Source organism: Streptomyces sp. NPDC038200 (assembly GCF_055600785.1).
The window spans coordinates 257,560-301,025 of the sequence record NZ_JBVJYH010000010.1; the positions used below are offsets into that span (position 1 = coordinate 257,560).

General features: G+C 75.3%; 22 protein-coding genes. 5 read left to right on the plus strand and 17 right to left on the minus strand.

The window, feature by feature from the left end; all coding sequences use genetic code 11:
• Positions 1–114: 114 nt before the first annotated feature.
• Positions 115–1,830: a purine-cytosine permease family protein gene (locus tag ACZ7KF_RS22520; RefSeq protein WP_471077738.1), complete on the minus strand. Its 1,716-nt coding sequence runs from the start codon at positions 1,828–1,830 to the stop codon at positions 115–117.
• 452 nt (positions 1,831–2,282) lie between these two features.
• Here ACZ7KF_RS22520 and ACZ7KF_RS22525 point away from each other — a divergent pair, with 452 nt between their 5' ends.
• Positions 2,283–3,095 (plus strand): CAP domain-containing protein, encoded by an 813-nt coding sequence (locus tag ACZ7KF_RS22525; protein ID WP_471077741.1) that lies wholly within the window; start codon positions 2,283–2,285, stop codon positions 3,093–3,095.
• Here ACZ7KF_RS22525 and ACZ7KF_RS22530 read toward each other — a convergent pair.
• Positions 3,062–4,261: an MFS transporter gene (locus tag ACZ7KF_RS22530; protein WP_471077744.1), complete on the minus strand. Its 1,200-nt coding sequence runs from the start codon at positions 4,259–4,261 to the stop codon at positions 3,062–3,064. The two genes, ACZ7KF_RS22525 and ACZ7KF_RS22530, sit on opposite strands and share 34 nt — an antisense overlap.
• 54 nt (positions 4,262–4,315) lie before the next feature.
• Here ACZ7KF_RS22530 and ACZ7KF_RS22535 point away from each other — a divergent pair, with 54 nt between their 5' ends.
• Positions 4,316–5,095 (plus strand): AraC family transcriptional regulator, encoded by a 780-nt coding sequence (locus ACZ7KF_RS22535; protein ID WP_471077747.1) that lies wholly within the window; start codon positions 4,316–4,318, stop codon positions 5,093–5,095.
• 16 nt (positions 5,096–5,111) lie between these two features.
• On the opposite strand, the gene ACZ7KF_RS22540 is transcribed toward ACZ7KF_RS22535, so the two are convergent.
• On the minus strand, positions 5,112–6,803 hold the full coding sequence (locus ACZ7KF_RS22540; protein ID WP_471077750.1) for a sigma-70 family RNA polymerase sigma factor: 1,692 nt from the start codon (positions 6,801–6,803) through the stop codon (positions 5,112–5,114).
• 184 nt (positions 6,804–6,987) lie between these two features.
• Positions 6,988–7,401 (minus strand): winged helix-turn-helix transcriptional regulator, encoded by a 414-nt coding sequence (locus ACZ7KF_RS22545; RefSeq protein ID WP_471077752.1) that lies wholly within the window; start codon positions 7,399–7,401, stop codon positions 6,988–6,990.
• A gap of 97 nt (positions 7,402–7,498) precedes the next feature.
• Between ACZ7KF_RS22545 and ACZ7KF_RS22550 the strand changes: the two genes are divergently transcribed.
• Positions 7,499–8,362 carry an alpha/beta fold hydrolase gene (locus tag ACZ7KF_RS22550; RefSeq protein WP_471077755.1) on the plus strand — a complete coding sequence of 288 codons (864 nt, stop codon included), beginning with the start codon at positions 7,499–7,501 and terminating at the stop codon, positions 8,360–8,362.
• A 150-nt stretch (positions 8,363–8,512) separates the two neighbouring features.
• Here the strand turns inward: ACZ7KF_RS22550 and ACZ7KF_RS22555 are convergent, their stop codons facing one another.
• Complete coding sequence (locus tag ACZ7KF_RS22555) at positions 8,513–9,232, minus strand: DUF4232 domain-containing protein (protein ID WP_471077758.1); 720 nt, start codon at positions 9,230–9,232, stop codon at positions 8,513–8,515.
• Between the two features lie 272 nt (positions 9,233–9,504).
• Here ACZ7KF_RS22555 and ACZ7KF_RS22560 point away from each other — a divergent pair, with 272 nt between their 5' ends.
• Complete coding sequence (locus ACZ7KF_RS22560; protein ID WP_471077761.1) at positions 9,505–10,572, plus strand: NAD(+)/NADH kinase; 1,068 nt, start codon at positions 9,505–9,507, stop codon at positions 10,570–10,572.
• A gap of 208 nt (positions 10,573–10,780) precedes the next feature.
• The gene (locus ACZ7KF_RS22565; protein ID WP_471077765.1) at positions 10,781–11,281 is read left to right on the plus strand and encodes a peptidylprolyl isomerase; all 501 of its coding nucleotides are present in this window, start codon (positions 10,781–10,783) and stop codon (positions 11,279–11,281) included.
• Positions 11,282–11,339: 58 nt separating this feature from the next.
• Here the strand turns inward: ACZ7KF_RS22565 and ACZ7KF_RS22570 are convergent, their stop codons facing one another.
• From ACZ7KF_RS22570 to ACZ7KF_RS22625, 12 genes are all read right to left on the minus strand, one after another.
• Entirely contained in the window at positions 11,340–11,555 is a 216-nt protein-coding gene (locus ACZ7KF_RS22570) for an MbtH family protein (protein ID WP_471077769.1), read from the minus strand.
• The gene (gene ccrA, locus ACZ7KF_RS22575; RefSeq protein WP_471077772.1) at positions 11,552–12,922 is read right to left on the minus strand and encodes a crotonyl-CoA carboxylase/reductase; all 1,371 of its coding nucleotides are present in this window, start codon (positions 12,920–12,922) and stop codon (positions 11,552–11,554) included. Before ccrA ends, ACZ7KF_RS22570 begins: the two co-directional genes overlap by 4 nt.
• A 4-nt stretch (positions 12,923–12,926) precedes the next feature.
• A complete protein-coding gene (locus ACZ7KF_RS22580; protein ID WP_471077776.1) occupies positions 12,927–13,706 on the minus strand; it encodes a thioesterase II family protein in 780 nt (259 codons plus the stop codon).
• Positions 13,707–13,832: 126 nt separating this feature from the next.
• Complete coding sequence (gene asnB, locus ACZ7KF_RS22585; protein WP_471077779.1) at positions 13,833–15,683, minus strand: asparagine synthase (glutamine-hydrolyzing); 1,851 nt, start codon at positions 15,681–15,683, stop codon at positions 13,833–13,835.
• A gap of 20 nt (positions 15,684–15,703) precedes the next feature.
• Entirely contained in the window at positions 15,704–15,958 is a 255-nt protein-coding gene (locus tag ACZ7KF_RS22590) for an acyl carrier protein (protein ID WP_225829080.1), read from the minus strand.
• A 137-nt stretch (positions 15,959–16,095) separates the two neighbouring features.
• A complete protein-coding gene (locus tag ACZ7KF_RS22595) occupies positions 16,096–17,118 on the minus strand; it encodes a 3-oxoacyl-ACP synthase III family protein (protein ID WP_471077782.1) in 1,023 nt (340 codons plus the stop codon).
• A 31-nt stretch (positions 17,119–17,149) separates the two neighbouring features.
• Positions 17,150–17,869, minus strand: coding sequence for an SDR family NAD(P)-dependent oxidoreductase (locus ACZ7KF_RS22600; protein ID WP_471077785.1), 720 nt, complete (start codon positions 17,867–17,869; stop codon positions 17,150–17,152).
• Positions 17,866–19,179, minus strand: coding sequence for an ACP S-malonyltransferase (locus ACZ7KF_RS22605; protein WP_471077788.1), 1,314 nt, complete (start codon positions 19,177–19,179; stop codon positions 17,866–17,868). Before ACZ7KF_RS22605 ends, ACZ7KF_RS22600 begins: the two co-directional genes overlap by 4 nt.
• A complete protein-coding gene (locus ACZ7KF_RS22610; RefSeq protein ID WP_471077791.1) occupies positions 19,172–23,860 on the minus strand; it encodes an SDR family NAD(P)-dependent oxidoreductase in 4,689 nt (1,562 codons plus the stop codon). The genes ACZ7KF_RS22605 and ACZ7KF_RS22610 overlap by 8 nt, the downstream gene beginning before the upstream one ends.
• A 4-nt stretch (positions 23,861–23,864) precedes the next feature.
• Positions 23,865–25,031: a zinc-binding alcohol dehydrogenase family protein gene (locus ACZ7KF_RS22615; RefSeq protein WP_471077794.1), complete on the minus strand. Its 1,167-nt coding sequence runs from the start codon at positions 25,029–25,031 to the stop codon at positions 23,865–23,867.
• 187 nt (positions 25,032–25,218) lie between these two features.
• Complete coding sequence (locus ACZ7KF_RS22620; protein ID WP_471077797.1) at positions 25,219–35,394, minus strand: SDR family NAD(P)-dependent oxidoreductase; 10,176 nt, start codon at positions 35,392–35,394, stop codon at positions 25,219–25,221.
• Complete coding sequence (locus ACZ7KF_RS22625; protein ID WP_471077800.1) at positions 35,394–43,445, minus strand: SDR family NAD(P)-dependent oxidoreductase; 8,052 nt, start codon at positions 43,443–43,445, stop codon at positions 35,394–35,396. The genes ACZ7KF_RS22620 and ACZ7KF_RS22625 overlap by 1 nt, the downstream gene beginning before the upstream one ends.
• Positions 43,446–43,466 lie beyond the last annotated feature (21 nt).

Genomic DNA, 43,466 nt, shown 5'->3' on the forward strand with positions numbered 1-43,466 from the left:
CTTTCGTCACCCGAGAATTCCGTCGTCAACCGAGAAGTCCCCCCCAACGGGGGAGGGCAACCCCACATCCGCACGGCGGTTGCACACCTCTACCCCGCCCCCCGCGCCGTGGGGTCATCCGGCGGAGGGCCCGTCGCCGGACCGGACGGCCGGCATGGCCAGGGACACCGGCCCGGACGGGCCCGTGCCGCTCTTGCAGACGTCGTGGCAGTCCTTCTCCAGGCTGCAGCACAGTGAACAGACGGCGCCCTGGTGGAAGGGGCAGCCGGCCATGTCGGGCCGTTCGAAGCCGGTCGCGCACACGGTGCAGGTCAGCACGGCGGCCGAGGGCAGGCCGTCCGCGCCGAGCAGCGGCTGGGGCAGGTCGTCCGGACGGGCGATGTAGTAGCGGCCCCTGGTGAGGACCGCGAGCAACGGGGAGAGCACCAGGGCCAGGAACAGCGCGATGAACGGCGAGAACGCCTTGGCGTACGCGCCGAACGCCTCGAAGTAGGCGGCGATGGAGACCGCGGAGGCGATCAGCATCGACCCGAAGCCCACCGGGTTGAAGTGGTACAGGTGGGCGCGCTTGAACTCGATGTACGACGGGCTCAGCCGCAGCGGCTTGTTGATCACGAGGTCGGCGACGACCGCGCCGATCCAGGCGATGGCCACGTTGGAGTAGAAGCCGAGCACGGTGTTGAGGAAGCCGAAGACCCCGCCCTCCATCAGGGCCAGCGCGACACCGACGTTGAGGAAGATGTAGACGACGCGTCCGGGGTGACGGTGGGTCAGGCGGGAGAAGAAGTTCGACCAGGACAGGGAACCGGAGTACGCGTTGGTCGAGTTGATCTTTATCTGGGAGAGGATGACGAAGAAGGTGGCGAGGCCGAGGGCGACCGGCGCGGCGAACGTCCGGAACCCGTGGACGTACTGCTGGATCGGTTCGTCGGCCTTGCCCAGTCCCACGCTGCCGGCGATGGAGAAGGCGAGGAAGGCGCCCCCGATCTGCTTCAGCGCGCCGAGGACCACCCAGCCGGGGCCGGCTCCGAGCACCGCGGCCCACCACCGCCTGCCGTTCTCCGGGGTCTTGTCGGGCATGAAGCGCAGGTAGTCCACCTGCTCGCCGATCTGCGCGATCAGTGACAGCGCGACGCCCGCGCCCGCTCCCACGCCGAGCATGCTGATGGCCGACCCGGTGGGCGAGTCGCCCGCGAAGTGGGTGAACTCCGAGTAGGTGCCGGGATCCTGGACGGCGATGGACACGAACGGGGCCACCATCAGCACCAGCCAGACCGGCTGGGTCCACACCTGCATCCTGGACAGCGCGGTCATGCCGTGCACGACGAGCGGCAGGATGACCAGGGAGCAGATGACGTAGCCGACGGCCAGCGGGATGTGCAGGCCCAGTTCCAGGGCCTGCGCCATGATGGAGCCCTCGAGGGCGAAGAAGATGAAGGTGAAGCTCGCGTAGACGACCGAGGTGAGCGTCGAGCCGAGGTATCCGAAGCCGGCGCCCCGGGTCAGCAGGTCCATGTCGATGGAGTACTTCGCCGAGTAGTACGCGATCGGTACGCCGGTGAGGAAGACGACCACGGCCGCGGCCAGGATCGCCACCAGGGCGCTGGAGAAGCCGTGGGCGACGGCGATCGAGCCGCCGATGGCGAAGTCCGCCAGGTAGGCGATGCCACCGAGGGCCGTGGTGGCCACGACGTACGGCGTCCAGCGGCGGAAGGACTTGGGCGCGTAGCGCAGTGAGTAGTCCTCCAGGGTGTCCTTCCTCGCCCAATCGTTGTACGTACGGCTGCCGGGCGGGGCCGATGGCGCTTGGTTCTCGACGATCTCCGTCACGGCGCTCCCCTTTTCCTGCACGGCTCCCGGACGGCCCGGGGCGGTGCAGGGAAGGTTCGTGCCGCGGTATTGCCCGGTTGTTTCGTGGCCTTTACAACCTGCGAACCGCCATGAGGTGACATCCATCACAGCGGTGTCGTCGACTATGCGTGCCGGATAGTAGGTGCCACTCCCACGACATATGGGATTTGTCCGGCTTGCGACGTGCGTGAGCGGCGATAGAGGAAGGCACGCGCGGGCCGCTCGACACCTGCGCGCATCGGTCGCGAGGCGCCCGCATCTGACAGGACGACAGGAATGAGCAAACGTCGCAGACGCGAAGTCGGCAGCTCGCGGCTCGCCTGGCAAGGGCCGTCCGGGCCTACGAAGCGCGGTAGTAGGAGAAGGCTTTGCGCTCCGTGTGAAGCCGTCCCGAGAATGAGCGCCCGGCGATCACCGAGTGAGGTTGACGAATGGGCCAGCACCGCAAGACGAAGCACTACCGGCGGATAGCCATCACCGCCGCCGCCATCGGCGCCGTGGGCGTGCCCTCCGTCGCCCTGGCTTGTTCCGAGTGGCCGTCCGGTACGGACGCCCCGGCACAAGCCACCGCGACGACCGCGCCCGTGGGGCAGTGGCAGTACCCCTACACGCATCACCACCGCAACGTCTCCGGCGCGAGCGCGCCGCAGACCACCACCCCGAGCACCGTCGCGCCGCAGCCCGGCGCGCCGACCGCGCCTCCGGCGGCGGCTCAGCCGAGCACCCAGAAGGCCAAGAAGAAGATCACGGTCCTCCACCCCGGCCGGACCGCCGCGCCGAGCACCCCGCAGGCACCCCCCGCCCCCGCCCGCACCGCGTCCGCGGCCCCCGCCGCGCCGAGCACCCCCCAGGCCACCGCCCCGGCCTCCGGGGTCACCGCCGAGATCGTGCGGCTCGTGAACGACGAGCGGGCCAAGGCCGGTTGCCGTGCCCTGACGCTGAACCCGACGCTGACCAAGGCCGCCCAGGCCCACAGCGCGGACATGGCGGCCCACCAGAACATGTCGCACACGGGATCCGACGGTTCGTCCCCCGGTGACCGCATCACGAGCGCCGGCTACACCTGGAGCAGCTACGGCGAGAACGTCGCCTACGGCTACTCCACGGCGCAGCAGGTCATGGCGGGCTGGATGTCCAGCCCGGGCCACCGGGCCAACATCCTCAACTGCGGGTTCCAGGAGATAGGCGTCGGTCTCGCGCAGCCCGGCAGCTACTGGACCCAGGACTTCGGTACGGCCCGGTGAGCGTCCCCGGCCGGCGGGCCGTCCCGCCGGCCGGGACCCGCGGGTTCGGGCAGGGTGCGCAACAGCAGCCAGCTCAGCACCGGCATCAGGACCAGGGGGGCCAGGGCGGTCCGCAGGGACGTCGCGTCGGCCACCCGGCCCACGAGGGGGCTGGCCAGTCCGCCGATGCCGACGGACAGACCGAGGGTGACACCGCCGGCGGTGCCGACGCGTGAGGGCAGGTAGTCCTGGCCCAGCGTGACCTGGAGCGAGAACGGCACGTACAGACCCATGGAGGTCAGTGCCACGCACAGGTACAGGGCGGGTCCGGGGACGAGGACGACGCCCGCCACCGCCGCGACCGACAGCAGGTACGCCCGGCGGCAGACCGTGACGCGGTCCAGGCGGGCCGCCAGCGCCCCGCCCAGCACGGAGCCGAACGCGCCGCCGAGGTAGAGGACGCACAGCGCGGTCGTACCGGCGGCCGTGCCACCGCCCGTGCGCTGTGCCGCGTACAGGGACAGGAAGCTGCTCAGGCCCGTGAACACGACCGAGCGGCACACCACGGCCAGCGACAGCCTCAGGAAGGCCGCCCGGTCGTCGGTGCCGGCCGTCGGTGCCGCCCCGAGCAGCTGCCGCCGCCGCGCCGGCGAGCGCAGGACGGTCAGGCCGAGCGCCGCGCCGGCGAGCGCAGGCAGCGCGAGCAGCGGGGTCCAGCGCAGTCCGCGGGTGCCCACGACGGCGGCGACCAGGAGCGGGGCCAGGGCGAAGCCGACGTTGCCGCCCAGGGAGAACCAGCCCATCGCACCGTGGCTGCCCCCGGCGGCCAGCCGGGCGACCCGGGCGGACTCGGGGTGGTAGGCGGCCACGCCGATCCCGGACACCGCCACGACGGCCAGGGTGAGCGCGTACGAGCCGCTGGTCCCGCTCAGTGCGATGCCCAGACCGGCCAGGAGCGTACTGGCCGGCAGCAGCCAGGGAACCGCCCGGCGGTCGGTGAGCGCGCCGAACAGCGGCTGCACCACCGAGGAGAGCAGCGAGGCGGCCAGGACGACGCCGGAGGCCGCCGCGTAGCCGTAGGCGCGCTCGGCGACGAGGTACGGGATCAGGGACGCCACGGCTCCCTGGTAGACGTCGACACAGGCATGGCCCAGGGTCAGCAGGGTGATCGATGTTTTCGTTCGCACCCCGTCATGCTCGGACCCCGCCCGTCTGTCGCGCTGTCGATAAACTGCCAGGCGATGACGGAGATCCGCCATGAGCCGGTGGCCCCCACGCGCACCCAGTGGCTGGCCTCCGGCGCGTCGATCGACGCCCACCGGCACGACGAGCACCAGATCGTGTACGCGGGCCGGGGCGTGCTGGCCGTCACCACCGACGCCGGTTCCTGGATCGCCCCGGCCACCCGCGCCCTCTGGGTGCCGGCCGGCACCGCGCACGCCCACGAGGCGCACGGGGCGCTCGAACTGCATCTGGTGGGCCTGCCGGCGACCGAGAACCCGCTCGGCCTGGACGCGCCGACCGTGCTCGCCGTGGGTCCGCTGCTGCGCGAGCTGATCGTCGCTTACGCCCGTGGCCCGCAGGACGGAAGTCCCGAACGGGCGCGGCTGCGCGCGGTGTTGCTGGACCAGCTGCGCGCCTCGCCCCAGCAGCCGCTGCATCTGCCGGCGCCCTCGTCGCCGGTGCTGCGCGCGCTGTGCGACATCCTGCGCGCCGATCCGGCCGACGGCCGTACCCTGGCGGTGCTGGGCCGGGAGGTCGGGGCGAGCGACCGCACCCTCTCCCGGCTGTTCCGCGACGACCTGGGCATGACGTTCCCGCAGTGGCGCACCCAGTTGCGGCTGCACCACGCGCTGGTCCTGCTGGCCGAGAAGACGCCGGTGACCACGGTGGCGCACCGGTGCGGCTGGTCCTCGGCCAGCGCGTTCATCGACGTCTTCCGGCGCACCTTCGGGTACACCCCGGGCAGCGGTCCGGCGGCGGCACGGCCGGCCGGCGCCGGCGGACCCGGGCGGCCGTGAGGGTCCGGGCCGCGGCTCAGAGCTTGGCGCCGAAGTCCTGGGTCCACCAGGGGCCGCCGGAACCGTTGTGGACGCCCACGCCGATGTTCTTGAACGAGCAGTTGAGGATGTTGGCGCGGTGGCCGGGGCTGTTCATCCAGGAGTCCATCACCGCCTGCGGGGTCTGCTGGCCCCTGGCGATGTTCTCGCCGTACGTGGACCAGCGGTAGCCGGCCGCGGTGATGCGCTCGCCGGGACCGTTGCCGTCCGGGTCCGTGTGGTCGAAGAAGCCGCGGGCGGCCATGTCGTCGGAGAGGCCCTGGGCGGCCCGCTCCAGCTGCGGGTCCTCGGTGACCGGACCGCAACCGGCCGCCGCCCGCTCCTTGTTCACCAGGGCGACCACCTGCGCCACGGTGCCCGTGGGCGCCGACTGCGCCTGGGGAGTGCGGGAGACCCGGGGGGCGGCGCGCACGGTCTGCTTCGCCTCGGGGGTGGCGGCCCGCTTCGTGGGGCGGGGGCTCTTGGCGGGGCTCGGCTTCTTCGAGTGCGACGGGGACGGTGACGCGGACGGCGAGGGCGACGCCGAGGTCGCGACGGCGCTGGGCTCGGAGAGGTCCGCCACCGGGGCGGCGGTCTGCGCGGCGGTGGTGTCCTTGGCCTCCGGTCCGGAGCCGGTGCCGAAGTACCAGAGGCCGCCGCCCGCCACACAGGCCGCCACCACGGCACCCCCGACGGCCCGGCGCCGGTTCCGCCGGCGGCGCCGCGCCTCGTCGCGTGCCGTCGTACGGCGGCGCGAGGCGCGCAGCCCGGTCCGGGCGCCGGAGCCACCGCCGCTCGCCGCACCCTGCTCCCGTCCGGCCAGGTCCGCGCCCGCGTCCGGGGCGGCGGCCGGGGCGTCCGGCGGGAGCGGCGCGGCCGAGCCGGTCGCGGTCATGGCGGTCGGGGCGGACCGCGCCGTCGCGAGCAGCGCCGACGACACCCCGACCAGTCCCAGCCCGGCCAGCAGACCCTCCGCGGGCAGCAGCCCGCTCCACAGGCCGCCGCAGCGTGCGCATGCGCGGGCGTGCCGGGCTATGCGCTTGCGCCAGAGGGCGGAGGGCACACCGTCCCAGGAGACCAGCACACCGTGCAGTTCCTCGCAGGCGGGGCGCGTGTCGAGCGCCCGCACCACCACGCGGGCCGCCTCCAGCCGCGCCTTCATCCGCTGCACCCGTACCGCGGTGTGCTGCGGGGAGACGCCGAGGGCCGCGGCGACTTCGGGCCGGGTCAGCTCACCGGCGCACTCCAGCCACCACAGCGACAGCACCTCCCGGTCCTCCGGCTCCAGCCAGCGGGTGGCGCGCGCGGTCTCCTGGCGCTGGCCGGAGAGCTGGAGCCGCACGATGGTCAGGTCCACGAAGTCGGCGCCCGGATCGGCCACGTCGCCGGCTTCCTCCACGGTGCCCGGAGCGAGCTGCCGGTCCTGCCAGTGCGCCCTGACCCGGTTCATCGCGATGGCCACGAGCCAGGAGCGGAAGCTCTCCGGGGTGCGCAGGTCGCCGAGCGAGCCGAGGGCCCGCAGCATGGTCTCCTGGACCACGTCGTCGACGTCGACCGAACCGTTCAGGGCCCGCCCCACGATGTTGTACACCAGCGGGAGGTAGGCATGGACCAGGGCGTCCTGGGCCGCCTGGTCCCCCGCTCGGGCGGCGGTCACCAGTGCCGGATCCACCGTGTGCTGTGTCCTCATCAAGCTTCCCTGTCCTCGACGCCGAACCGTGCTGTCCGTTACCTGGGAGACCGCTCGGTGCGGCGCCGATAACAGTTCTTCGGAAAATCGTTCGACGGGAGGCTCACAGGAGCGGTGTCACGGCCGCAAGGGGGAAGATCACACCGCGGCGGCGGACCGGGGCGCCGCACGGGTTACGGGGCGGTCAGCCGGTTCCGGTACGGTCCCCCCGCGCGTCGCTCAGCGCGTTCGCCCGGTCCACCTCGGCCATGTGCTCCTCCGCCCAGCTCCGGACGGCGGCGAGGACGGTGTCGAGCGACAGGCCGAGTCCGGTGAGCCGGTAGTGCACCGCGGGCGGCACGGTGGCCTCCACCCGGCGCGTCACCAGGCCGTCCCGCACCAGGTTCCGCAGGGTGACCGACAGCATCTTCTGCGAGACGCCCGGCATCCGGCGCAGCAGTTCGGCGAACCGCACCTCCCCCGGCGCCGCCTCCGCCAGCACCTTCACCGCCATCGACGTCCACTTCGTGCCGATCCGGTCGAGCAGTCGGCGCGTGGGGCACGCGGGGTCGAACAGGTCCCCGCGCGCGGTCGGCACGCCCTTGGCCTGGGAGGTCACCTGAAGCTCACCAACTGACGGGAAAGTGCGGTCTGGTGGGCCCCAGGTTAGTTACCTAGCGTTCCCTTGTCACCATTGGTTACCCAAAGGATTGCCCATGCCTTCCACTTCCGTCCCCGACGTGCGGCTGCGCCGGGTCACCGTCAACGGCGTCGGCCTCAACGTCGCCACGGCCGGCGCGGGGCCGGCCGTCCTGCTGCTGCACGGCTTCCCGCACACCTGGCGGCTGTGGACCGAGGTCATCGGCCCGCTGGCCCGCCGCCATCGGGTGATCGCACCGGACCTGCGGGGGTTCGGCGACAGCGAACGCCCGGCGGGCGGGTACGACGCGGGGATGCTCGCCGCCGACGCCGAGGGCCTGCTGGCGGCGCTCGACGCCGGGCCGGCCGCCGTCGTGGGCATGGACCTCGGCGCCCCGCCCGCGTTCCTGCTGGCCATGCGGCGGCCCGGGCTGGTGCGGCGGCTCGTGCTGATGGAGTCGCTGCTGGGCGACCTCCCGGGCGCCGACGCGTTCCTCGCCGGCGGGCCGCCCTGGTGGTTCGGCTTCCACGCCGAGCCCGGCCTCGCGGAGACCGTGCTCGCGGGCCACGAGGAGGCGTACGTCGGCTGGTTCCTGGAGCGGGGCACGCTCGGCCGCGGTGTGCGGCCGGACCTCCGTGCGGACTTCGCCCGTGCCTACGCCGGACGCGAGGCGCTGCGGGCGGCGTTCGGACCGTACCGGGCGCTGCCCACGAGCGCCCGGCAGATCCGCGAGGCGGTGGCCGGCGCCCGTCTCACCGTCCCCGCGCTCACGATCGGCGCCCACCCGGTGGGCCGCGCCCTGGAGCGGCAACTGCGCCCCCACGCCGACCGGTTGACCGGCGAGGTGATCCCGGACTGCGGCCACATCGTCCCGCTGGACCGCCCGGACGCGCTGCTGGGCCTGCTGGAGCCGTTCCTCGCGGCGGACGGCCGGGGGTGACGTTCGGGGCCCCGGCCCGGCGGCAAGCCCCGCCGAAGACGCGGCGAGGCCCCCGGCACGGCGCCGTCAGAGGGCCCCGCGCACCCAGGAGCAGGCGCACGCGACGGCCCCGCGCGCCCAGGAGCAGGCGCCGTCAGAGGGGCCGCCCGCTCAGGAAGGCTTCGTCGCCGACACCGCCGTCACGGTGACCTTGTCGTCGCACTCGGCGAGCACTCCGTCCGTCAGGGCGACCTGGTGCGCGCCCGCACCGGGCAGGCCGACCACGATCGTCGGGTACGAGGAAGGCGTCGCGCCCGACTCGCAGTACCCGTCCGCCTCGCCCTGCACCTGCACGAAGGTCAGCTTCACCCACGCCTGGCCGCCCGGCGCGAGCCTCACGGGGGCCGCGGCGCCCGTCCGCGTCACCTTCAGCGGCTTGGAGTGCTGCGGAGAGCCGTTGCCCGCGCCGGCCACCGTGGGGTGGCCCCGCAGCACACACGTCTTCGCGGAGACGTTGGTGAACTGGACGACCGCCGCTCCGGTGCCGGTACCCCGGGGCCGGTCGGCGGCCTGGTACGCCGTCGCCTCCAGCGCGTCCACGGCACAGACCCGCGCGCCGCCGGAGGAAGAGCCCGACGAGGTGCGTGAGGAGGTGCCGGCGACCGGGGACACGGGCGCGGCGGCCACGGGAACGGCCGGCGCGGACCGGGCGCCGCCGGCGGGCCGGGCACCCTCGGTGGCAGCGGTCGGGACGGCGGACGAGGTGGCCTTGCCGGCCGGCCTCCCGTCCGCGGGGGTACCGCTCGCCGCCTGGCAGGCGGTCAGCGAGAGGCCCGCGACAAGGGCGGCCAGGGCCGCCGCGGTGACGCGGCCGTCGGGTCGGTGATGCATGGGATCCCCCGTTGCGTGTGGTGCGTGTTCGGCAGGACCGGCGCGCCGCCGGTGCTCACCGGCACGGACAGGGGCGCCGCGCCACCGGGTTCCCCTGTCCGTGCGCTGTGACACGCCGGTGACGAGATCCGGGCCGGACGGGCACGAAGCCCCCGGCCGAGCCGGGGAGAGAGCCCCGCGCAGCGCCCCCGCGGCGTGGCGCGCACCCTGCCGGCGCACTCCGCGGCGAGGATGGCGCTCGGCAGAAGCCGACTGGGAGGCGGTGTGCGGACATGACGGTGAACCGTGTCGGCCTGGTCGTGCACGGCGGGCGCGCCGAGGCGGTGGCCGCCGCACGGACCGTGCGCGCGTGGTGCGCCGAGCACGCGGTGGGGTGCGCGGACATCGACGTGTGGCAGGAGGGCGCCCGGCACAGCGCCCGCGAGGAGGTCGACAGCGCGGGCGACCCGGATCTGATCGTCACCCTGGGCGGCGACGGCACCTTCCTGCGCGGTGCCCGGCTGGCGGCCGAGAACGACGCCCTGGTGCTCGGCGTCGACCTCGGCCGGGTCGGTTTCCTCACCGAGGTCCCGGTCACGGCCGTACGGGCGGCGCTGGACGCCGTGCGGGAGGAGCGGATCACGGTGGAGAGCCGGATGCTCCTCACCATGCGGGCGTCGTGCCGGCTGGAGGTGCCCGCGCAGATGGAGGCGCTGCTGCGGTACGGCCGCGGGCCGATGCTGCCCCCGCCGCGGGTGCGCGCGGACTGCGAGGTGGGCAACGACTGGGGCGTCGCCCTGAACGTCACCGCGCTGAACGACGTGGTCGTGGAGAAACTGGCCCGGGACCGGCAGGTGTCGGTCGCGGTCTATCTGGCGGGGCGGCTCCTGGCCGTCTACTCCGCCGACGCGCTGCTGGTGGCCACGCCCACCGGGTCCACCGCGTACAGCTTCGCCGCCGGCGGTCCGGTGGTCTCGCCCCGTGCCGAGGGCCTCGTCTTCACGCCCGTCGCCCCGCACATGGTGTTCAACCGCTCGGTCGTGGCCGCGCCGGACGAGCCCGTCGCGCTGCGGGTGCTCGAACGCTCGGGCCAGGCCGCGGTCAGCATCGACGGCCAGCTGCGCGGGGTGCTGAGCCCCGGCGACTGGATCGGCGTGTACGCGGCCCCGCGCCGGCTGAAGGCGGTCCGGCTCGGTCCGACGGACTTCTACGGCCGGCTGCGGGAGCGCATGAACCTCACGGACGCGCCGGCCGCGCTCGCCGACGGGGTCGCGGCGCCGCTGTGGCCGGTGACCACACCACCGCCGGGCGATCTGGCCCATCTGGCGCTGCCCCCGGCGCCCGGTAATGCGGGCGAATAGGGTCGGGGAAGCCGTCCGCCGGAGCCTGCCATGACCCGGATGGCCGTTCGAACCCCGGGGCGCCGCAGCACGGTCCATGTGCCCTGTGGTCGTATATTCCATGGTGCGTTTGAGCCGTCGGATGGCATGGTCCTCGGCCGCACCGGGGAACGGCCGCCGAGGCCGTACCGTAGCGTGGGCATGACCCACCGGGATAAGGAGATTTTTGATGTCGACAGTCGAGCTGAACACCAACTTCGGCCGGATCGTGCTGGAACTCAACGACGCCGAGGCGCCCAAGACCGTCGAGAACTTCCTGTCGTATGTCCGCAGCGGCCACTACGACGGCACGATTTTCCACCGGGTAATTAACGGCTTTATGGTCCAGGGCGGCGGTTTCACCCCGGACATGGACCAGAAGCCCACCCAGGGGCCGATCCAGAATGAGGCCGACAACGGGCTGAAGAACAACAACTACACCGTGGCGATGGCGCGGACGAGCGACCCGCACTCGGCCACGGCCCAGTTCTTCATCAACGTTTCGGACAACGCCTTCCTCAACTACTCGGCGAAGACCCCGACCGGCTGGGGCTACGCCGTCTTCGGCAAGGTCACCCAGGGTCAGGAAGTCGTCGACTCCATCAAGGCGATCAAGACGGGCAGCCGCCACGGCCACCAGGACGTCCCCACCGAGTCCGTGGTCATCGAGTCCGCCAAGATCCTCGCCTGACGCACACCGCCGGGGCGGCACCGGTCCACCGGTGCCGCCCGCCGCGGCGCCCGGTCCGTCAGCTCTCCGCCGCCATGGCCTCGGCCAGCTGACGGGGCCGCATGTCGGTCCAGTGCGCGGTGACGTACTCCAGGCAGGACGCCTTGTCGGCCTCGCCGTGGGCGACCGACCAGCCGGCCGGGATCTCGGCGAAGGCCGGCCAGAGGGAGTGCTGGCCGGCGTCGTTGACGACCACGAAGAAGCGGCCGTCCTCGTTGTCGAACGGGTTGCTCATGACGTCGTTCCTTTCGAAGAGGCTGCCGTCGTGGGCGGCCGGAATCGGTTGATGGCGTCGATGTGCCGGGCGCGCATCTCCTCGTCGCGCACGCCCAGGCCCTCCCGGGGCGCGAGGCACAGCACGCCGACCTTGCCCTGGTGCAGGTTGCCGTGCACGTCGTGGGCGGCCTGTCCGGTCTCCTCCAGGGGATAGACCTTCGACAGGGTCGGATGGATCCTGCCCTTGGCGATGAGGCGGTTGGCCTCCCAGGCCTCGCGGTAGTTGGCGAAGTGAGAGCCGATGATCCGCTTCAGCGACATCCACAGGTACCGGTTGTCGTACTCGTGGCGGTAGCCCGAGGTCGAGGCGCAGGTGACGATCGTGCCGCCCTTGCGGGCCACGAACACCGAGGCGCCGAAGGTCTCCCGGCCGGGGTGCTCGAAGACGATGTCGACGTCCTCGCCACCGGTGAGTTCCCGGATGCGCTTGCCGAAGCGCTTCCACTCCTTCGGGTCCTGGGTGTTCTCGTCCTTCCAGAACCGGTAGTCCTCGGCGCTGCGGTCGATGATCGCCTCGGCGCCCATCTCCCGGCAGACGGCGGCCTTCTGCTCGCTGGAGACCACACACACCGGGAACGCGCCGCCGGCCAGCGCCAACTGGGTGGCGTACGAGCCGAGTCCGCCGCTCGCGCCCCAGATCAGGACGTTGTCGCCCTGCTTCATCTGGGCGCCGTTGCGGGACACCAGCTGCCGGTACGCGGTGGAGTTGACCAGGCCCGGAGCCGCGGCCTCCTCCCAGGTCAGATGCCGGGGCTTGGGCATCAGCTGGTTGGACTTGACGAGCGCGATCTCGGCCAGCCCGCCGAAGTTGGTCTCGAAGCCCCAGATCCGCTGCTCGGGATCCAGCATGGTGTCGTCGTGGCCGTCGGAGGACTCCAGCTCGACGGAGAGGCAGTGCGCGACCACCTCGTCACCGGGCTTCCAGGCGTTGACGCCGGGGCCGGTGCGCAGGACGACGCCCGCGAGGTCGGAGCCGATGACGTGGTACGGCAGGTCGTGCCGCTTGGTCAGTTCGTTGCGCCGGCCGTAGCGCTCCAGGAACCCGAAGGTCGGCAGCGGCTCGAAGATCGAGGTCCACACCGAGTTGTAGTTGACCGAGGAGGCCATGACGGCCACCAGCGCCTCGCCCGGGCCCAGTGCGGGCACGGGCACCTCGTCCAGATGGATCGACTTGCGCGGGTCCTTGTCGCGGGTCTCCATGCCCGCGAACATCTCCGTCTCGTCCTTGTGCACGGTGATCGCGCGGTACGACTCGGGCAGCGGCAGGGCCGCGACGTCCGCGGGGGTGGCGTCCTCGGACAGGACCGCGCTGAGTATCTCGTTCACGGGTTCAGGCCGCCGCTCCGGTGCCGGACGCCAGCCGCCGCAGCGTGGCCTCGATCCGGTCCAGTACGGCCCGCTGCTCGGCCACCAGGTAGAAGTGGGCCCCGGGGTACACATGGAGTTCGAAGGGGCCGTCGGTCTCCTCGGACCAGGTCCGGGCCTCGTCGGGGGTCACCCGGGGGTCGACGTCGCCCGTCATCACCACGAAGGGGCTGTTCAGGCGCGGTCCGGCGGTGCGCTGGTAGGTCTCCACCGCGCGGTAGTCGGCCCGTAGCGCGGGCAGGATCATCCGCAGCAGCTCCTCGTCCTGGAGCAGGGCCGCGTCGGTGCCGTCGAGCTTGGTGACCTCTTCGATGAGCCGCGCGTCGTCGCCCTGGTGGACGTTCTCCGACCGCTGGACGGAGGGGCCCCGGCGGCCCGAGACGAAGAACACCGCGGGAGGCCGTCCGGCCTCCTCCAGAAGCCGGGCCAGCTCGAAGCCGACCATGGCGCCCATGCTGTGCCCGAACAGGGCGAGGGGCCTGTCGTCCTGCTCGTCCAGGGCGCTGAACACACCCTGCGCGAGTTCCTGGATGGAGTCCGCCGGGGGCTCCTGGCGGCGGTCCTGGCGGCCGGGGTACTGCACCGCGAGTACGTCCACGGCGGGCGAGAGCGCCTTGGAGACCGGGAAGTAGAAGCTCGCGGAGCCACCGGCGTGCGGCAGGCAGAGCAGCCGCGGCGCGCCCGGTGCCGGCTGGTGGAAGCTGCGCAGCCACAACTGGTGTGCTGCGCTGGACCGATCGGCCATGTGTCCCCCTTGGTGGAACGTGCTGTGTGCGAAACATGCGGGTACGGACGTGGGTAGAGGAAGCCGCCGGGCACCGGGGCGGAGCGCCGCCCGGCCCGTGCGGGCGGCGCTCCGGCGGTCGGGCCGTCAGAGGGTGACGGTCACGTCGTACGAGGCGAGCCAGCGGTTGAGCCACAGGGCCATCTCGATGCCTCCCCGGTCGTGCGGCAGGCTGAAGTCGTCCAGCTCGCGGCCGAGGACGCGCTTGACCCGCGTGCTGTTGAGCAGCGGCAGCACCGGCGCGTCCGGATCGGCCAGCACCTCCCGCAGCTCGGCGCGCAGGGCCTGCTCGTAGCGGATGTCCTGGGTGGAGGGGAACGGGGTCTTGGTGCGTTCCAGGACCGAGGCCGGCAGCACGTCGCGGACCGCGGCGCGCAGCAGGCTCTTCTCCCTGCCGTCGAACGACTTCATCGCCCAGGGCACGTTGAACACGTAGTCCATCAGGCGGTGGTCGCAGAACGGTACCCGGACCTCCAGGCCGACGGCCATGCTCATGCGGTCCTTGCGGTCCAGCACGGCCTGCATGAACCGGGTGATGTTCAGGTAGGTGACCTCGCGCATGCGCCGGTCGACCGCGGACTCACCCGGCAGCACGGGCACTTCGGCGAGGGCCTCGGCGTAGCGGTCCCGGCGGTAGCCCTCCAGGTCCAGCTTCTCCAGCAGCCCCTGGTCGATCAGCGAGCTGCCGCCGAAGATCCGCGCCGAGCCCGGGGTGAGCCAGGGGAACGTCGGCGCGTCGACCGCCTCGGGGCGCTGGTACCAGCGGTAGCCGCCGAACAGCTCGTCGGCGGACTCGCCGGACAGCACCACCGTCGCCCGCTTGCGGATCTCCCGGCACAGCAGGTAGAGCGACGGCCACAGGTCGCCCCAGTACGCCGGCGGCAGATCGGTGGCGCCCAGGATCGCCGACCGGATGGCCGGGTCGGCCAGCTCGGTGCTGTCGAGCAGCACCTCGCTGTGGTCGGAGCCCACATGGGCGGCGCAGTCCCGCACGTACGGCGCGTCGGCCGTGCCGCGGACCGCGTCCGGTTCGAACCCGTCGGCCGCGCCCTGGAAGTCCACCGAGTACGAGCGGACCGGGCCGCGCCCCTCGGCGTTCAGCGCGCGCTGGGCCAGAGCGGTGATGGCCGACGAGTCGAGGCCGCCGGAGAGCAGGGTGGCGACCGGGACGTCCGCGATGAGCTGGCGGGAGACGATGTCCTCCAGCAGCTCCCGCACGGTGGCGATCGTGGTGTCCAGGTCGTCGGTGTGCTCGCGGGCGGTCAGCTGCCAGTACCGGGTACGGGTCAGCCCGCCCTCGGTGACCCGCACCACCTGTCCGGGGCGGACCTCGGACAGGTCGGCGAAGGGCGTGACCTCCGGGGTGCGGACCATGTCCAGGATCTCGGCGAGACCCTGGGCGTCGACCCGGCGCGGCACACCGCGGTGGGCCAGCACGGCCTTCGGCTCCGAGCCGAAGACCACGCCGTCGGGGGTCCGGGCGAAGTAGAGCGGCTTGACCCCGATCGGGTCGCGCACCAGCAGCAGTTCGCGGGTGGTCGCGTCCCACAGGCCGATGGCGAACATGCCGTTGAGCCGCGCGGCGAAGTCGGCACCCCACTGGAGGTAGGCGTGGAGCACGACCTCGGTGTCGCTGTTGGTGCGGAACGCGTGTCCGAGAGCGGCCAGTTCGGCACGCAGCTCCCGGAAGTTGTAGATCTCTCCGCAGAAGGTCAGGGCCGCCAGGGTCCGGCCGTCGCGTTCGGCGACCATGGGCTGGGCGCCGCCCGCCGGGTCGATGATGGACAGCCGGCGGTGGCCGAGCGCGACGGGCCCCTCGATCCAGACGCCCTCGGCGTCCGGCCCGCGGCAGATCATGGTGTCGGTCATCGCCTGGACGACGGACCGGTGCCGCGCGAGGTCCTCGCCGTGGGCCACCCATCCGGTGATTCCGCACATGTCGTGTCGCTCCTAGGGCTTCAGGCCGCGGAGAGCGCGGCGTTGACGCGGTCGAGCAGCTGGCGCGGCGTACGGGCCTCGCTGATCACGTTCTCGCCGAGTTCGACGCCGTGCTTGCGCTCGATCCGGCGTACGGCGTTCAGCGTGGTGAGCGAGTCGAAGCCGAGGGCCGCGAACGTGACGTCCGACGGGTCGCCCTCGGGCTCGACCGGGTCCTGGTCGCCGTTGCTGCGGTTGAAGACGTCGATCAGGTCCTGGATGGTCAGCTCTGCCATGGTCGTTCTTCTCTCCGTGTATCTCGGTGGATCTCGGTGGATCTCGGTGTTTACCGGGGTGTCCGGGTGTTTCTCGGGGTGTCCGGGTGTTTCTCGGGGTGTCCGGGTGTTTCTCGGTGGTTCTCGGCCGTGCCCGGTCAGACGGCGAGCAAGGTGCAGTACCAGTGCATGCCGATGGACAGACCGGCGAGCGCGACCACGTCGCCCTCGGCCAGCTCGCCGCGCTCCAGCAGCATGTCCAGGCAGATGAGCTGGTCGGCGCCGCCGCAGTGGCCGAGGTCCTTGGCCAGTTCGGCGTTGGTGCGGTCCAGGGGCACCCCGACGGCCTTGGCGACGTCGGCGAGGGAGTCCTGGTTGTCGTTGAGGAACAGGAACCGCTTCACCTCGCCGGGGTCCACACCGGCGCCGTCGCACGCGTCCTCGAACACGGTGCGGACGCGGCTGTTGAGGGTGCGGACGAACTTCGCCAGGTGCTCGGGCTCCCGGCGGAAGTGCCGGTACACCAGGGACAGCGGGTCGATGTCCAGGTTGCCGGTGCCCTCGGGGGCGTGCGGGGCGGTCGCGCCACCGTACTCGACCCGGTAGAAGTCGGCGTAGGTGGGGTCGGTGAGCTGTTCGGTGGCGAGCCAGCGCAGTCGGCCGTGGCCGCGGCGCAGCACGGCCGCCGCGGCGCCGTCGCTGCCGAGCAGGGTGTTGAAGCGCATCCGGTTGGTGTGCGCCTCGCTCACCTGGTTGACGGCGACCAGCAGGATCGTCTCGGCGTCGGTGCGGGTCGCGAAGGTGCCGGCGATCTGCTGGAAGGCGGTGACGCCGGACGCGCAGCCCTGGCCGAGCAGCAGCGTCGGTGTCGTGCCGGCGCCGATCGCGCGGGCGACCGCGGCCGAGGTGTCCCACAGCAGGTATTCGGGGACGCTGCTGTCGGCCACCACGACGAGGTCGAGGTCGCGCGGATCGACGCCCGCCTTGGCGAGGGCCTTCTCGGCGGCGCGGGCGGCGAGGGCGGTGGAGGTGGTGCCCTCCGGGGCGCGGTGGTAGCCGCGGTAGCCCCAGAGCAGGACGCGGTCGGGGTCGTCGACGTGGTCGGCCGCGGTGGCGGCGACGTCGCGCGGGTCGCCGAGAGCGTGGGCGAGCGCGAGGACGCCGAAGTCCGTGACGGGCATCGGGTCTGGTTCTCCTTGTCCGTGGGCCTGTTCAGCGGGGGAACACGCCGTCGGCGGTCCAGCCGCCGTCGAAGCGCAGGGTGGTGGCGGTGAGATAGGCGAACGCGTCGCCGGTGAGGGTCAGGACGAGGTCGGCGATCTCCTCGGGCTCGGCGAGCCGGCCCAGCGGGGTGCGGGCGGCGATGGCGGCCTCGTCCAGGTTGCCGTTGGCGAAGCCTTCCGCCACGAGGGGGGTGCGGACGTAGGCGGGGCTGACCGCCACCACGCGTACGCCGTGCTCCGCCCACTCGACGCCGAGTGCCTCGGTGAGCATGACCACGCCGGCCTTGGAGGCGCAGTAGGCGGCCCGGCCGGGTACGGCCCGGTGGGCCATGACGGAGGCCAGGTTCACCACCAGTCCGCGGCTCGCGGACAGGGCCGGGAACAGGGCCTGGGCGCAGTAGAAGGTGCCGCTGAGGTTGACGCCGACGACCCGCTCCCAGGTGCGGGGCTTCAGCTCGGCCGACGGGGCGATCGCGCCGACGCCCGCGCTGTTGACGAGGAGGTCGGTCTCGGTCACCTCGCGGGCCGCGGCCTGGACGGACTCGGCGTCGGAGACGTCCACCTCGCGCCAGTCGTCGAGGCCGGTGCCGTCGCCGCGTCGGCGGTCCCAGCCGGTGACCGCCCAGCCCGCCCGGGCCAGCCGGGCGGCGACGGCCGCGCCGATGCCGCTGGACGATCCGGTCACGACCGCGTGTCGTCGCCTGCTCATGTCCGCTCCTTCCAGGCCCGGTAGACGGTCTCCACGGACGCGCTCACCGCGGCGACGGCGGCCTCGTAGGCGCCGGCCACCGGGTGGGCGGCGCGTACCTCGTGGGGTGTGCGGACCGGTGCGGCTCCGGGCGCCGCAGGGGCCGCGGTCACCGGGTGGGCGCTCGGCATCCGGTCCGGGGCGGGCCGGGTCAGGCCGAGTGCGGCCAGGTCCGGGGCGTGGCCCTCGGCCCAGAGCGCGGCGGCGGCCCAGCGCAGCTGGTCGAGTTGCGGCCTCGTCGCGGAGCCCGCGCTGACCGTGAGGTGCGGCCGTCCGTGCAGGGTGGCCGCGACGAAGCGGGTGAGGCTGCCGCAGCCGGCCTGGACGAAGACGCGGGCTCCCTGCCCGTACAGCCGCTCGATCACGGCGCGGAACCGGACCGGCTCCACCAGGTGCCGGTTCAGCAGGGCACGCAGTTCCGTCGCGTCGTCCGGGTAGGGGGCGACGGTGGTCGCCGACCAGACGGGGACGGCGGGGCGGGCGAGCGGCACACGGTCGAACACGGCGGAGAAGCCCGGCAGATACGGGCCGAGCATCGGTGAGTGGAAACCCGAGCGGAACGGAAGCACCCTGCGGGGCACCTCGGGGTCGGTGATCCGGGCCAGGCAGCGCGTGACGGCGTCCTCGTCGCCGCACAGCACGCTCTGGTCGGGCGCGTTGTCGTGGGACAGCGCCACCCGCGCCTCCCCCTCGGCGAGCCGGGCCGCGGCCTCGGCGGGCAGGCCGACGGCGGCGAAGACGACGTCCGGGACCGGGGCGGCACCCATGGTCCGGGCGAACTCCTCGAACGCCGGCTCGGGGAAGAGGCCCGCCGCGAACAGCGCGCTCCACTCCCCCGCGCTGTGGCCCGCCATGGCGTCCGGGACGACCCCGGCCCGCAGCAGCGCCGCGTGGAGCACCCGGTTGAGCCGCAGGGTGGCGTGGGTGCGGTCGGCGAGGGTGGCCGTGCCGGTCGTCGGTCCGGCGGGGCGGCCCAGCCAGTGGAGGACGTCGTCAGGGGGCGGGCCGGTGCGGGCGTCCAGGCCGGGGAAGAGGAAGACGGTGCCGCCGGCCGGCCCGGGTCGGGGGGCGAACCAGATGTCGTTGCCGCCGCGCCAGGGCTCGCCCCGTTCGATCAGGGCGAGGGCCAGCCCGACCCGTTCGGCCGTGGGGTCGAGCAGCGCGACGCGGCAGGGTCCGGTCCCGCCGCGCCGGCCCGCGCGCCGGCCCGCGCGCAGGGCGGCGCGCAGGGTGCCGGGGTCCGGCGCGGCGGCGAGGAGGATGTCAGTCAAGGGCGCTCCCGAACCCGGCGGGGTCCCCGGCGGTGAGCAGCACCTGCGGGTCGCGGCCGAAAGCCAGTTCGCACAGGAAGGCCCGTACGCCGTCGTCCGGGTCGATCAGGCCGATGCCGTTGCGGACGTACGCCCGTTCCAGTTCGGCGGTGACCATGCCGCCCGCGTCCGCCGCCCAGGGTCCCCAGTCCAGAGCGAGGACCCGGTCGGCGACGCGGCCGGACCACTGCCGGGCCAGGGTGTCCAGGGCGTCGTTGGCGGCGGCGTAGTCGCTCTGGCCGCGGTTGCCGGTGACGCCGGAGATGCTGCCGAAGAGCACCAGGTGGCGCAGGCCGGGCCGGAGCCGGGCGGCCAGGGTCCGGGCGCCCGCGACCTTCGTGTCGTACACCTCGGCGAACTCGTCGGGGGTCTTGTCCCGCAGCAGCCGGTCGCGGACCAGGCCGGCCGCGTGGACGACGGTGTCCAGTCGGCCGTGCCGGGCGTACACGTCGTCCAGGACGGCGCCCAGCCGTTCGGGGTCGCGTACGTCGGCGCGGTGGTAGCGCACCGAGGCGGCCCGCTCGGCGAGGCCGTCCAGACACCCCCGGACCTCCCGGCCGGCGGCATGGGCGCGGACCGCGCGTTCGATGCCGGCCGGGTCGCGCCCGCCGTCGGCGATCAGGCGGGCGCGCAGGTCGGCGTCGCTCAGGACGGGTCCGTCGACGGGTTCCGTGCGTCCGACGAGTTCGACATGGCAGCCGGTGAGCGTGGCCAGGGCGCGGGCGATGCGGGCGGTGATGCCGCGCGCGCCGCCGGTGAGGAGCACCACGGAGTCGCGGTCCAGGCCGAGGTCGCGGGCGGTGACGTCGCCGACGGGCAGCGGGGCCGGCCGGGTCCGCCAGACGGCCCGGTGGCCGGCGGTGTGGGTCACCGAGGGCCCGGGGGCGCCGAGTTCGGCGAGCAGGGTCCGCGCCGCCGCCTCCGGCGGCAGTCCGGTGGGCAGGTCGACGGCGACCACGGCGAGACCGGGGTGCTCACGGGAGACCGCGCGGGCCAGGCCGTGCAGGCCGCCGCCGGCGGGTCCGGCGGCGTGGCAGGTGGCCAGCAGCAGGGTGGACACGCCGCCCAGGACCGCCGCGCGCAGCTCGGCGAACCGGCCGGGCAGGACGCCGTCGCCGCCGTCGAGGGCGTCGAGCAGCAGGAGGGCGTCGCAGCCCGCGGGGTCGCTGACGACCTCGGTGCCGTTCTCCTTGAGCCGGGCGGCCAGTACGTCTCCGACCTCGCCGCCGCCGCTGACCACGGCACGGGCGAGGACCGGCGGCGGGCCGACGGGCCGTTCCTCGGCCACGGGTTCGACCACGTGCCGCACGGCGTCCCGCGGACCGACGGTCCGCTCCCCCGCCCCGGCCACCTGGCGGACGGCATCCGTCGGAGCGGCGGACGGCCCTGCGGGCTCCACCCCCGTCACCCGGCCGACAGCGTCCGTCGGGCCGGCGGGCGGGGCAGCGGGCTCTCGTCCGGGCTCCCGGGGGCCGGGGGCGGTGCGGGCGGTGAGCCAGTCGGTCATCGCCCGGATGGTGCGCAGGTCGGCGAGTTCGCCCACGGCTGCCGCGGCCGGGGTGCCGCGGACCAGGGCCGAGGCGATCTCCGTGCGCTTGAGCGAGTCGACGCCCAGGGCGGCTTCCAGGTCCAGGTCCGGGTCGAGCATGGCGGGCGGGTAGCCGGTGCGTGCGGCGACCAGGTCCAGGACGGACGGTGCGGAAGACGCCGCGGGTGCGGCGGTCCCGGTGCCGGTCTCTGTTCCGGTCCCGGTCTTGCCGGGTCGCCGGGGCTCCCCGGCGGCGGACTGTTCGGGGGCCGGGGCGTCCGTGCCGAGGTACCGGAGCATGACCTCCTGCTGCGCGGCCACGATCCGCTGGGTGCCGCGCAGGAACTCGATGACGGTCTCGTCGCGGCCGTCGGGCGTGCCGCCGCCGGTGAGCGTGACGGGCGGTCCGGCCGGCCGCAGCCCGCCGGGAACGGGCGTGCCGTCCGCGGTGCGGACCAGGTGCCCGTCGACGGTCCACCCGGCCGGCGCGGCGGCGGGCTCGTGCGCGGCGACGCGGTCGCCGGTCAGCTCGTCCAGCCGTACCGGGGTTCCGCGGACGGCGAGCGCGGCGAGGGTGCCGAGCAGGTGGGGCAGACCGGGACGGCCGGGAGCCTCCACGGACAGGGCGGTGTGCGGCCGGTCGGCGAGCACCTCGCCGACCAGGCGGGTCAGGACCGTGCCCGGGCCCGCTTCCACGAAGACGCGGACGCCGGCCGCGTACATGTCCTCGATCTGCTCGGCGAACCGCACCGGGCGGGCGAGGGCGTCGGCGAGCAGCGTGCGCATCGCCTCCGGCTCCGTGGGGTACGGCCGGGCGGTGGCGCCCGACCAGACGGGCACCCGGGGCGCGCGGAGGTCCTGGCCGGCCAGTGCGGCGGCGAACACGTCGGCGGCCGGGGCCATCCGGCGGCTGTGGAAGGCCGCCGCGACCGGGAGCCGCTTGGCGGTGTGGCCGGCCTCCCGCAGTACGGTGACGGCCGCGTCGATCCCGGCCGCGGAACCGGCGAGCACCAGTTGTCCGGGGGCGTTGTGGTTGGCCGGGGTGACGTCGTCCGCGAGGCCGTGCCGGGCCAGCACGTCGGCGACCGTGCCGGCGGGCGCGGCGACCGCGGCCATCGCGCCGGGGTCCGTACCCGCCGCGCGGTGCATGGCCTCGGCCCGGGCGCCGCTCAGCGGCAGTACGGCCGACTCGGGGAGGGCGCCGGCGGCGGCGAGGGCGGGCAGTTCGCCGTAGCTGTGGCCGGCGGTCGTGTCGGGTTCGACGCCGCAGGCCCGCAGGAGGTCCAGGGCGGCGAGTCCGCCGAGGCCGAGGGCGGGCTGGGCGAGCCGGGTGTCGACCAGGCGCGGGGGGTCGCCGCCGAAGGTGGCGGGTGGGAAGAGGGCGCCGGCCAGTGCCGGTTCGGCGCGCAGGTACCGGTGCAGGCGCGGGAAGGCGACGAAGAGGTCGGCGAGCATGCCGGGCCGCTGGCTGCCCTGGCCGGGGAAGAGCAGCGCGACGGGCTGCCGGGTGCCGTCCCCCACGTGCACGCCGTGCTCGGGGCGGTCCTCCAGGCGCAGGGCCAGTTCGAGTTGTTCCCGCAGCGCGGCGGTGTCCCCGGTGACGATGGCGACCCTGGTCGGGCCGGTGCCGGTGACAGCGGTCGGGGCGGACGGTCCCGAGGTCCCGTCGGCCAGTCGGCCGGCCAGTTCCCGCAGGGCGGTGCGGACCTCGTCCTCGGTGCCGCGGAAGAGCAGCAGTCCGGCGGACGGTGCGACGGCGGGACCCGCCGGGTCGGGGTGGTGGGCGGTGACGACCGCGTGGTAGTTGACCCCGCCGAAGCCGAACGCGCTGACTCCGGCGACGCGTTCGGTCTCGGCCCAGGGGCGGGCCGCGGTGTCGAAGGCGAAGGGGCTGGTCGCCGGGTCCCAGGCCGCGTTGGGCTCGGTGAGGCGGGTGGGCGGCCGGACGCCGGTGTGCACGGCGAGGACGGCCTTGATCAGCCCGGCCATGCCGGCCGCGCACTTGGCGTGGCCGATGAGGGACTTCACCGAGCCCAGCGAGCACGCTCCGGGCGGGGCGCCGGCCGCGCGGAACACCTCGGTGAGCGTCTCAAGTTCGGTGCGGTCCCCCAGTACCGTGCCGGTGCCGTGCGCCTCGACCAGGCCGACCGCGCGCGGGGACACGCCCGCGAAAGCGTAGGCGCGTTCCAGGGCGCGCCGCTGGCCCTCGGGCCGGGGCGCGGTCAGACCGAGGCCGCGCCCGTCGCTGCCCGCGCCGACCGCCTTGATCACGGCGTAGACGCGGTCGCCGTCGCGTTCGGCGTCCGCGAGCCGCTTCAGCACGAGGCAGGCCACGCCCTCGGCGAGGACGATGCCGTCGGCGGAGGCGTCGAAGGCGCGGCAGCGGCCGGTGGGCGACAGGGCCCGCACGGAGCCGAACAGCAGGTGGTCGTGGAGGCCGTTGTGGGTGTCGACGGCACCGCACAGGACCATGTCGCTGGTTCCGGTGAGGAGTTCCTTGCATGCCTGGTCGAGCGCGGCCAGCGAGGACGCGCAGGCCGCGTCCACGGTGTAGGTGGGGCCGCCGAGGTCCAGCCGGTTGGCGACCCGGCCGGCGATGACGTTGGCGAGGGTGCCGGGGAAGGAGTCCTCGGTCAGCCGGGGCAGTCGGGCGTCCAGTTCCTCCGGAACCGACTCCAGGTGCTGGCCGAGCAGGGAGCGCGCCGCGTACGCGGAGGCGAGGTCGGCCCCCGCCTCCGCGGCGAAGATCACCGAGGTGGTCTCGCGGTCGAACGGGCGCTCCGCGTAGCCGGCGTCGGCCAGCGCCCGGTCGGCGGTGTCCAGGGCGAGCAACTGGGCGGTCTCGATGGCGCCGAGGGAGTTCGGCGGGACGCCGTGGGCGAGCGCGTCGAAGGGCAGGGGCGGCAGGAAACCGCCCCATTTCGACGGCGACTGCTCGCCGGGCGCCGCCTCGGCTCCGGCCCAGTGGCGGTCGGCCGGCCAGCGGTCCGGCGGCACCTCGGTGACCGCGTCGGCACCGGCCAGCACGTTGGCCCAGTACCGTCCGAGGTCCGGGGCACCGGGGAAGGCGCAGGCCATGCCGACGACCGCCACGTCATAGGAACGCGGGCTCATCGGCTCAGCCCCTCCCGGCGCCGGAGAACAGCGGGAAGTAGGTGTCGAGGTCGTCCCGGCGGTACGCCTCGGCCAGTTCGGGGACGCGGGCGAACGGGGTGACCGGGTCGTCGGCGATGTCGGGCAGCCAGCCCGTCTCCTGCTGGGCGTCGCGGATGCGGGCGGCGTCCTGCAGCCGCCAGGCGTGGGTGTGGACGTGGATGTGCCGGCTGATGCACTCGGTGGCGCGCAGGTTCCACAGCCGCATGCCGGTCTTCCAGCCGACGGTGGAGACGACGCCCTCGCGGGCGAGGCTCTTCAGGGTGGCCCGGTGCAGGCCGCCGCCGAGGTTGTCCAGGAAGACGGAGACACCGTGGCCGCCGGAGAGTTCGCCGACGATCTCCAGGAACCGGGCCTCGGAGGCGCGGTAGCGGTCCATGGCGTCGGGGTCGGTGGACTCCTTGGCCCGGAGGTAGTCCAGGTCGGGGAACTCGCGGCGGTCGACGGCGATCGCGCCGGACGCGGCGATCTCCTTCAGCCGGCTCTCCCGACCGGAGACCATCGCCGTGCGGAAGCCCTCACGGCGGGCCAGTTCGAGTTCGGCGAAGACGACCCCGCCGCCCCAGCCCAGGACGAGCGGCTGCTCGTCCCAGGCGTCGTCGACCTGGCTGCGCCAGCACCGGCTGGTGACACGCCAGTTGTCCCACGCGGTGAAGTACCGGGCGAAGGGCGCCCAGCGCTCCAGCGGGTAGCGTCCGTCGGACGGCAGCGGCACCAGCCGGCCGGCGGGGACGACCATGCGCTCGGCCAGCAGTCCGGGCGAACCCGGCGCGTCGTAGGCGCAGATGGTCTCCGCGTAGCCGTTGCGGTCGACCTCGCCGAACGGGATCCACAGGCACTCCTGGCCCTCGCGCAGTCCGCGCACGCCCGAGCCGGGCTTCAGCACGCGGACGACGCCGCAGGTGCCGATGACGATCCGGTCCTCGCCGCGCTGCCGGACGATGTCGACGGGGTTGCGCGCGAGGGCGTGTTCCATGTTGGCCTCCCAGCAGCCCACGAGGGACTCGACGAGTACCTCGTGTTCGCCGGGAGAGGCGACCGGGATGCGGGTGAGGGTCAGCTCGCCGCGCACCGGTCCGCCGGACCTGTCCTGCGGACCTGCGGGCAGCACCCAGGCCTGCACGTTCTCCATCAGTTCCCCCTTGTGTGCGTGCGTGCGGCGCCGGACGTGACTGCCTGCTCACACGTCGCGATCGCCGTCAGCCGGCTGCGCATCGGTGGCGCGATCCGGCCGGGACGGTGATCGGCCCGTCCTGCCGTAGCGATCATGGTGATGCTATCGGACGGCCCATGGCCTTTGACCAGTGCTGTGCGCAACGTCATCGCCCCCACTTGGCCAGCAGATCCGTCAACAGACCTGCGATACGTGTGCGTTCGGGACCGTCGGCGGGCAGGCGTGTGATGGCCTCGTCCAACTGGCCCAGTTCCTCCAGGACCAGGACGGCCGTCGCGGCGTCCTCGTCGTCGAAGGCGGGTGGTTGGGCGTCCGCCGGCGGCGCGAGTTCGGCCAGCAGATGGCGGGCCAGCTCCGTCGGGGTGGGGTGGTCGAAGACCAGCGTCGGCGGCAGCCGCAGCCCGGTGGTGGCGGCGAGCCGGTTGCGCAGCTTCAGCGCCGCGAGGGAGTCGAATCCCTGGTCGAGGAAGCGGTGGTGGGCCGGAACGTCGTCGCGGCCGGCGTGGCCGAGGACCAGCGCGGTCTCGTCCCGGACCAGGTCCACCAGGAACGCCTCCCGCTGTGCGGGCGACCGGCCGGCCAGCTCGCCGGCCACCGTCGGCGCGGAGGTGTCGGCCTGGGCGGCGGCCCGGCGGGCGGGGGCCCGGACGAGGCCGCGCAGCGGTGCGGGCAGTTCGTCGGCCGCGGCGCGCAGCGAACGCAGGTGCAGGGCACCGGCCACCACGAACGGCTCGTCGCCGTGGCAGGCCGCGTCGAACAGCGCGAGGCCCTGGTCCGCGGAGAGCGGGGTCATGCCGTTGACGGCGGCGGGCGCGTCGGCGGCCGTGCCGTGGCCGCTCTTGGCGGCGCGTTCGGCCCACCAGCCCCAGGCCACGGAGGTCGCCGGGAGGCCGTGGGCGCGGCGGTGGCGGGCCAGCGCGTCCAGGAAGGCGTTGCCCGCCGCGTAGTTGCCCTGGCCGAGGCCGCCGAAGGTGCCCGCCACGGAGGAGAACAGCACGAAGGCGGAGAGGTCCAGATGCCGCGTCAGTTCGTGCAGGTGCCAGGCCGCGTCGGCCTTCGGGCGCAGCGCGGTGTCCAGCCGGTCCGGGTCGAGCGCGGCGACCACGCCGTCGTCCAGGACGGAGGCGCTGTGCACCACCGCGGTGAGCGGGTGCTCCTCCGGGACGGCGGCGAGCAGCTCCGCGAGCGCCTTGCGGTCGGCGACGTCGCAGGCCGCGAAGGTGACCGTGGCGCCCGACGCCCGCAGCTCGGCGCCGAGTTCGGCCGCGCCCGGGGCGGCCGGACCGCGCCGGGAGGCGAGGAGCAGGTGCCGGGCCCCGTGGGCGGCGACCAGGTGCCGCGCGATCAGCGCGCCGAGGTCCCCGGAGGCGCCGGTGACCAGGACGGTACCGTCCGGGTGCCACGGCGCCGGGCCGTCCGGCGGGGTGAGCCGGGCCAGCCGTGGCACGGTGGCCTCACCGGCCCGGAGCGCCAGCTGCGGCTCCCCCGTCGCCGGGACGCCGCCCAGCGCACGCCAGGAGCGGGGGTCGTCGTCGATGTCGGCCAGGACGAAGCGGCCGGGGTGCTCCGACTGCGCGGAGCGCACCAGGCCCCAGACCGCGGCGCCGGCGAGGTCGTCCGCCGCACCGGCCGCCGCACCGCGGGTGAGGACCACGAGGGGGACGGCGGCGAACCGGTCGTCGGCGAGCAGGCTCTGCAGGGCCGCCAGGGTGCCGTGCAGCACGGTGCGTGCCTCGGCGGGCGGCTCGGCGGGCGCGCCGACGGCGGTGAGCAGCAGCGCGTCGGGCACCTCGGCCAGGGCGGCCGGGCCGTCCGCGACGTGCACGGTGTGGCCGAGGGTGCGCAGGGTGTCGGCGGCGCCCAGCGGGTCGGCCCCGAGCACGGCCCAGCGGCCGGGCGTGGCGGGCGCGAGCGGCGCCGGCGCCCAGTCCATCCGGAACAGGGAGTCCTTGCCGACCCGTCGGCCGGCTCCCGCCGCGGGCGCGGAGCCGAGCCGGACGGTCTCGGCGGTCAGCACCGGGGCGCCCTCGGGGTCGGCCAGGGTGAGCGCCACGGTGTCCGGACCGGTCCGCTCGGCGCGCATCCGCAGGGTCCGGGCCCCGGTCGCGTGCAGGCGGACCCCCGACCACGCGGTGGGTACGGACGCGTCGTCGAGCAGCGGACGCAGGGCGGCGTCCAGCAGCAGCGGGTGCAGCGGGTACGCGTCGGCCCGTTCGGCGGCGTCGCCGTCGAGTGACACTTCGGCGAAGAGGTCCGCGCCGCGCTGCCAGGCGGCGACCACGGCGGCACCGGCACGGTCGCCATCCGCGGACGGATCCGCCGGCGGCAGCGGTTCGGCTCCGGCCGGCGGCCACTCCGTGAGGTCCTGGCCGGGGGTCGGCCGGGTGACGAGGGTGGCCTCGGCGTGGCGTACCCACGGGCCGTCGGCGGTACGGGTGTGGACGGCGACCGTGCGGGTGCCCGCCGCGTCCGGTGCGCCGACGGTCACCCGGGTGTCGGCGCCGCCGGCCGGGGCCACCAGCGGCTCGTGGACGGTCAGTTCGCCGATGCCCGCGCAGTCGGCGCGGTCGGCCGCGGCCAGGACGAGGTCGACCAGCGCGGCGGCCGGCGCCTCGGCACCCGGCCAGGGGCGCGCGGAGCCGGAGAGCCGCCCGGTCAGCACCAGGGCCCCGTCGGCGAGTTCGACCACGGCGCCGAGCAGCGGGTGTCCGGCGGGGGCCAGGCCGGCGGCCGTCACGTCACCGCTGTCGCCGCCGGGCTCCAGCCAGTGCCGGGTGCGCTGGAAGGCGTACGTCGGCAGGTCGGCCGTACGGGCGCCGGTGCCGTCGAAGGCCGGCCGCCAGTCGACGGTGACGCCGGCCGCGTGGGCCTCGGCGGCGGCGCGCAGGAACCGGTCGCGTCCGCCCTCGTCGCGGCGCAGCGTGGCGAGGACCGTGGCGGCGCCGCCGGTGTCCTCCAGGGTCTCCTGCACGGCGACGGTGAACAGCGGATGCGCGCTGATCTCCAGGAAGGGGCCGTAGCCCTGCTCCCCCAGGGTGCGGACCGCCTGTTCGAACAGGACGGTCCGGCGGGCATTGCGGTACCAGTAGTGGTGGTCGAGTCCGGCGGTGTCGAACAGGTCGCCCGTGACGGTGGAGCAGAACGCCACGGGCGCGGAGCGCGGCGCGGTCGGCGCGAGCGTCTCGATCAGCTGGTCGCGCAGCGCGTCGACGTGTGCGGTGTGGCCCGCACCGACGATCTGGCGGACCCGGCGGACGCGGACGCCCTCGGCTTCCAGGCCGGTCAGGAACTCCTCCAGGGCGTCGAGGTCACCGGCGACGGTGACCGAACGCGGATCGTTGACGGCCGCGATGTCCAGGCGGTCGCCCCACGGCCGCAGCCGCTCGGCCGCCTCGGCGCCGGGCAGCGCCACGGAGGCCATGCCGCCGGTGCCCGCCAGGGTCAGCCACGCCTTGCCGCGGGTGGCGACGATCCGGGCGGCGTCACGCAGGTCGAGGGCGCCCGCGACGTACGCGGCGGCGATCTCGCCCTGGCTGTGGCCGACCACCGCCGACGGCTCCACGCCGTACGAGCGCCACAGCGCGGCCAGCGACACCATCATGGTGAACAGCGCGGGCTGGACCACGTCGACCCGGTGCAGCGGCGGCGCTCCGTCCTCGTCGCGGAGCACGTCGAGCAGGGACCAGTCGATGAACTCGGCGAAGGCGTCGGCGCACTGGAGCACGCTGTCCCGGAACACCGGGAAGTCGTCGAAGAGCTGCCGGGCCATCCCCGGCCACTGGGCCCCGTGTCCGGGGAACACGAACACGACCCGGTCGGCGCCGTCGGCCGCGCCCTCGGCGACCGCGGGATCGGGGGTGCCGGCGGCCACGGCGTCCAGTGCGCGCAGCAGTTCGGCGCGGTCGGTGCCGAGCACGACGGCCCGGTGGTCGAACACGGCCCGGCCGGCCGCGAGGGTCCAGCCGACGTCGGCGGGGCGGACGTCGGGGCGGCCGTCCAGGTGGGTGCGCAGCCGTGCCGCCTGGGCGCGCAGGGCGTCCCGGGTGCGGCCGTGCAGCGGCCACACCACGGGCCGCGCCTCCTCGGGGGCGGCCGGCGGGGCGTCCTCTGCGGGAGCCTGTTCCAGGATCACGTGGGCGTTGGTGCCGGACAGGCCGAACGCCGACACGGCGGCCCGCCGCGGCCGGTCCACGGCCGGCCAGTCCCGGGCCTCGGTCAGCACCGCGACGGCGCCCGTGGTCCAGTCGACCTGCGTGGTGGGCCGGTCCACGTGGAGGGTGGCGGGCAGCAGGCCGTGCCGCAGCGCCTGCACGGTCTTGATCACGCCGGCCGCGCCGGACGCGGCCTGGGAGTGGCCGATGTTGGACTTCACCGAGCCGAGCCAGAGCGGTTCGGTGCGGTCCTGTCCGTAGGTGGCGAGCAGCGCCTGGGCCTCGATCGGGTCGCCGAGGCGGGTGCCGGTGCCATGGGCCTCCACGGCGTCCACGTCGGCGGGCCGCAGTCCGGCGTCGGCGAGCGCCGCGGTGATGACGCGCTGCTGCGCGGGGCCGCTGGGGGCGGTGAGGCCGTTGGAGGCGCCGTCCTGGTTGATCGCCGAGCCGCGCACCAGGGCCAGGACGCGGTGTCCCTGGGCGCGGGCCCGGGAGAGCCGTTCGACCAGCAGCAGTCCGACGCCCTCGGCGAGGCCGGTGCCGTCGGCGGCGTCCGCGAAGGCCTTGCAGCGGCCGTCGCCGGACAGGCCGCGCTGCGCGGAGAAGCCGATCAGCGCGGCCGGGCTGGACATGAGGGCGACGCCGCCCGCGAGGGCCAGGTCGCTCTCGCCGCTGCGCACCGACTGGCAGGCCAGGTGCAGGGCGACCAGGGAGGACGAGCAGGCGGTGTCCACGGTGACGGCCGGGCCCTGGAGGCCGAAGGTGTAGGCGATCCGGCCGGAGATCACGCTCGGTACGTTGCCGGTCAGCAGCTGTCCGTCGGAGCCGCCGGCGCCGGGGCCGCGGCTGGAGGCGTAGTCGCCGACGTTGGCGCCGGCGAAGACGCCGACGCGTCCGCCGCGCAGGCCGGTGGGGTCGATGCCGGCGTGTTCGAACGCCTCCCAGGCGGCTTCCAGGAGGAGCCGCTGCTGGGGGTCGGTGGCGCGGGCCTCCGCCGGGGCGATGCCGAAGAAGGCGGCGTCGAAGCCGGCGGGGTCGGTGAGGAACGCTCCCTGGCGGACGTAGCTGCGGCCCCGTGCGTCGGGGTCGGAGTCGTAGAGCGCGTCGAGGTCCCAGCCGCGGTCGGTGGGCAGGGCGCCCACCGAGTCCTGCCCGGCCGTGACGAGCTGCCACAGTTCGTCCGGGGAGGCGACACCGCCGGCGTACCGGCAGCTGAGGCCGACGATGGCGATCGGGTCGTCCTCGTCGGCGGCGGTGCGGGCGCTGGGGGCGGCGGTGTCCGCTGCGGTGGTCTCGAAGGCCAGCGCGAGCAGGCGGTCCGCGAGCGCGGTGGGCGACGGGTGGTCGAAGACGAGGGTGGCGGGCAGGGACAGGCCGGTGGCCGAGCGGAGCCGGTTGCGCAGCTCGACCGCGGTGATGGAGTCGAAGCCGACGTCCCGGAAGGCGCGGTCGGCGGGGAGCGCCGCGGACGAGTCGTGCCCGAGGACGGCGGCGGCGTGCTCGCGGACCAGCTCGGTGACGGCCCGCCGGCGGCCGGCCTCGGGCAGGGCGCCGAGCCGCTCGCGCAGCGCGGACACCGTGCCGGTGTCGACGGTGGTGGTGCGCAGGACGGCGGCGGCCTCGGGCACGGACTCCAGCAGCGGCCGGCGGCGCGCGGAGCAGAACACGGGGACGAACCGGGTCCAGTCGACCTCGGCGATCACCACGTGGGTCTCGTCGTGGTCGAGTGTCTGCCGCAGACCGGCGACGGCGAGGTCCGGGTCGAGGAACGGCAGGCCCTGCCGGCCGACGCGTTCGGGGTCGACGTCCTCGTTCACCCCGTCCCACTCGTTGACGGCGGCCCAGATGCCCCAGGCGACGGAGGTGGCGGTCAGGCCGCGGGCCCGGCGGTCCTCGGCGAGGGCGTCGAGGTAGGCGTTGGCGGCGGCGTAGGGGGCGTGCAGTCCGCTGCCCCAGACGCCGGCGACCGAGGAGAACAGCACGAAGGCGTCCAGGTCCCGGTCGGCGAAGAGTTCGTCGAGGTGGCGGGCGCCGAGCACCTTGGCGGCCGTCTGGCCGGCGAAGGTGTCGACGGGGGTGTCGGCCAGCGGGCGCAGTTCGAGGGCGGTGGCGGCGTGCAGGACGCTGCGCACCGGGGTGCCGGCCGCGTCCAGATCCTCGACCAGCGCGGCCAGTTCGGCGCGGTCGGTGACGTCGCACACGGGGAAGTGCAGCGCGGTGCCGGTGCCGGCCAGTTCGGCGGTCAGCTCGGCCGCTATCGGGGCGTCGGCGCCGCGGCGGCCGGGCAGCACGATGCGCTCGGCGCCCTGCTCGGCCAGCCAGCGCACGAGGTGGGGGCCGAGGGCGCCGGTGCCGCCGGTGAGCAGGACGGTGCCGGACGGCCGCCAGGGCCGGGGGGCGGGCCGGGTGCCGAGCGGCGCGCGGGTCAGCCGGCGGACGGAGACCCCGGTGGCGCGCAGCGCCGTCTGGTCCTCGTCGCCGCCGCCGGAGAGGAGGGCCGCCAGCCGGCCGGCGGCGCGGTCGTCCCATTCCTCGGGCAGGTCGATCAGGCCGCCCCAGCGGTCGGGGTGTTCCAGTGCGACGACCCGGCCCAGGCCCCAGGTCTGCGCCTGGGCGGGTGCGGTGACACGGTCGGCGGGGCCGGTGGCGACGGCGCCCCGGGTGGCGCACCACAGGGGTGCGGTGGCGCCGGCGTCGCCGAGGGCCTGCACGAGGGGGACGGTCAGGGCCAGTCCGGTGGGCAGGGCGGGGTGTGCGGGGTGCGGGGCGTCGTCCAGGGCGAGCAGGGACAGCACGCCGGCCGGGCGGAGGCCCGCGAGCCGGGCCGCGAGCGTCTCACGGCCGGTGTCGTCGGCGCCGAGGGTGAGCGTGGTGACCTCGGCGCCGTGCTCGGTGAGCGCGGCGGCACACCGCTCGGCGAGGGGGTCGCCGGCCCGGTTCGCGGGTACGACGAGCAGCCACGGTCCGGTCAGCCGGGCGTGGTCGGGGACGGCGAGCCGTTCCCAGGTGACGGTGTAGCGCCAGCCGTCCACGGCGGACTGCTCGCGCAGCAGGCGGCGCCAGCGCGCGAGGGCCGGTACGACGGCGGTGAGCGGGTCGTCGGTGTCGACGCCGAGCGCGCGGGAGAGTTCCTCGGCGTCGGCGCGGTCCACGATGTCCCAGAACCGGCCGTCCCACGGGTCGGTGCCGGTGCTGGCGGCCAGGGCGGCGCGCCGCTGCGGGGTCAGCCAGAAGCGCTCGCGCTGGAAGGCGTAGGTGGGCAGGTCGACCCGGCGGGGCGCGTACGGGGCGAGTTCTGCGGCCCAGTCCACGGGCACTCCGGCGACGGCGGCCTCGGCCAGGGCGGTGCGGAAGCGGAGCAGGTCGCCGTGGTCCCGGCGCAGGGTGGGGATCGCCGCGGCGGGGACGTCCATCGCCTCGGCGGTCTGCTGGACGCCGAGGGTGAGCACGGGGTGCGGGCCGACCTCGATGAACACGCGGTGGCCCTGCTCCAGGGCGCGCCGGGTGGCCGCCTCGAAGCGGACCGGTTCGCGCAGGTTGCGGTACCAGTAGCCGGCGTCGAGCGCGGTGGTGTCGAGGGGTTCCCCGGTGAGGGTGGACAGGAAGGCGACGTCCGCCGGGCGCGGGGCGATGCCGGCGAGGTCGGCCGCGAGGCGGTCGCGGACCTCGGTGACGTGCGGGGAGTGGGAGGCGTAGTCGACGGGGACGCGGCGCACCCGGATGCCCTCGGCCTCCCAGTCGGCCTGGGCCTTGTCGAGGGCGGCCGTCTCTCCGGACACCACGACGGTGGCGGGCCCGTTGACGGCGGCGATGCCGAGGCCGGGCCGGCTGTCGAGCCGGGCGCGGACCTCCGCCTCGGGCAGCGGCACGGACAGCATGCCGCCGCGGCCGGCGAGCGCGAGCAGGGCCTTGGCGCGCAGAGCGACGACCTTCGCGCCGTCCTCCAGGGTGAGGGCGCCGGCGACGCAGGCGGCGGCGATCTCGCCCTGGGAGTGGCCCAGTACGGCGTCGGGCCGTACGCCCGCGGCCCGCCACAGTTCGGCGAGGCTGACCATGACGGCCCACAGCACGGGCTGGACGACGTCGACCCGCTCCAGTGCCTGCGGGGAGCGGATCGCCTCGTCGGGCGACCAGTCCACCCAGGGGGCGAGCGCACGGGCGCATTCCGCCCATCGTGCCGCGAACACCGGGGAGGTCTCCAGCAGCGGGACGGCCATGCCGGCCCACTGGGCGCCCTGGCCGGGGAAGACGAAGGTGATCCGGCGCGCGCCGGCCGCGGCGGTGCCGGTGACGACGGCGGGGCTGGGCCGCCCCTCGGCGAGCGCGGTGAGCCCGTCCAGCAGCCCGGCGCGGTCGTCGGCGAGGACGACGGCCCGGCCGGCCAGCGCGGCTCGTCCGGTGGCGGCGCTGAACGCGACGTCGTGCGGGGCGAGTGCGGGGTGCTGGGTGAGGTGGGCGGCCAGCCGGAGCGCCTGGGCGCGGACGCCGGCCTCGGTCGCGGCGGAGAGGGGGACGGGGAGGGCGGCCGGTACGGGCCGGTCCGCGGCGGCGGCCCGGTCCCCAGCGGGGGTCGGCGTGCCGTCGGCGGTGGTCTGGGTCCGGGCTCCCGCGGGAGCCGGCGTGCCGTCGGCGGTGGCCGGGGTCCGGTCCGTGGTCGGCTCCGCCGCGGTGGGGTGGGCCGCGGGTGCCTGGTCCCCGGTGGTCCGCGGCGCCGCGGGGGTGGTGTCGGGGGCCTGCTCCAGGACGATGTGGGCGTTGGTGCCGCTGATGCCGAACGAGGACACCGCCGCGCGTCGCGGCCTGCCGGTCTCCGGCCAGGCGCGGGTCTCCCGCAGCGGTTCCACGGCGCCGGCGGTCCAGTCGACCTGCGGGGTCGGCTCGGTCAGGTGGGCGGTGCCGGGCAGCACGCCGTGCCGCAGGGCCATGACGGCCTTGATGACACCGGCGACGCCGGCGGCGGCCTGGGTGTGGCCGATGTTGGACTTCACCGAGCCCAGCCGGAGCGGCTCGGCGCGGTCCTGTCCGTAGGTGGCGAGCAGCGCCTGTACCTCGATCGGGTCGCCGAGCGGGGTGCCGGTGCCGTGGCCCTCCACGAGGTCCAGGTCGGCGGGCGTGAGCCGGGCGTCGGCCAGCGCCTGCCGGATGACCCGCTGCTGGGCCGGCCCGTTGGGGGTGGTGAGGCCGCTGCTCGCGCCGTCCTGGTTGACCGCGGAGCCGCGCAGCACGGCGAGGACGGGGTGGCCGAGCCGTTCGGCGTCGCTGAGCCGTTCGACGAGGAGCATGCCGACGCCCTCGGACCAGCCGGTGCCGTCGGCGTCGGCCGAGTAGGACTTGCAGCGTCCGTCGGCGGCGAGACCGCCCTGCCGGGAGAAGTCCACGAACACGGCCGGGGTGGACAGCACGGTCGCGCCGCCCGCCAGGGCCATCGTGCACTCCCCGGCGCGCAGCGCCCGGATCGCGGAGTGCAGCGCGACCAGGGAGGAGGAGCAGGCGGTGTCGACGGTGACGGCGGGGCCCTCCAGGCCCAGCGTGTAGGCGATCCGGCCGCTGGCGACGCTGCCCGCGGTGCCCAGTCCGAGGTAGCCCTCGACGCCCTCGGGCAGGGGGTCGACCCCGGTGCCGTAGTCGTGGTACATCACGCCGGCGTAGACGCCGGTGCGGCTGCCGCGCAACGCGGTGGGGTCGATGCCGGCGCGTTCGACGGCCTCCCAGGCGGTCTCCAGGAGCAGCCGCTGCTGGGGGTCCATGGCGAGCGCCTCGCGGGGGCTGATCCCGAACAGGCCGGGGTCGAACTCGCCCGCGTCGTGCAGGAATCCGCCCTCGCGGGTGTGACTGGTGCCGGAGCGCTCCGGGTCCTCGGCGAAGAGTGCCGCCAGGTCCCAGCCCCGGTCGGTGGGGAAGGCGCCCATGGCGTCCCGGCCGTCGAGGACGAGCCGCCACAGGTCCTCCGGCGAGGTGACGCCACCGGGGTACCGGCAGGCCATGCCGACGATCGCGATCGGCTCGTGCGCCCGGTCCTCCGCGTCGCGCAGCCGCTGCTTGGCGCGGCGCAGGTCGGTGGTCAGGCGCTTGAGCGTCTCCACGACCTTGCGGTCATCGGTCTGTTCCTGGGACAACGCGGTGGCTCCTCGTGCGGTGGTGCGGTCGGTCGTGCGGTCGTTCTCGGTCATCAGAAGTCGTCCAGCTCCCGGTCGGCGAGGTCGAGCAGATCGGCGAGGCTCTCCTCGCCGGTCTCGGCGAGCGGCTCGTCCGGGGCCGGTTCGTCGAGGGTGCGCAGCAGGGCGCGCAGCCGGGTGCGCAGATCCTCGCGCAGCTCGGGGTCGGTGGCGAACTCGGGTGCCGTGGCCTCCAGTTCCGCGAGCGTGCGGGTGCGCAGGGATGCCGCGGTGGGGCGGCCGGGGGCCAGTTCGGCCACCAGGTGGGCCGCGAGCGCGGCGGGCGTGGGGTGATCGAAGATCACCGTGGCGGGCAGCCGCAGCCCCGCCACGGCCCCCAGCCGGTTGCGCAGTTCGACGGACATGAGGGAGTCGAAGCCGAGCTGCTGGAAGCCCCGCTCGCGGTCGACGCCGTCGGCGGTGGCGTGGCCGAGCACGTCGGCGGTGTGCCGCAGCACGACGTCGAGTGCCCGTCGTTCGCGTTCCGCCGGAGGCAGCGCGGCCAGGGTGTCCGCCAGCGGCTCGGCCGGCTCGGGTGCCGTCCGGGCCGGGGCGGGCACCAGCGCCCGCAGGACCGGCGGGAGTTCGGCCGCCCGGGCGCGCAGCCCGGGCAGGTCGAGCCGGGCGGCGAGCGGGGCGACCGGTGCCCCGGCCCGGGCGGCGTCGAGCAGCGCCAGGCCGAGGGGGGCGTCGAGCGGCAGCAGGCCGGCCCGGGAGGCGCGCCGGGTGTCGAGCTGTGCCGCCATGCCGTCGGCCCAGGGGCCCCAGGCGATCGACACGGCGGGCAGCCCGGCGGCCCGGCGGTGTGCCGCGAGGGCGTCCAGGAACGCGTTGGCGGCGGCGTAGTTGGCCTGTCCGGGGGCACCGAGGAGTCCCGCCGCGGACGAGAACAGCACGAACGCGTCCAGGTCGCCGGTGAGTTCGTGCAGGTGCCAGGCGGCGTCCGCCTTGGGCCGCAGGACGGTGTCGAGCCGGTCCGGGGTGAGCGCCGCGACGACACCGTCGTCGAGGACTCCCGCGGCGTGCACGACGGCCGTCACGGGGTGCTCGGGGTCGACGTCCGCCAGGAGCGCGGACAGCGCGTCCCGGTCGGCGACGTCGCAGGCCGCGAAGCGGACCTCGGCGCCGGCCGCGGCGAGTTCCGCGGCCAGCTCGGGCTGCTGTCCTCGCCGGCTGACCAGGAGCAGCCGCCGGGCGCCGTGCGCGGCGACCAGGTGCCGGGCGACCAGAGCGCCGAGGCTGCCGGTGGCCCCGGTGACCAGCACCGTGCCGCGCGCGCCCAGCGGGGCGGCGGGTACGGCGGGGTCGGCGGGGGTGGCACGGACCAGGCGGGCGGCGCGCACGGCGCCGCCGCGGATGGCCAGTTGCGGCTCGTCCGTCGCCAGGGCGGCGGGCAGCGCGGCCAGGGACGCCGGGTCGTCGTCCACGTCGACCAGGACGAACCGGCCGGGGTGCTCGGACTGTGTCGCGCGCACCAGGCCCCAGACGGCGGCACCGGCCAGGTCGGGCCGCTCCCCGGCGAGTGCGACCGCGCCGCGGGTGAGCACGACCAGGCGGGCGGCGGACTGGTCCGCCGCCACCCAGGTCCGGACGAGGTCGAGGGTGTCGCGCAGGGCGACCCGGACGGCCTGGGGCACGTCGGTCCCGGTCGGGGCGGGCAGGTCCGCGAGCACGACGTCCGTGTCGTCCGGCACCGTGGCGAGGTCCTTGACCGTCTCGGTGTCCGCCCCGAGTGCGGCGGTCAGCGCGGCGTCGGCGGGGGCGAGCACCGCCCGGCGCCCGGCGGGCCGCGGGGCTGCCGGGACGGGGACGGACACCCAGTCCAGGTCGAACAGCGCCTCGGTGGCGGCCGGCGCGCTGCGCAGGTCCTCCGGGGCGATGGCGCGCAGGCGCAGCGCCGCGACGTCGATCACGGGGCGGCCCTCGTCGTCCGTGGCGCGCAGCGACAGCCCGCCGCTTCCGTCCGGGGTGATCCGGACCCGCAGGGAGCGGGCGCCGGCGGTGTGTACGTGGACGTCGTTCCAGGTGAACGGTACGCCCGCGACGCCGAGGCCGCCGATGCCGGCCGCGTGCAGGGCCGTGTCGAGCAGCGCCGGGTGCACGCCGAAGCCCGCCGGGTCGGTGCCCGGTGCGGGGCCGACCTCGGCGAACACCTCGGCCGTCGGGCCGTCTCCGCGCCGCCAGACCGCGCGCAGGGCGCGGAAGGCGGGGCCGTAGCCGAGTCCGGCGGCGGCCAGTTCGTCGTAGTGGCCGGCCTGCGGCAGTGGTTCGGCGTCCTGCGGCGGCCAGGGCAGCGGGTCGGTGCCGGGAGCCGGGGCGGCCGGGGCGAGTACGCCGGTGGCGTGCCGCGTCCACTCCTGGCCGTCGTCGGCGCGGGCGGACACGGTGACCGGCCGCTCGCCGTCGGCGGCGGTGCCGACGTGCACCTGGACCAGTACGGAGCCGTCCGCGGGCAGCACGAGCGGTGCGGCCAGGGTGAGTTCCCGTACCCGGGGCAGGCCGACGCGGTCGCCCGCCGCGCGGGCGAGTTCCACGAAGGCCGTGCCCGGCAGCAGGACGGTGTCCAGGACGGTGTGGTCGGCCAGCCAGGGGTGGGTGGCCGTGTCCAGCCGGCCGGTGAGCAGCATCCCGTCGGGCGAGTCGACGGCTGCCCCGAGCAGCGGGTGGCCGGCGGTGGCGAGCCCGGCGGCGGAGAGGTCGCCGGTGCGGGGCGCGGACTCCAGCCAGTAACGGGTCCGCTGGAAGGCGGTCGTCGGCAGTTCGACGGCCCGGGCTCCGGTGCCCGCGAAGAAGGCCGGCCAGTCCACCGCCGTGCCCCGGTCGTGCAGGGCACCGAGTGCGGCGGCCACGGCGGGGGCCTCCGGGCGTCCGGCGCGCAGCGTCGGCACGGCCACGGCGGTGTCCGGCAGCAGCGGAGCGGCCATCGCGGTGAGCACGCCGTCCGGGCCGAGTTCCACGACGGTGTCGGCGCCGGCCTCGCCGAGGGCGCGGACGCCGTCGGCGAACCGCACGGTGTCCCGTACGTGCCGGACCCAGTAGCCGGGGGTGCACAGTTCGTCGCCGGCGAGGGTGCCGGTCAGCGTGGACACCAGCGGGATCTTCGGCGCCCGGAACTCCACGTCGGCCAGGGCGGCCGCGAAGTCCGCGAGCATGGGCTCCATCAGCGGCGAGTGGAAGGCGTGCGACACCTTCAGCTCCCGGGTGCGGCGGCCGCGCTCGGCCCAGAGCGCGGCGGTGGCCAGCACCGCGTCCCGTGCTCCGGAGACGACCACCGACCGGGGGCCGTTGACCGCGGCGAGGACCGCACCGTCGGCCAGTTCGGCGGCCACCTCCTCCTCGGGCGCCTCGATGGCGGCCATCGCGCCGCCGGCCGGCAGGGCGGCCATGAGCCGGCTGCGTGCGGCGACGACGCGCACGGCGTCGGGCAGCGACCACACGCCCGCCAGATGGGCGGCGGCCAGCTCGCCGACGGAGTGGCCGAGCAGCAGGCCGGGGACCACGCCCCAGGACTCGAAGAGCCGTCCGAGGGCGACTTCCAGCGCGAACAGCGCGGGCTGCGCGTACCCGGTGTCGTCGAGACCGTCGCCGGTGGCGACGACCTCGCGCAGCGGTCGGTCGAGGACCGTGTCGAACGCGGCGCACACCTCGGTGTACGCGGCGGCGAACGCGGGCTGCGCGGCGGCGAGTTCCTCGCCGGTGCCGGGGCGCTGGGCGCCCTGCCCGGTGAACAGGAACGCGGTGTGCCCGCTGCCGGCCACCGTGGCCGGGCCCGGTTCGGCCAGACCGGCCAGCAGTTCCTCCCGGGTCGCGGCCACGACGCTGACCCGCCGCTCCAGGCGGGCCCGGCCGGTGGCCGCCGAGTAGGCGACGTCCAGCGGGACCAGGCCGGGGTCGGCGGTCAGTGCCGCGGCGAGCCGGTCGGCCTGCGCCCGCAGTCCCGCGTCGGTACGCGCCGACAGCGGCACCGGGACGGGTACGGCGGTCCGCTCGGCGGTCCCGGCCGGCTGGTCGGCGTGTTCCAGCACCACGTGGGCGTTGGTGCCGGACAGTCCGAAGGAGGACACGGCGGCCCGGCGGGGCCGGTCCGTGCGCGGCCACTCCCGCTCCTCGGTGAGGAGTTCCACGGCGCCCGAGGCCCAGTCGATGTGCGGGGACGGCTCGTCGGCGTGCAGGGTGCGCGGGAGCGTCCCGTGCCGCATCGCCTGCACCATCTTGATCACACCGGCCACGCCGGCGGCGGCCTGGGTGTGCCCGATGTTGGACTTCACCGAGCCCAGCCACAGCGGCTCGTCCCGCTCCTGACCGTAGGCGGCGAGCAGGGCCTCCACCTCGATCGGGTCGCCGAGCGAGGTGCCGGTGCCGTGGCCCTCCACGGCGTCAACGTCCGACGGCCGCAGGCCGGCGTCGGCCAGGGCCTGCCGGATCACCCGCTGCTGCGACGGCCCGTTGGGCGCGGTGAGCCCGTTGGACGCGCCGTCCTGGTTGACGGCGGTGCCGCGGATGACGGCGAGCACCCGGTGCCCGTTGCGGCGGGCGTCGGAGAGCCGTTCGACGAGGAGCATGCCGACGCCCTCGGACCAGCCGGTGCCGTCCGCGTCGGCCGAGTAGGACTTGCAGCGTCCGTCGGTGGCGAGGCCGCGCTGCCGGGAGAAGTCGACGAAGACACCCGGGGTGGCCATCACGGTGACGCCGCCGGCCAGGGCCAGGTCGCTCTCGCCGGAGCGCAGCGACCGGACGGCCCAGTGCAGGGCGACCAGCGAGGAGGAGCACGCGGTGTCGACGGTGACGGCCTGGCCCTCCAGGCCGAGGGCGTAGGCGATCCGGCCGGAGGCGATGCTGCCGGAGTTGCCGGTGCCCAGGTAGCCCTCGACTCCGTCGGGGAGGACGTCCACGCGGGCCGCGTAGTCGTGGTACATCACGCCCGCGTACACGCCGGTCCGGCTGCCGCGCAGCGAGGCCGGGTCGATCCCGGCGCGCTCGATCGCCTCCCAGGACGCCTCCAGCAGCAGCCGCTGCTGCGGGTCCATGGCCAGCGCCTCGCGCGGGCTGATCCCGAAGAAGTCGGCGTCGAACTCTCCGGCCTCGTGCAGGAATCCGCCTTCGCGGGTGTGGCTGGTGCCGGGCCGCTCGGGGTCGTCGGCGAACAGGGCCCGCAGGTCCCAGCCGCGGTCGGTGGGGAACCCGGAGATCGCGTCGCGGCCGTCGGCGACGGCGCGCCACAGCTCGTCCGGCGAGGTGATGTCACCGGGGTAGCGGCAGGCCATGCCGACGATCGCGATCGGCTCGTCCGCCGGTACGGCGGTGGGGGCGGCCTGCGCCGGGCCGGCCGTGTCGCCGAGGACGCGTTCGAGCAGGTGCGCGGCCAGTCCGGCCGGCGTGGGGTAGTCGAACACCGCGGTGGTGCCGAGGCGCAGTCCGGTCGCCGTGGTGAGCCGGTTGCGCAGTTCGACGGCGGTGAGCGAGTCGAAGCCCAGGTCGAGGAAGGCCCGGTCCGCGGCGACGGCACCGGCGGACGCGTGGCCCAGCACGGCCGCCGCCTGCTCACGGACCCACTCGACGGCGGCTCGTTCGCGTTCGGCGGGCGACAGCCCGGTGAACCGGTCGGCCCACTCCGCGCCCCGCGTGGTCCCCTCGGCGACCGCTCGCCGGGCCGGCCGCCCGACGAGCCCCTGGAACAGGGGCGGCAGCGAGTGCGCCGCGCGCAGTGCGGGCAGGTCCCACAGCGCGGCGACGGCCAGCGCGTCCGTACCTCGGACGGCCTCGTCGAAGAGGGCGAGCCCGTCCTCGGTGCCGAGGGTCCGGGTACCGGACCGGCTGATGCGGGCGAGGTCCGCCCGGCGGAGCCCGGTGGTCATGCCGTCGGTCCAGGGACCCCAGGCGATGGAGGTGCCCGCCAGTCCCCGCGCCCGCCGGTGCTCGGCGAGCGCGTCCAGCGCGGCGTTCGCCGCCGCGTACCCGCCCTGGCCCGCGGCGCCGACGACGCCCGCGAGCGAGGAGAACAGCACGAAGGCGCGCAGGTCCAGACCGGCCGTCAGCTCGTGCAGGTGCCAGGCACCGTCGACCTTCGCCCTCAGGACGCCGTCGATCCGCTCGGGGGTCAGCGCCTCGACGGTGCCGTCGTCCAGCACACCCGCCGCGTGCACGACGCCGGTCGGCGCATGGGCCGCGACCAGGCGTCCCAGCGCATCGCGGTCGGACACGTCACAGGCCACCACGTCCACGACGGCGCCCGCCTCGCCCAGTTCGGCGACGAGGTCCTCGGCGCCTCCCCCGCGGCTCGCCAGCACCAGCCGCCGCACACCGTGCTCGGCGACCAGGTGCCGGGCCACCACTCGGCCCAGCGCACCCGTGCCACCCGTCACCAGCACCACGTCGTCGGCACCGAACGGCACATCGCCGTCCGTGCGGTCGGCCGCACGCGTCAGGCGCGGTGCCAGCAGCCGCTCGCCGCGTACGGCGATCTGCGGCTCGCCGGTGCGGGTGGCCGACGCGGCCACCGAGTCCGGGACGTCGTCGTCCGGTGCCAGGTCGGCGAGGACGAACCGGCCGGGGTGCTCGGACTGGGCGGAGCGCACCAGCCCCCACACCGCGGCGGCCACCGGGTCCGGTGCCTCGTCCGGCAGCGCAGCGACGGCGCCCCGGGTGACGAGGACCAGGCGCTCGGGCCGGTCGTCGGTCAGCCATTCCTGGAGCCGGGCCAGGGCGGCGGCGACGGCGGCCCGTACCTCGGCGACGAGGTCGCCGCCGGCGGTACGACCGGCCACGGGGACGACGGTGACGTCGTCGGCGGCGCGGTCGTCCACCGGTACCACGGGAACCCACTCGACGCGGTGGGGGCGTGCGCCCGCCGTCGCGCGGAGGGCGCGCGCGTCGCCGACGGGCCGCAGCCGGACGCCTTCGATCTCGGCCACGGGCTGTCCGCCGGAATCGGCCGCGGTCAGTGCGATCCCGCCGTTCTCGGCCCGGAGCCGGACACGCAGCGTCCTGGCGCCCACGGCGTGGATCCGTGCGCCGGTCCACGCGAAGGGCAGCTGGCCGTCCGCCCAGTCCTCGACCAGGTCGGCGCAGCCCAGGGCGTGCAGGGCCGCGTCGAGCAGCGCCGGGTGCAGGCCGTAGCCGGCGACGGAGGCCGTGTCGTCCGGGAGGGCGATGTCGGCGTAGACGGCACCTTCGTGCGTCCACGCGGCCCGCAGACCGCGGAAGAGGGGACCGTACGCGAAGCCGGTGGCGGCCAGGTCGTCGTACAGGCCGTCCACGGACACGGGTTCGGCGCCCCGGGGCGGCCACTCGGTCAACGCCTCGGCGGCGGGGCCGGTTTCGGGCGCCAGCACGCCGATCGCGTGCTGCGTCCAGGCGGCCTCGTCGTCCTCGGGCCGTGAGTAGATGCCGACCTGGCGGCGGCCGTCGGACTCGGTCGCCTCGACGGTGACCTGCAGGCGCACCGAGCCGTGTGCCGGCAGGGCCAGCGGGGCCTGCAGCGCGAGGTCGTCGACCCGGGGGCAGCCGACGTGTTCGCCGGCCGTGAGGGCGAGGTCGAGGAACGCCGTGCCCGGCAGCAGGGCCGGGCCCAGGATGGCGTGGTCGGCGAGCCACGGGTGCGTGCTCAGCGACACGCTCCCGGTGAACGCCACCGCGTCCGTGCCCGGCAGTTCGACGCCGGCGCCGAGCAGGGGGTGCCCGGTGGCCGTGAGACCGACGCCCGCCAGGCCGGCGGGGCCGGCCACGGGCGGAGCGAGCCAGAAGCGTTCGCGCTGGAACGCGTAGGTGGGCAGGTCGACACGGCGGGCACCGGGACCGAAGAAGCCGGCCCAGTCGACGTCCACCCCGTGGGCGTGCAGCACACCCAGCGCCGTCACCACGGCCTGCGCGGCCGGCTTGCCCGCCCGCTGCGCGGGAACACACACCGCGCCCTCGACCGACTCCGCCACCGGACCCGACAACACCGCGTCCGGCGCCAACTCCACGAAGACCCCGGCCCCCGCCGCCACCACGGCGTCGGCGAAACGGACGGTCTCACGGACATTGCGCACCCAGTAACCCGGCTCGCACACCTCCTCCGACACCACCGCACCGGTCACCGTCGACAC

Excerpts from the sequence above, each read along its gene's own strand:
- ACZ7KF_RS22525 (WP_471077741.1), top strand. The coding sequence starts at position 2,283 with ATGGGCCAGCACCGCAAGACGAAGCACTACCGGCGGATAGCCATCACC.
- ACZ7KF_RS22535 (WP_471077747.1), top strand. The coding sequence starts at position 4,316 with ATGACGGAGATCCGCCATGAGCCGGTGGCCCCCACGCGCACCCAGTGG.
- ACZ7KF_RS22540 (WP_471077750.1), bottom strand. The coding sequence starts at position 6,803 with ATGAGGACACAGCACACGGTGGATCCGGCACTGGTGACCGCCGCCCGA.
- ACZ7KF_RS22550 (WP_471077755.1), top strand. The coding sequence starts at position 7,499 with ATGCCTTCCACTTCCGTCCCCGACGTGCGGCTGCGCCGGGTCACCGTC.
- ACZ7KF_RS22555 (WP_471077758.1), bottom strand. The coding sequence starts at position 9,232 with ATGCATCACCGACCCGACGGCCGCGTCACCGCGGCGGCCCTGGCCGCC.
- ACZ7KF_RS22560 (WP_471077761.1), top strand. The coding sequence starts at position 9,505 with ATGACGGTGAACCGTGTCGGCCTGGTCGTGCACGGCGGGCGCGCCGAG.
- ACZ7KF_RS22565 (WP_471077765.1), top strand. The coding sequence starts at position 10,781 with ATGTCGACAGTCGAGCTGAACACCAACTTCGGCCGGATCGTGCTGGAA.
- ACZ7KF_RS22570 (WP_471077769.1), bottom strand. The coding sequence starts at position 11,555 with ATGAGCAACCCGTTCGACAACGAGGACGGCCGCTTCTTCGTGGTCGTC.
- ACZ7KF_RS22580 (WP_471077776.1), bottom strand. The coding sequence starts at position 13,706 with ATGGCCGATCGGTCCAGCGCAGCACACCAGTTGTGGCTGCGCAGCTTC.
- asnB (WP_471077779.1), bottom strand. The coding sequence starts at position 15,683 with ATGTGCGGAATCACCGGATGGGTGGCCCACGGCGAGGACCTCGCGCGG.
- ACZ7KF_RS22590 (WP_225829080.1), bottom strand. The coding sequence starts at position 15,958 with ATGGCAGAGCTGACCATCCAGGACCTGATCGACGTCTTCAACCGCAGC.
- ACZ7KF_RS22595 (WP_471077782.1), bottom strand. The coding sequence starts at position 17,118 with ATGCCCGTCACGGACTTCGGCGTCCTCGCGCTCGCCCACGCTCTCGGC.
- ACZ7KF_RS22600 (WP_471077785.1), bottom strand. The coding sequence starts at position 17,869 with ATGAGCAGGCGACGACACGCGGTCGTGACCGGATCGTCCAGCGGCATC.
- ACZ7KF_RS22610 (WP_471077791.1), bottom strand. The coding sequence starts at position 23,860 with ATGAGCCCGCGTTCCTATGACGTGGCGGTCGTCGGCATGGCCTGCGCC.
- ACZ7KF_RS22615 (WP_471077794.1), bottom strand. The coding sequence starts at position 25,031 with ATGGAGAACGTGCAGGCCTGGGTGCTGCCCGCAGGTCCGCAGGACAGG.
- ACZ7KF_RS22620 (WP_471077797.1), bottom strand. The coding sequence starts at position 35,394 with ATGACCGAGAACGACCGCACGACCGACCGCACCACCGCACGAGGAGCC.